The organism is Tabrizicola sp. (assembly GCF_022842145.1).
GTDB lineage: Bacteria > Pseudomonadota > Alphaproteobacteria > Rhodobacterales > Rhodobacteraceae > Tabrizicola.
In genome coordinates this window covers 325,594-382,304 of the sequence record NZ_JALHQD010000002.1, presented here as the reverse complement: position 1 = coordinate 382,304, position 56,711 = coordinate 325,594, and the positions used below count along the sequence as shown (strand labels likewise).

General features: G+C 65.2%; 53 protein-coding genes (2 of these 53 only partly in view). 24 read left to right on the top strand and 29 right to left on the bottom strand.

The genetic code is table 11. The annotated features are described in order from the left end of the window. Both Q0C42_RS06965 and Q0C42_RS06960 read left to right on the top strand, forming a co-directional pair. Positions 1-600, top strand: the 3' portion of a protein-coding gene (locus tag Q0C42_RS06965; RefSeq protein WP_295073908.1) for a polysaccharide biosynthesis/export family protein. It extends 531 nt beyond the left edge of the window; only the last 600 of its 1,131 coding nucleotides appear in the window; the start codon falls outside the window, past its left edge; its stop codon occupies positions 598-600. A 97-nt stretch (positions 601-697) separates the two neighbouring features. Beyond that, a complete protein-coding gene (locus Q0C42_RS06960) occupies positions 698-2,632 on the top strand; it encodes a capsular polysaccharide biosynthesis protein (protein ID WP_295074334.1) in 1,935 nt (644 codons plus the stop codon). Here the strand turns inward: Q0C42_RS06960 and Q0C42_RS06955 are convergent. The 4 genes from Q0C42_RS06955 to ppk2 all read right to left on the bottom strand — a co-directional run bounded on the left by Q0C42_RS06955 (position 2,629) and on the right by ppk2 (position 6,608). Beyond that, the gene (locus Q0C42_RS06955) at positions 2,629-3,963 is read right to left on the bottom strand and encodes an MATE family efflux transporter (protein ID WP_295073905.1); all 1,335 of its coding nucleotides are present in this window, start codon (positions 3,961-3,963) and stop codon (positions 2,629-2,631) included. The genes Q0C42_RS06960 and Q0C42_RS06955 overlap by 4 nt on opposite strands. Positions 3,964-4,036: 73 nt before the next feature. Next, positions 4,037-4,993 carry a hypothetical protein gene (locus tag Q0C42_RS06950; protein ID WP_295073902.1) on the bottom strand — a complete coding sequence of 319 codons (957 nt, stop codon included), beginning with the start codon at positions 4,991-4,993 and terminating at the stop codon, positions 4,037-4,039. Continuing rightward, entirely contained in the window at positions 4,978-5,616 is a 639-nt protein-coding gene (locus Q0C42_RS06945; RefSeq protein WP_295073899.1) for a DUF1007 family protein, read from the bottom strand. Before Q0C42_RS06945 ends, Q0C42_RS06950 begins: the two co-directional genes overlap by 16 nt. 71 nt (positions 5,617-5,687) lie before the next feature. After that, complete coding sequence (gene ppk2, locus Q0C42_RS06940) at positions 5,688-6,608, bottom strand: polyphosphate kinase 2 (RefSeq protein WP_295073896.1); 921 nt, start codon at positions 6,606-6,608, stop codon at positions 5,688-5,690. Positions 6,609-6,754: 146 nt separating this feature from the next. Between ppk2 and Q0C42_RS06935 the strand changes: the two genes are divergently transcribed. Together Q0C42_RS06935 and Q0C42_RS06930 are read left to right on the top strand one after the other, a co-directional pair. Then, a complete protein-coding gene (locus tag Q0C42_RS06935; protein WP_295073893.1) occupies positions 6,755-7,423 on the top strand; it encodes a glutathione S-transferase family protein in 669 nt (222 codons plus the stop codon). A gap of 186 nt (positions 7,424-7,609) precedes the next feature. After that, positions 7,610-9,979, top strand: coding sequence for an AMP-binding protein (locus Q0C42_RS06930; RefSeq protein WP_295073890.1), 2,370 nt, complete (start codon positions 7,610-7,612; stop codon positions 9,977-9,979). A 52-nt stretch (positions 9,980-10,031) separates the two neighbouring features. Here the strand turns inward: Q0C42_RS06930 and Q0C42_RS06925 are convergent, their stop codons facing one another. Then, positions 10,032-10,916: an NAD(P)-dependent oxidoreductase gene (locus Q0C42_RS06925; RefSeq protein WP_295073887.1), complete on the bottom strand. Its 885-nt coding sequence runs from the start codon at positions 10,914-10,916 to the stop codon at positions 10,032-10,034. Between the two features lie 121 nt (positions 10,917-11,037). Here Q0C42_RS06925 and parE point away from each other — a divergent pair, with 121 nt between their 5' ends. From parE to Q0C42_RS06900, 5 genes are all read left to right on the top strand, one after another. Next, positions 11,038-12,987: a DNA topoisomerase IV subunit B gene (gene parE, locus Q0C42_RS06920; RefSeq protein ID WP_295073884.1), complete on the top strand. Its 1,950-nt coding sequence runs from the start codon at positions 11,038-11,040 to the stop codon at positions 12,985-12,987. Positions 12,988-13,001: 14 nt separating this feature from the next. Continuing rightward, positions 13,002-13,970, top strand: a complete 969-nt coding sequence (locus Q0C42_RS06915) for a DUF3578 domain-containing protein (protein ID WP_295073881.1) — start codon at positions 13,002-13,004, stop codon at positions 13,968-13,970. A gap of 368 nt (positions 13,971-14,338) precedes the next feature. Beyond that, complete coding sequence (locus Q0C42_RS06910; RefSeq protein ID WP_295018364.1) at positions 14,339-14,470, top strand: hypothetical protein; 132 nt, start codon at positions 14,339-14,341, stop codon at positions 14,468-14,470. 322 nt (positions 14,471-14,792) lie between these two features. Continuing rightward, a complete protein-coding gene (locus Q0C42_RS06905) occupies positions 14,793-15,482 on the top strand; it encodes a DUF1194 domain-containing protein (protein WP_295073878.1) in 690 nt (229 codons plus the stop codon). 63 nt (positions 15,483-15,545) lie between these two features. Next, complete coding sequence (locus tag Q0C42_RS06900; protein WP_295073875.1) at positions 15,546-16,502, top strand: NAD(P)-dependent alcohol dehydrogenase; 957 nt, start codon at positions 15,546-15,548, stop codon at positions 16,500-16,502. A 24-nt stretch (positions 16,503-16,526) separates the two neighbouring features. Here Q0C42_RS06900 and Q0C42_RS06895 read toward each other — a convergent pair whose 3' ends face one another. The 4 genes from Q0C42_RS06895 to proS form a co-directional block, all read right to left on the bottom strand. Then, positions 16,527-17,186, bottom strand: coding sequence for a hemolysin III family protein (locus Q0C42_RS06895; RefSeq protein ID WP_295073872.1), 660 nt, complete (start codon positions 17,184-17,186; stop codon positions 16,527-16,529). A 113-nt stretch (positions 17,187-17,299) separates the two neighbouring features. After that, positions 17,300-17,953: a ThuA domain-containing protein gene (locus Q0C42_RS06890; protein WP_295073869.1), complete on the bottom strand. Its 654-nt coding sequence runs from the start codon at positions 17,951-17,953 to the stop codon at positions 17,300-17,302. 10 nt (positions 17,954-17,963) lie between these two features. After that, a complete protein-coding gene (locus Q0C42_RS06885) occupies positions 17,964-18,953 on the bottom strand; it encodes an aldo/keto reductase (protein ID WP_295073866.1) in 990 nt (329 codons plus the stop codon). A 207-nt stretch (positions 18,954-19,160) separates the two neighbouring features. Beyond that, complete coding sequence (gene proS, locus Q0C42_RS06880) at positions 19,161-20,498, bottom strand: proline--tRNA ligase (RefSeq protein WP_295073862.1); 1,338 nt, start codon at positions 20,496-20,498, stop codon at positions 19,161-19,163. Between the two features lie 199 nt (positions 20,499-20,697). Here proS and Q0C42_RS06875 point away from each other — a divergent pair, with 199 nt between their 5' ends. Both Q0C42_RS06875 and Q0C42_RS06870 read left to right on the top strand, forming a co-directional pair. Continuing rightward, the gene (locus tag Q0C42_RS06875; RefSeq protein WP_295073859.1) at positions 20,698-21,546 is read left to right on the top strand and encodes a carbohydrate ABC transporter permease; all 849 of its coding nucleotides are present in this window, start codon (positions 20,698-20,700) and stop codon (positions 21,544-21,546) included. Further along, on the top strand, positions 21,543-22,319 hold the full coding sequence (locus Q0C42_RS06870; RefSeq protein ID WP_295073856.1) for a carbohydrate ABC transporter permease: 777 nt from the start codon (positions 21,543-21,545) through the stop codon (positions 22,317-22,319). Before Q0C42_RS06875 ends, Q0C42_RS06870 begins: the two co-directional genes overlap by 4 nt. A gap of 23 nt (positions 22,320-22,342) precedes the next feature. On the opposite strand, the gene Q0C42_RS06865 is transcribed toward Q0C42_RS06870, so the two are convergent. Genes Q0C42_RS06865 through Q0C42_RS06855 form a run of 3 tightly spaced genes read right to left on the bottom strand, consistent with a single transcriptional unit; the run spans position 22,343 to position 23,785 of the window. Beyond that, the gene (locus Q0C42_RS06865) at positions 22,343-22,873 is read right to left on the bottom strand and encodes a helix-turn-helix transcriptional regulator (RefSeq protein WP_295073853.1); all 531 of its coding nucleotides are present in this window, start codon (positions 22,871-22,873) and stop codon (positions 22,343-22,345) included. Further along, positions 22,870-23,520, bottom strand: a complete 651-nt coding sequence (locus Q0C42_RS06860) for a cytochrome b/b6 domain-containing protein (RefSeq protein ID WP_295073850.1) — start codon at positions 23,518-23,520, stop codon at positions 22,870-22,872. The genes Q0C42_RS06865 and Q0C42_RS06860 overlap by 4 nt, the downstream gene beginning before the upstream one ends. A gap of 1 nt (position 23,521) precedes the next feature. Then, entirely contained in the window at positions 23,522-23,785 is a 264-nt protein-coding gene (locus Q0C42_RS06855) for a PepSY domain-containing protein (RefSeq protein ID WP_295073847.1), read from the bottom strand. Positions 23,786-24,005: 220 nt separating this feature from the next. Here Q0C42_RS06855 and Q0C42_RS06850 point away from each other — a divergent pair, with 220 nt between their 5' ends. From Q0C42_RS06850 to Q0C42_RS06840, 3 genes are all read left to right on the top strand, one after another. Continuing rightward, positions 24,006-25,187 (top strand): AI-2E family transporter, encoded by a 1,182-nt coding sequence (locus Q0C42_RS06850; protein WP_295073844.1) that lies wholly within the window; start codon positions 24,006-24,008, stop codon positions 25,185-25,187. Further along, a complete protein-coding gene (locus Q0C42_RS06845) occupies positions 25,184-25,840 on the top strand; it encodes a chromosomal replication initiator DnaA (RefSeq protein ID WP_295073842.1) in 657 nt (218 codons plus the stop codon). The genes Q0C42_RS06850 and Q0C42_RS06845 overlap by 4 nt, the downstream gene beginning before the upstream one ends. Positions 25,841-25,928: 88 nt before the next feature. After that, positions 25,929-28,130 (top strand): RNA degradosome polyphosphate kinase, encoded by a 2,202-nt coding sequence (locus tag Q0C42_RS06840; protein WP_295073839.1) that lies wholly within the window; start codon positions 25,929-25,931, stop codon positions 28,128-28,130. A 63-nt stretch (positions 28,131-28,193) separates the two neighbouring features. On the opposite strand, the gene Q0C42_RS06835 is transcribed toward Q0C42_RS06840, so the two are convergent. Continuing rightward, positions 28,194-28,649 (bottom strand): MmcB family DNA repair protein, encoded by a 456-nt coding sequence (locus Q0C42_RS06835; RefSeq protein WP_295074333.1) that lies wholly within the window; start codon positions 28,647-28,649, stop codon positions 28,194-28,196. A 309-nt stretch (positions 28,650-28,958) separates the two neighbouring features. Beyond that, positions 28,959-29,264 carry a hypothetical protein gene (locus tag Q0C42_RS06830; RefSeq protein ID WP_295073836.1) on the bottom strand — a complete coding sequence of 102 codons (306 nt, stop codon included), beginning with the start codon at positions 29,262-29,264 and terminating at the stop codon, positions 28,959-28,961. A 191-nt stretch (positions 29,265-29,455) separates the two neighbouring features. Between Q0C42_RS06830 and Q0C42_RS06825 the strand changes: the two genes are divergently transcribed. Then, positions 29,456-29,878 (top strand): host attachment protein, encoded by a 423-nt coding sequence (locus Q0C42_RS06825; RefSeq protein ID WP_295073833.1) that lies wholly within the window; start codon positions 29,456-29,458, stop codon positions 29,876-29,878. A gap of 88 nt (positions 29,879-29,966) precedes the next feature. On the opposite strand, the gene Q0C42_RS06820 is transcribed toward Q0C42_RS06825, so the two are convergent. The 9 genes from Q0C42_RS06820 to Q0C42_RS06780 all read right to left on the bottom strand — a co-directional run bounded on the left by Q0C42_RS06820 (position 29,967) and on the right by Q0C42_RS06780 (position 40,235). Further along, positions 29,967-31,793, bottom strand: coding sequence for a M3 family oligoendopeptidase (locus Q0C42_RS06820; RefSeq protein WP_295073830.1), 1,827 nt, complete (start codon positions 31,791-31,793; stop codon positions 29,967-29,969). A 141-nt stretch (positions 31,794-31,934) separates the two neighbouring features. Further along, entirely contained in the window at positions 31,935-32,918 is a 984-nt protein-coding gene (locus Q0C42_RS06815) for a Gfo/Idh/MocA family oxidoreductase (protein WP_295073827.1), read from the bottom strand. Between the two features lie 34 nt (positions 32,919-32,952). After that, the gene (locus Q0C42_RS06810; protein ID WP_295073824.1) at positions 32,953-33,588 is read right to left on the bottom strand and encodes a class I SAM-dependent methyltransferase; all 636 of its coding nucleotides are present in this window, start codon (positions 33,586-33,588) and stop codon (positions 32,953-32,955) included. Positions 33,589-33,675: 87 nt separating this feature from the next. Beyond that, positions 33,676-34,428 (bottom strand): CDP-diacylglycerol--serine O-phosphatidyltransferase, encoded by a 753-nt coding sequence (pssA, locus tag Q0C42_RS06805; protein ID WP_295073822.1) that lies wholly within the window; start codon positions 34,426-34,428, stop codon positions 33,676-33,678. 2 nt (positions 34,429-34,430) lie between these two features. Continuing rightward, on the bottom strand, positions 34,431-35,147 hold the full coding sequence (locus Q0C42_RS06800) for a phosphatidylserine decarboxylase (RefSeq protein ID WP_295073819.1): 717 nt from the start codon (positions 35,145-35,147) through the stop codon (positions 34,431-34,433). A 63-nt stretch (positions 35,148-35,210) separates the two neighbouring features. Beyond that, entirely contained in the window at positions 35,211-36,107 is an 897-nt protein-coding gene (gene rpoH / locus Q0C42_RS06795) for an RNA polymerase sigma factor RpoH (RefSeq protein WP_295073816.1), read from the bottom strand. A gap of 184 nt (positions 36,108-36,291) precedes the next feature. Further along, on the bottom strand, positions 36,292-38,265 hold the full coding sequence (locus Q0C42_RS06790; RefSeq protein ID WP_295073814.1) for a potassium transporter Kup: 1,974 nt from the start codon (positions 38,263-38,265) through the stop codon (positions 36,292-36,294). 338 nt (positions 38,266-38,603) lie between these two features. Further along, the gene (locus Q0C42_RS06785) at positions 38,604-38,861 is read right to left on the bottom strand and encodes a YjhX family toxin (RefSeq protein WP_295074332.1); all 258 of its coding nucleotides are present in this window, start codon (positions 38,859-38,861) and stop codon (positions 38,604-38,606) included. Between the two features lie 309 nt (positions 38,862-39,170). Next, entirely contained in the window at positions 39,171-40,235 is a 1,065-nt protein-coding gene (locus Q0C42_RS06780; RefSeq protein WP_295073811.1) for an RluA family pseudouridine synthase, read from the bottom strand. Between Q0C42_RS06780 and Q0C42_RS06775 the strand changes: the two genes are divergently transcribed. The 9 genes from Q0C42_RS06775 (at position 40,234) to Q0C42_RS06735 (ending at position 49,992) form a co-directional block, all read left to right on the top strand. Further along, positions 40,234-40,578 (top strand): DUF6476 family protein, encoded by a 345-nt coding sequence (locus Q0C42_RS06775; protein WP_295073810.1) that lies wholly within the window; start codon positions 40,234-40,236, stop codon positions 40,576-40,578. The two genes, Q0C42_RS06780 and Q0C42_RS06775, sit on opposite strands and share 2 nt — an antisense overlap. Before the next feature lie 61 nt (positions 40,579-40,639). After that, positions 40,640-42,316 carry an ATP-binding protein gene (locus tag Q0C42_RS06770; RefSeq protein ID WP_295073807.1) on the top strand — a complete coding sequence of 559 codons (1,677 nt, stop codon included), beginning with the start codon at positions 40,640-40,642 and terminating at the stop codon, positions 42,314-42,316. 84 nt (positions 42,317-42,400) lie between these two features. Next, complete coding sequence (locus Q0C42_RS06765; protein WP_295073804.1) at positions 42,401-43,849, top strand: amidase; 1,449 nt, start codon at positions 42,401-42,403, stop codon at positions 43,847-43,849. Positions 43,850-43,925: 76 nt separating this feature from the next. After that, on the top strand, positions 43,926-44,990 hold the full coding sequence (locus tag Q0C42_RS06760; protein WP_295074331.1) for an ABC transporter ATP-binding protein: 1,065 nt from the start codon (positions 43,926-43,928) through the stop codon (positions 44,988-44,990). After that, positions 44,990-45,904, top strand: coding sequence for an ABC transporter permease (locus Q0C42_RS06755; RefSeq protein WP_295073801.1), 915 nt, complete (start codon positions 44,990-44,992; stop codon positions 45,902-45,904). The genes Q0C42_RS06760 and Q0C42_RS06755 overlap by 1 nt, the downstream gene beginning before the upstream one ends. After that, positions 45,897-46,700, top strand: a complete 804-nt coding sequence (locus tag Q0C42_RS06750; RefSeq protein WP_295073798.1) for an ABC transporter permease — start codon at positions 45,897-45,899, stop codon at positions 46,698-46,700. Before Q0C42_RS06755 ends, Q0C42_RS06750 begins: the two co-directional genes overlap by 8 nt. Positions 46,701-46,721: 21 nt before the next feature. Beyond that, positions 46,722-47,750: an extracellular solute-binding protein gene (locus Q0C42_RS06745; protein ID WP_295073795.1), complete on the top strand. Its 1,029-nt coding sequence runs from the start codon at positions 46,722-46,724 to the stop codon at positions 47,748-47,750. Positions 47,751-47,820: 70 nt separating this feature from the next. Then, entirely contained in the window at positions 47,821-49,248 is a 1,428-nt protein-coding gene (locus Q0C42_RS06740) for an amidase (protein ID WP_295073793.1), read from the top strand. 33 nt (positions 49,249-49,281) lie between these two features. Continuing rightward, on the top strand, positions 49,282-49,992 hold the full coding sequence (locus Q0C42_RS06735; RefSeq protein WP_295073790.1) for an acylneuraminate cytidylyltransferase family protein: 711 nt from the start codon (positions 49,282-49,284) through the stop codon (positions 49,990-49,992). Here the strand turns inward: Q0C42_RS06735 and Q0C42_RS06730 are convergent. From Q0C42_RS06730 to Q0C42_RS06705, 6 genes are all read right to left on the bottom strand, one after another. Further along, complete coding sequence (locus tag Q0C42_RS06730) at positions 49,982-51,253, bottom strand: glycosyltransferase N-terminal domain-containing protein (RefSeq protein WP_295073787.1); 1,272 nt, start codon at positions 51,251-51,253, stop codon at positions 49,982-49,984. The two genes, Q0C42_RS06735 and Q0C42_RS06730, sit on opposite strands and share 11 nt — an antisense overlap. Further along, entirely contained in the window at positions 51,250-52,491 is a 1,242-nt protein-coding gene (locus tag Q0C42_RS06725) for a glycosyltransferase N-terminal domain-containing protein (RefSeq protein WP_295073784.1), read from the bottom strand. Before Q0C42_RS06725 ends, Q0C42_RS06730 begins: the two co-directional genes overlap by 4 nt. Beyond that, positions 52,484-53,599, bottom strand: a complete 1,116-nt coding sequence (gene neuC / locus Q0C42_RS06720) for a UDP-N-acetylglucosamine 2-epimerase (protein ID WP_295073781.1) — start codon at positions 53,597-53,599, stop codon at positions 52,484-52,486. Before neuC ends, Q0C42_RS06725 begins: the two co-directional genes overlap by 8 nt. 63 nt (positions 53,600-53,662) lie before the next feature. Then, positions 53,663-54,823 (bottom strand): rhamnan synthesis F family protein, encoded by a 1,161-nt coding sequence (locus Q0C42_RS06715; RefSeq protein WP_295073778.1) that lies wholly within the window; start codon positions 54,821-54,823, stop codon positions 53,663-53,665. 294 nt (positions 54,824-55,117) lie between these two features. Next, positions 55,118-56,263, bottom strand: a complete 1,146-nt coding sequence (locus tag Q0C42_RS06710; RefSeq protein WP_295073775.1) for a rhamnan synthesis F family protein — start codon at positions 56,261-56,263, stop codon at positions 55,118-55,120. Then, positions 56,260-56,711, bottom strand: the final stretch of a protein-coding gene (locus Q0C42_RS06705; RefSeq protein ID WP_295073772.1) for an N-acetylneuraminate synthase family protein. The gene runs 577 nt beyond the window's last position; 452 of the gene's 1,029 nt are visible here — the last part of the coding sequence; the start codon falls outside the window, past its right edge — the gene reads right to left on this strand; it ends in the stop codon at positions 56,260-56,262. Before Q0C42_RS06705 ends, Q0C42_RS06710 begins: the two co-directional genes overlap by 4 nt.

Below are 56,711 nucleotides of genomic sequence, written 5' to 3'. Positions count from 1 at the left end.
GTCTATCCGATCGAATCCTCGACCCGCACATTGGCCACCATGCTGGCCAAGTCCGGTGGCGTCACCGTCGACCCGGCCGTCGCCATCGTGCGCGTGACGCGGGGCGGGCACACTGGCAGGATCTGGCTCCAGGACCTGTACGAAAACCCCGCGCTGGATATCGCGCTGCGGCCCGGCGACAAGATCATGATCGAGGAAGACAGTCGCAAATTCATCGCACTGGGTGCCACGGGTACGCAAAGCACGGTGCCCTTCGAATCCGCCACGCTGTCGGCGCTGGAGGCGATTGCCACGGTGGGCGGGCTCTCGACAATGGCGGCGGACCCCAAGGGCGTCTTCATCCTGCGTGACGAAAGCGAAGGGATCGCCCGCGCGGTGCTTGGCCGGTCCGATCTAATCGGCGACCAGCGCATCGTCTATGTGCTGGACCTGACCGAACCCACGGGCCTGTTCGAGGCGCGCGATTTCCTGATCCGCGACGGCGACACGCTTTACGTGACCGAGGCACCTTACGTGCAATGGCAAAAGACGCTGAGCGCGATCACGGGATCGACCGCGGTGGCCTCGAACCTGGCCAATACCGCCAATTCCGGGAACTGAGCCCGCCGTGCCGAAGGGGTTCGGCGCGCTGACCGGGGTGCCCCGGCGGCTTTGCCACCAGAACCTGTCCTTCCTGCGCGACCGCCACTTGCACCGGATGCTGGAACTTGCCGGGCACGAATTGCGCCTGGGCTTGCCCGGCCCCGAGGATGGCGTTGCGGTCTGGGGCGCAAGCCCCACGGCCTGGCGCGGCGAAGCCATCGCCGCCCGCCGCGGGGTGCCCCTCATCCGGATCGAGGACGCCTTCCTGCGCTCGGTGCATCTCGGACGCCAAAGCGGCGAAGCGCCACTTGGCCTCCTTGTCGACCCGGTCGGAGTCCATTTCGACAGCAGCCGCCCCTCCCGGATCGAGGAGATTTTGCAGTCGCCGGACTTGTATAATTCAAACCTTCTGGATCAGGCAAAGCGGCTAACTGATTGTTTAATTTCCGCTGGATTGTCCAAATACAACAATTTTGACATGGACCTGCCTGCGCCCGCACCCGGATATGTCCTTGTCGTCGACCAGACCGTCGGCGACGCCTCGATCCATCGCTCGGGGGCTTCAAAGGCGACCTTCCGGGACATGCTGGCTCTCGCGCGGCGGGATCACCCCGAACGGCGCGTTGTCATCCGCACGCACCCCGAAAGCGGCGCGGGCCTGCGTCCCGGCCATTTCGGTTCGGGCGATGCGGGGGGGCGGGTCAGCCTTCTGACGGCCCCGGTGTCGCCCCACCGGCTTTTGGCAGGGGCGGCGCAGGTCTTTACCGTGTCGTCGCAGATGGGGTTCGAAGCGATCCTGCACGGCCATAGCCCGCGGGTCTTCGGTCAGCCGTTCTATGCCGGCTGGGGTCTCAGCCAGGACGAGCAGCCAATCCCGCGCCGCACCCGAATGCTGACCCGGGAAGAGCTTTTCGCCGGTGCCATGCTGCTGGCCCCCCTCTGGTACGACCCCTGCCGCGACCGGCTCTGCGGGGTGGAGGAGGTGATCCACCAGCTTCAGGCCGAGGTCCGCGCCTGGCGCGAGGACCGGCATGGGCATGTCGCGGCCGGGATGCGACTCTGGAAGCGGGGGCGGCTGCAAGCGGTCTTTGGCGGCACGAAACCCCTCCTGTTCCGCGACGCCCCCGCAGCCGCCGACCGGCGGGCCAGCCGCTCGGGGCGCGGCCTGCTGCTCTGGGCGGGGAAAGAGCCCGAAGCCTTTGCGCCGAAGGCCCGCTGCCTGCGGGTCGAGGACGGCTTTTTGCGCTCACGCGGGCTGGGCGCCGAATTGGTGCCGCCCCTGTCGCTGGTGACGGACGACCTCGGCATCTATTACGACCCGACCCGCCCTTCCCGGCTGGAGACGCTGATGGCCACGCCCCTGACCGACGGCCAGCGCCACCGGGCTGCGGCGCTGATCGACCGGCTGCAGACCGATGGCCTGACCAAGTACAACCTTCCCGGCGCGGTGCCGTCGCTGCCACCCGGCCACCGCATCCTGGTGCCCGGCCAGGTCGAGGATGACGCCTCGATCCGGCAGGGCGCGGGCGAGGTGCGCACGAACCTTGACCTTCTGCAGGCCGTGCGGGCGGCCAACCCCGGCGCGGTGATCCTTTACAAGCCGCATCCCGACGTCGAAGCCGGCCTTCGCCCCGGCGTCATCGACGCAAGCGGTCTGGCCGACCTGGTCCTCGCTCAAGCCGACACCGCCGCCCTTCTGGCCGAGGTGCAGGAGGTCTGGACCATGACCTCGCTCACCGGCTTCGAGGCGCTCCTCCGGGGTGTCAGCGTCACCTGCCTGGGTGCGCCCTTCTACGCGGGATGGGGCCTGACCCGCGACCTTGGCCCGATACCCGACCGCCGCACCGCCCGGCCCGACCTTGTGCAACTGGTCCATGCCGCGCTGATCGCCTATCCGCGCTATTGGGACCCGGTCAGCCACCGCCCCTGCCCGGTCGAGGTCGCCCTTGATCGACTGGCAGCGGGAGATATCCCGCATCCCGGCCGGATGAACCGGCTTCTTTCCAAGCTGCAGGGCCGACTGGCGGGCTACGCGCATCTCTGGCGCTAGCGCACCAGCCGCCAGAAGCGCCACATCAGGCTTGCCGCCGCACAGATCAGCCCGACGACCAGCCCCAGCCACAGCCCCACCCCGCCATAGCCCAGCGGAAACGCCAGGACATAGCTGCAGGGGATGCCGATCAGCCAGTAGCTGACCGCCGCAAGCCACATCGGCACCCGGGTATCCTGCACACCGCGCAAGAGGCCCAGCGCCATGACCTGCATTCCGTCGGCCAGCTGAAACAGCGCAGCCAAGCCCAGCAAGACCGTGCCATAGGCCAGGATCGTCTCGCTTTCCGGCTTCGATAGGTCCAGAAACAGCGCCACGATGGGCCGTGCGGCCGACAGGAACAGCGCCACCGACGCAAGTGCCACCCCGAACGAGATCACCACCGCCACCTTCGCCGCCCGCCGCAGTGCGACCCGGTCGCCCTGCCCGTCAAAGCGGGCAATGCGGATCGTCGCCGCACTGGACAGGCCGACGTGCAGCATGAAGGTCAGCGCCGCCACCTCCAGCGCAATGCCGTGGGCGGCCAGCTCGACCGTGCCGATCCAGCCCATCATCAGCGCCGAGGCCTGGAACAGCCCGCCCTCGGCCAGCCCGGTCAGCCCGATCGGCAGTCCCAGGTTGAAGACCTGGCGCATCGCGTGCCAGTCCGGCCGCCAGAAGCGTTGGAACAGGTGAAAGCGCCGCAGCTCGGGCAAGAGATGCGCGTAAAGGGCCAGGATGATCAGCGACACGACCTGGACCGTCACCGTCGCGATGGCAGCCCCCCGCGCGCCAAGTTCCGGAAAGCCCCAGTTGCCGAAGATCAGCGCCCAGTTGACGCCGATGTTCAGCAGCACTGCGGCCAGCGTGACCCAAAGGACCACCTGCGTCCGGTGCAGGGCCGAAAGATAGCTTTGCAGCACCGTGACGACCAGCGCCGGCACCATACCCAGCCCCGCGATCCGCATGTAGTCGCTGGCGATGGCCGAGACCTCGCTGTCCTGGCCCAGGGCCAGCAGGATCGGCTCGGACCACCAGAAGACCGGATAGACCATCAGGCCATAGGCGATCGACAGCCAGATCCCCATCCGGGTATCGCGGCGAACCCGGGTTTCGTCATCGCGGCCAAGGGCTGCGGCAACCATCGGCATCACCGCCTTGGCAAAGCCCGACCCAAGCACGAAGACGATGAAGAAGGACGAGGCGCCCAGCACCACGGCGGCCAGCGAGACGACGCCGTACCAGCCGACCATGACCGTATCGGTCACATGCAGCGCCATCTGCGCCAGATGCGATCCGACAAGCGGCAGGCCCAGCACGAGCGTCTCCCGCGCGTGGGTGGTTTTGGACATTTGTGACGTCATGCCGCAGGCTTATCCGCGCTCCCGTGGCGGCACAAGCCACCCTCTCCGCCGCGCCGCGGCGTCAGAGGGCCTGGATCAAGAGACTACCGGCGGCAATGGCGATCACCGCCCCGACGGCCAGCTGCACCAGCGGCATCGCCCGGGCGACACCGCCCGACCCAAGGCCCGACAAGGCCCCCTCCCGCGCCCAGACCGCCAGCAGCGCCGCGGCGACCGTGACCAGCGCGGTCCCAAGTCCCATGACGAAAGCCCCGGCAACCCCTGCCGCGGCAATACCCAGTTGCCAGGTCAGGACCAGCACGAACAGCGCGCCCGAACAGGGCCGCATTGCGATGCCGGCGACCAGTGCCAGCCCGTCGCGGAACGAGCCGACCCGCTCCACCTCATCGACCGTCGGGCCGTGTGCATGGTTGCATTCGGGGCCGTGGTCGTGGTGCCCATGCTTGTGCTGCCCATGTCCGTGCCCGTGCCCGTGATCATGGCCGTGGCCGTGCTGATGACCATGCGCGCTTGCCTTGGCATGCGCCTGCAGCCGCAGTCCCGCGACCCCGCACCAGACCAGCCACAGCCCCAGCCCGGCGATCATCGCATGGCCGATGGGCGTCACCCAGGTCTCTGCCGCGCCCTCGACGGCCGTGCGGGTCAGCCCCAGCACCGCCACCGCCGCATAAACGAGCGCCACCGCCACGGCCGCCTGTGCCAGGCTTGACGCCAGCGCCAGCCCCGCCAGCCGCCCGACCGGCACCCGCCGCGCCACACCGTAGCCGCCGATCACCAGCTTGCCATGCCCCGGCCCCGCCGCATGCAACACGCCGTAGCCGAAGCACACCAGCCAGAACGCGGCCAAGGCCCCCGGCTCTCCTCCGCGCAAGGCACGGATCGCGCCCGCCAACCGCTCTTGCGCTGCCCGCTGGGCAGATTGCAGCCACTCGGCCAGTGGCCCCAGCGCGCCCGTCAGCCAGAGGACCAGCCCAAGCCCCACCAGTGCCAGTCCGGCGAAGCCTAAGGCGCGGCGCATGTTACGCGGACCTCCTCGGCGAAGTTGGCCCCCACTGCCGGGAACTCGGCTTCAAGGTCGACATCCGGAGTGTACTCCGACAATGCCGCCTGCAGCGCTTCGGTCGCGGCGTCCATGTCCGGGACAAAGACCTGCGCCGAACACCCCGTGCCGCCTGTCACCACCGGATCGAAGGGAATCGCATAGGCGACGTAATAGCCCGGATCATAGACCTGCACGACCAGCGGCTCTGTTCCGACAGGAACCGGGGCCGCGAAGTCGCGGACATGGGTCGAAGTGATCTTCCCCTCGGCATAGCCAGCCGTCCAGTCGCGCGGTCCCGACAGCTGCAACGGCGCCCCCGCCATCAGGGGATAGGTGTCCCCCTCGTAGCCCTCGATCCACTTCATGTCGAAGCCGGACAGCTGTGCCTCCTCCTCGGGGGTAAGCTTGCCGTCCCAGTCGGGGTCCAGCCCCATGTCACCGACGATGTACAGCGAATAAAGGTCGTCATAGGTCCAGGTGACCTGAAGCCCGGTCGCCTCGTTCCGGTCGTTGAGCAGCACCTCGATCTTCGTGTCGATGAAGACATGCGGATGGGCCAGCGCCGGGCCCGCCGCAAGACAAGAAAAGAGGAATGCCATCCGCCACATGGCGGGCAACTTAGTGGCGCCGGGGCGAAACGCCAAGGGCAGCGCACCGCCCCCGGCGCAGATCAGCCGCGCTGCATCGCCGGATGGGTCGCCGCATCATAGATGTCGGGTCCCATCCCCAGCACCTGCTGCGCCCGCCCGACGATCAGCGGATCGGGGGTGCCCACCACCGCATGGTCCTTGTTCGGATAATCGATGGTCGACAGGAAATGCCGCATGCAGTTTAGCCGCGCCCGCTTCTTGTCGTTCGACTTCACGATCACCCAAGGCGCGTCGGCGGTGTCGGTGTAGAAGAACATCGCTTCCTTCGCCTCGGTATAATCGTCCCAGCGGTCAAGGCTGGCCTTGTCGATGGGGGACAGCTTCCACATCTTCAACGGATCGGTTTCCCGCGCCAGAAACCGCGCCCGCTGCTCTTCCCGCGTGACGCTGAACCAGTATTTGTAGAGGCGAATGCCCGACCGGACGAGCATCCGCTCCAGTTCCGGCGCCTGCCGCATGAACTCCAGATATTCGGTGGGACTGCAGAACCCCATCACCCGCTCCACGCCCGCCCGGTTGTACCAACTGCGGTCGTAGAACACCATTTCCCCCGCCGTCGGCAAATGCGCGAGGTAACGCTGGAAGAACCACTGGCCCTTCTCCACATCGCTTGGCTTGGTCAGCGCGCAGACCCGGGCATAGCGCGGGTTCAGATGCTCCATGAACCGCTTGATCGTGCCGCCCTTGCCGGCCGCATCGCGCCCTTCCATCAGGATAACGAACTTCTGCCCGGTCTCCTGCGCCCAGATCTGCACCTTCAGCAGCTCGGCCTGCAGCTTCGCCTTTTCCGTCTCATAAGCCACCCGGCCCAACAGCCGGGCGTAAGGATAGCGCCCCGACTCGAAAGCCTGATGCAGCGGGTTGTCGGCCACCGGAAAGGTCTTGGGACCCGGCACGGCTTCTGCGGCCTCTGGTTTCAGGATCGTCGCACTGTCGTCCATCGGGGCACCTCCATCACATGACCCCGCAGCCTTGGCACGGACTGCGACATTCTGCCTTGATCCCGATCAAGAACCCGCCTGACGCTTGCCCCTTTTGCTTCCCCCTGCCCCGGCATAGTCTGGCCCCGACAGCGATGGAGTCCCCCATGTCCACCCTCTACGGCGTCTTCCGCAGCCGCGCCTCGCGCCCGATCTGGCTGCTCTACGAACTCGGGGAGGCTTTCGAGCATGTCCCCGTCATCCAGGCCTACCGCCTGAAGGACGCGCATGCCGCCGATGCTCCGTTCAACACCGCCTCGCCCGGCTTCCTGAAGGTGAACCCCATCGGCCAGATCCCGGCTTACGTCGAAGGCGACCTCGTGCTGACCGAAAGTCTTGCCATCACCAACCACATCGCCCGCACCCGCGGTGGCGATCTTGCGCCAAAGACCCCGGCCGAGGCGGCGCATCTCGACCAGTGGACCCTCCTCGCCGTCACCTCCATCGAAGGCCCGGCGCTCGAGATCCAGACCATCACCGGCCAGGGCGGCGACAAGACGGCCGAGGGCCAGGCCGCCATCTCGATCTGCGTCGCCAAACTCCGCCGCCCCTTGGCGCGGCTGGAAGCGCACCTTGGCGCGCACAGCCACCTGCTGGGCGACCGTTTCACCGTGGCCGACCTGAACCTGGCCGAGTGCCTGCGCTACGCCCAGGGCCACCCGACGCTTCTGGGGGAATTCCCGGCGGTGAAAGCCTGGCTGGAACGCTGCCAGTCGCGCGAGGCGTTCCAGCGGATGTGGTCCGCCCGGATGGCCGAGCCGGCAAACCCGACCTGACACGCGGCGCGAAAGCTGCCTGGTCCGCAATCGATCTTGATTAGGACAAGGTTTTGTCACGAAGCGATTTTAACACTCGACCTTGGGCGTCCCCGACGTCCAAACAAGAAAGCGATTCACATGAATATTGGCGAGCTTCAGGCAACGGCAATTGTCCGCAGGAATTCCCTTGCCTTCGTCGAACAGATGTTTGCGCTCTACGCCGCGCATCAGCCCCTGGTCCTTGTCACCGACGCCAAGCAGGCGGACCAGCTTCCCGGGCTGAAGATCGACCGATGCATCGACCCGTCGGAAACAAGCGGCTGGTACACCGCACAGCATCCGGTGATCCTCGACGACAGGCCCGCGCAGGTCAGCTACACCTCGGGCACCGAAGGCCAGCCGAAGGGCATCCTTCTGACCTACCGCAACCTTGGGTACACGACCGAGCGCATCATCGACGTCATGCGGATGACCGCTGACATCCGCGAATACGTCGGCGTGCCCGCGACCTTCAGCTTCGGCATGGCCCGCTACCGCGCCGTCAGCGCCGTGGGCGGCCGGGCCTACCTTCCGCCGCGCGGCTTCGACCCGCTGGAACTGGCCCGCATGCTCTCGGCAGGCGAGGTCAACGCGCTGTCCGCCGTCCCCACCCTCCTCCGCCTCCTCTTGGCCGACCCCGCGCTGATCGGCGCGGCAGGCAAGGCCCTGCGCTGGATGGAAATCGGCTCGCAGCACATGACCGCCGACGAAAAGCGCGGCATCCGCGCAATGTTCCCGAACGCGCTCATCGTGCAGCACTACGGCCTCACGGAAGCCTCGCGCAGCACCTTCCTGCAGATCTCCGAGGTGCCCGATCACCTCCTGGACTCGGTCGGCCATCCCGTGGGCGACGGGGAAATCGCCCTTGCCCCGGACGGTCGCATCCGCATCCGCGGCCCCCAGGTCGCCCGGTCGCGGATCGACGCCGACGGGTTGCACGACCTGACTGACGCCGAGGGCTGGCTGCAGACCAATGACCTTGGCCACCTGCAGGACGGCTATCTTTTCTTCGACGGCCGCGCCGACGATCTGATCAACTGCGGCGGCCAGAAGGTCGTGCCCGACCAGCTGGAAGAACGGATTCGCGCCCGCATCGGCGAGGCCGCGCCGATTGCCGTGGCCAAGGTCCCGGATGCCCAGCGTGGCGATGGCATTCTGGTCGCGGTCGTCGGTCAGGCGATCAAGACCGAAAAGCTGAAGACCGCCGCAGCCGCAGCCCTTCAGGACATGGGCATTGCCGCTGGCAGCGCGCTTCATGTCATGACCGTCGATGCCCTGCCGGTCACCGGCACCGGCAAAGTCCAGCGCCGCAAGCTTGCGGAGATGTTCGCCGAACAGCAATTGGCGGAACCCGTCAAGGCTACCAAAGGCTCGGACAAGATCAGCGATGTCTTCTCGCTCTTCCAGTTCGAGTTTCCAGGACAAGAGATCCAGCCCGACGACACGTTTGAATCGCTGGGCGGCGATTCACTCCACTACATCCAGTTCTCCCTCTCCTTCGAGCGCCACTTCGGCGCGCTGCCCGACGAATGGGAAAAGCTCAGCACCACAGACCTGCAGCATCATGTAGAGAAAAGCGACAAGTCGACCTGGCGAAGCCTGGAGACGGTCACCCTGACACGGGCCTTCTTCATGATCTGCATTATCGGGCTGCACGCCGGGGCCTTCAGCTACAGCAGCAACTGGGGCGCGGCCTATTTCCTGTACATCCTTGCGGGCTATTCCGTCGCCCGCTTCCAGTTGCCAGAGATCATCCGTTCAGGCAGCGTGAAGACGCTCTGGGGCACGATCATCGCTCTCGCGATCCCGACCGTCCTGATGGACGCCGTCCTGGAACTCGTCTCCCGCAACTTCGAGCTTCCGTCCCTGCTGCTGATCTCGAACTACCAGGTGCCAGCGACGATCACCGGCTCGTCGTTCTACTTCATCGAGATCTTCATCCAGATGATGCTGTTCACCATCGTGATGCTCTCAATCCCCCAGGTGCGGGCCGCGTTCCAGCGCAGTCCGCTGGCCAGTTCGCTTGCGTACTTCGCCCTTATCGTCGCCGTGGACATGGTGATCGAGGCGAACTTTGACGGCGACTACAACTTTCATCGCACGCCCTGGCACTATGGCTGGTGTTTCGCGCTTGGCATGGTCATCGCTTCGGCAAAAGACCTGCGCGCGCAGATCCTGGTCTTCGTGCTGTGCGTGACCTGGGTCCCCTACTATTTCGGCCTGACTTCGGCTGCGGCTTACATCACCGTCGCCGGCGCCCTGGTGATCTTCGTGCGCACGATCCCCGTGCCTTCGCAGGTGAAGATCGCGGTGTCCGAGATCGCCGGAACCTCGATGTTCATCTACCTGACGCACTATCCGGCGATGGCTCTGGTGGGTAAGGCCTTCGGACAAGAGATGCCCTGGACCGGCTTCTTCGTAGCCATCCTCGCCGGCATCGCGGCCTCCCGCGTCTACCTCTGGCTGGAACGCAAGGTCCTGCAACTTGTGCACCGCCGGTCGCAGGCGGTGCGCGGCGACGCGATCACGAACTAGTCGCCCCCGGCCCGACCGCCCACGCGGCGGTCGGGCGGGCCGTTGACCCGGCTCAGGACCCCTGCTTGCGCCAGGGATGCTGCTCCTTGAACCCCAGCATCTCCTTGATCTTGCGGTTGGAAAGCAGGCTCTCCCGCTCTCCCACCGGCCGCGACAGGGGCACTTTCGGGAAATAGGTGGCCAGCAGTTCCGAGTTCGGCTGCGGCACCGAGTTCTCGTCGTTCACCGCGTTGAACACCTGGAACCCCAACCCGTCGGTCTTCAGGCACAGATCCACGATCTGCCCCAGATCCCGCGCGTCGATATAGCTGAAGGTGATCCGCCGCCGCAGGCCCGGATCGGCCGCCGCCGCCGGAAACACTGTCGCATATTCATGCGGCTCGATCACGTTGCCGATCCGCAGCGCATAGACATCCGCCCCGAACCGCCGCTGGAAACTCCGCGCGGTGACCTCGTTCACCTTCTTCGACATGCCGTAGCTGTCCATCGGATCGATGTCGTAATCCTCGTCCAGCGGCAGCACCTTCGGGTCCACGATCCCGTCGCTGAAACACACGCCATAGGTCGTCTCGGACGAGGCCACGATCACCTTCCGTACCCCCATCTTCAGCGCCGCCTCGATGACGTTGTAGGTCCCCACCGTGTTCACCCGATACGTCTCCGTATCCGGCACCATCCCGTACCGCGGCACAGCGGCGAAATGCACCACCGCATCGAAAAGCTGCGCCGCCCCGGCGTCCATTTCGTCCCCGCCCGCATGGGTCCGCATCGCCGAATAGACCTGCCCCGCGTCGCAGATATCGCCCAGAAGGTCATGCACCCCGTCGATCCCCAAGGGCACCCGGTCAAAGTTCAGCACCCGATGCCCCTGCGCCACCAGATAGGGCACCACATGCTTGCCCGCCTTGCCCGATCCGCCCGTGAACAGTACCCGCATTGCAATTCCTCCTCTGTTACCCCCCAACCTAGGCCGCCCCGCCGCGCCAGACCACCCCCCACATCTTGCGTCCCCTGCCCAACCAATGATCTAATGCCAGCACTTTCCCAAAGGGTGATCCATGACCGACCTCCTCTCCGGCGCCGCCACCTATGACGCCTCCTCGATCGAGGTCCTCGAAGGCCTGGAGCCCGTCCGCAAGCGCCCCGGCATGTACATCGGCGGCACCGACGAACGCGCGCTCCACCACATGGTCGCCGAAATCCTCGACAACGCGATGGACGAGGCCGTCGCGGGCCACGCCAACCGGATCGAGCTCGAACTCCACGCCGACAACTCCGTCACCGTCCGCGACAACGGCCGCGGCATCCCCGTCGACCCCCACCCCAAGTTCCCCGGCAAATCCGCGCTCGAGGTGATCCTCTGCACCCTCCACGCCGGCGGCAAGTTCAACGCGAACTCCTACTCCACCTCCGGCGGCCTCAACGGCGTCGGCTCCTCCGTGGTCAACGCACTCTCCGACGCGATGACCGTCCAGGTCGCGCTCAACAAGGAGCTTTACGAACAATCCTTCTCCCGCGGCATCCCCCTCGGCCCGATCCAGAAACTCGGGCCCATCCAGAACCGCCGCGGCACCACCGTCACCTTCCACCCCGACCCGGAAATCTTCGGCCACCAGACCCTGAAACCCGCCCGCCTCTTCAAGATGGCGCGGTCCAAGGCCTACCTCTTCTCGGGCGTCGAAATCCGCTGGAAATCCGCCATCCCCGACGGCGACACGCCCCAGGAAGCCACTTTCCACTTCCCCGGCGGCCTTGCCGACTTTCTCAACGAGTCCCTCAAGAAACTCACCACCTACGCCGAACGCCCCTTCGCCGGCCGCGTGTCGTTCGAGGAGAAATACCAGATCCCCGGCTCCGTCGAATGGGCGATCAACTGGACCCCCGCGCAGGACGGCTACCTCCATTCCTACTGCAACACCGTCCCCACCCCCGAAGGCGGCACGCATGAGGCCGGGTTCTGGGCCGCCATCCTCAAAGGCATCCGCGCCTATGGCGAGCGCGTCAAGAACCGCAAGGCCGAGCAGATCACCCGCGACGACCTCCTCACCGGCGGCTGCGCGCTCCTCTCCATCTTCATCCGCGAGCCGCAATTCGTCGGCCAGACCAAGGACCGGCTCTCCACCGAGGAAGCCGCCAAATGGGTCGAAAATGCCGTCCGCGACCACTTCGACACCTGGCTGGCGCGCGACCCGAAGTCCGCCGGTGCCATCCTCGACTTCCTCGTCCTGCGCGCCGAGGAACGCCTCCGCCGGCGTGAGGAAAAGGAAACCCAGCGCAAGACCGCCACCAAGAAGCTGCGTCTGCCCGGCAAGCTCACCGACTGCTCCTCCAAGACCCGCGACAACACCGAGCTGTTCATCGTCGAAGGCGACTCTGCCGGCGGCTCCGCCAAGGGCGCCCGCAGCCGCGAGACGCAGGCCCTCCTCCCCCTCAAGGGCAAGATCCTGAACGTCCTTGGTGCCGCCTCCGCCAAGCTGAACGACAACGCCGAAATCCGCGACCTCTGCGAAGCACTCGGCACCGGCATGGGCACCCGCTTCAAGCTGGACGACCTGCGCTATGAAAAGATTATCATCATGACCGACGCCGACGTCGACGGCGCGCATATCGCGTCGCTTTTGATGACCTTCTTCTTCACCCAGATGCGCCCCCTGATCGACAAGGGGCATTTGTATCTGGCCTGCCCGCCCTTGTATCGGCTGACGCAAGGAGCCCGCCGGATGTACGTCGCCGACGACGCCGAGAAAGAGCTTTGGCTCGCTAAGGGCCTGGGAGGCAAAGGCAAGATCGACGTCCAGCGCTTCAAGGGGTTGGGAGAGATGGACGCCAAGGACCTGAAAGACACGACGATGAACCCTGCAACCCGGAAATTGATCCGGGTGTCGATTGATGAGGACGAACCGGGGGACACCTCGGATCTGGTGGAGCGCCTGATGGGCAAGAAGCCGGAGCTGCGGTTCCAGTATATTCAGGAGAACGCGCGGTTTGTCGAGGAGTTGGATGTTTGAGGTAGGAAGAAGAAATGCTTCATGAAATGCTCTCTCGGTTAGCAACTGAATTTACTAGGGAACGGGCCAAACCATTTGCGCAGAGTGATTTTGGCAACTTTGTTAGGCATGACATTTCAATTGAAGCCCGCAAGCGATTGGTATTCTTGCCCTATGATTTCAAGGTTAAGGCAAGCGTTGGCGCAGGTGTTTGGGCGGCTGTCCCTTGGTTGGCATTTTTCGATCCTCTAATTACTGAATCCGCCACTAATGGCTTCTATGTCGTCTACCTGATTAACCCTGATAGCCAGACAATATACCTTTCACTCAATCAGGGAACGACTTCAATATATCAAGAGTTCGGGGAACAAAGAGGCCTAGAGGTACTGCGTCGACGCGCAATCGACATACAGGATCGCGTTCAAAGCTTTGCAGGGATTTTTGACATTTCACCTATCGATCTTGGCAGCCAAGCCAGCCTACCTAAGGGCTATATGGCCGGTCACGCATTTGGCCGGGCGTACAGTGCAACAAGTATTGACGAAACTAGATTCTACGATGACCTGGAAAAGATGCTCTCTGCATATGAGCTCCTCATTGATTTGGGTGGGACAACACCTACTGATTCGATGAAAGAATACTCCGGTGGTGAAACAGTAGAAGAAACCAGGCGGTATGTGCTCTCCAGGCGCATCGAGCGCGCACCGAATGTAAGGCCAAAGGTGCTAGAGCGCAGGGGGATAATCTGCGAAGGATGTGGACTCGACCCGGTGAAACACCTGGGCCATTTTGGCCCTCCTTCCTCTGCGCCTGTTGATGTTCACCATCTAAACCCGCTTAGAAGCCTCCAGGAGGGTGAGAGTAGGCGCTACAAGATTCCCGAGGACTTCCGGGTACTTTGTCCAACTTGTCATCGATTAATACATAGCCAGCGCGACGCTGACGACATGGACCAACTGAGGGCTTCCATTAGGTTCCATCCAATTCCTAAACAGCAAGCCTAAGCTGGGCGCCAACTCACCAAACCCACTGACCCCGTCAGCTTCTCACCCCGGCGTGGCATCGTAGGGTGCGCTAGCGCACCATGTAGGTTGGGGTTCACTCCGACTTTCCCGGCCCTCGCAAGCTTGCTCGGGCGTTCGGGGCTGAAAAAGGTCCACTGGACCTTCTTCGCGGCGCAGGGCGCCGCCGCCCCTCACCCCCTTGTCCTCCCACCCCCCGACCCCCACCTTGAGCCTACAGGCTCCGCCCGCCGCACCTAATGCGGCCCCGCCCCTGATGCCCCCGGCACCGGCCCTCAGGCCCGAACCCCGGACGGCAGCGATCCCCTCGGCATCCGCCGGGTGGTCCCCGGCAAAGAAGGAACCTCCAGATGTCCAAGGACAGAAGCAAAGGCAACAAAGAGGCCAAGAAGCCCAAGAAGGAAGCCCCCAAGGTGCTGGCCACCGCGAACTCCGGGCTTGGCAAGGACGGCATGGTCATCGCGGGCAAGAAGGTAAAGTAGGGTGCTCCGCAGGTCGGGGTTCTGACCGACTCTGCTCATCCACCACCCCACACCCCACCCGACCCAATCGCGCCTCCCCTCCACCTCCGTGGGGAGGGGATGGGGGTGGGGGGCTCTGCCTGACCCCCAGCCCTCGGCAGCGGCCTCGGGCGTTCGGGGCTGAAAAGGTCCGCTGGACCTTTTTCGCGGCGAGTGCCGCCGCCCCTCCCCCCGTTACCAAACCGTAAACGCCCACACCCAACACCTTGAAATCATTCACCCGCAAAGCCTGCCCACGCGCGGGCACTTGCCCGGCCCCCACCAGCGCCCCATATCCCCACCCATGCGGACCCTGATCGCCCTCCTCCTCCTCACCACCCCCCTCCACGCCCAGGAGGTCGACCTAGAACTCGTCCTCCTCGCCGACGCCTCCGGATCGATCACGCAGGAGGAAATCGACTTCCAGCGGGAAAGCACCGCCACCGCGATCACCGACCCCGCCGTCCTGCAGGCCATCTCGAACACCCTCACCGGCAGCATCGCCGTCACCTACGTGGAATGGGCCGCCAACCAAGCCACCGTCGCCCCTTGGACCGTCATCGACAGCCCCGAGACAGCCGAGGCCTTCGCCGCCGCCCTCCTCGGTCCCCCCCGCCTCGCCACCGGACGGAATGCCATCGGCGACGCGCTTCTGGAAGGCCGCCGCCTAATCGAGACCAACGACATCCCCTCCCTCCGCCAGGTCATTGACTTCTCCGGCGACAGCGCCGGCAACTACTCCGGCACCAGCATCGAGGAAGCGAGGGACCAGGTCGTCGCCGCCGGGATCGTCATCAACGGCCTCCCCATCCTAGACGGCGGCGAGGGCGACCCGCTCCTCGCCGAATACGAGGCCCGCATCATCGGCGGCCCCGGCTCCTTCGCGATCCCCGCCCTCGGCCGCCAGGACTTCGTCTCCGCCCTCCGCCGCAAGCTGATCCTGGAAATCGCGGGCCAGCCCGTGGACGACCTGACCCTGGCCGCCGCGCCCTGAGGTCAGGTTTCCCCTACGGCCCGCCCGGTTGACCGGAGGTTCCCCGCCCCCTACCCCTGATCCATGAAAATCGCCCGCTACACCGCCTACGGCGGCCCCGAGACCGTCGTCCTGGAAGACGCGCCCATCCCCACCCCGGGACCGGGAGAGATCCTGATCCGCGTCCACGCCGCCCCCGTCACCGCCGGCGACGCCCGGATGCGGTCAGGCAAGGTCCCCCGCGGCCTCGGCCTGATGGTTCGGCTCGCCATCGGCTGGTCCCGCCCCAAGGTCGCGCCCGGCTGGGCCTTCGCCGGCGAAGTGGCCGCCCTTGGAGCCGACGTCACCACCTTCCAGGAAGGCCAGCGGGCCTTCGGCCTGAAGGGCTTCAAGGGCGGTGCCCATGCCGAGTACCTGACGATCCGGGCCGACGGCTCCGTCCTCCCTCTCCCCGACACACTCAGTTACGAACAGGGTGCCGCCTTCTTCTTTGGCGGCCTCACTGCCGCCGAGTTCCTGATCGACCGCGCCAAACTTGCCGCCGGCGAACGCCTCCTTGTCGCCGGCGCCACTGGCTCGGTCGGCAGCGCCGCGGTCCAGATCGCCCGCCATATCGGAGCCACCGTCGCCGCCACCGCCTCCCCTGCCAACCATCCCCTCGCCCGCCAGCTTGGCGCGACCGAGGTAACCGACTACCGTGCCGGCCCGCCCAAAGGCCCGTTCGACGTGATCCTGGACGTGATGGGCAGCATCGGCTGGAAAGGCGCGGCGCCCCTCCTCTCCCCCAGGGGCCGCCTGATCCTGATCACCGCTGACCTGGGCGAGATGCTCGCCTCCGCCCTGAATCGCCGCTTCATCACCGGCACCAACAAGGACGACCTCCCCGCGATGCGGCGGCTTGTCGAACTCCACGCAAAGGGCGGCTACACCCCTATCGTCGGCCCGGTCCTGCCCTTCGTCCAACTCTCCGAGGCGCACCGGATCGCCGAAAGCTTCCACAAGCCCGGGAACCTGGTCGTCACGATGAGCGACCCCGCGTAGGGTGGGCGATTCGCCCACCGCCCCTCAGGCCAAAGCCACCGCCACGGCCGCAAAGTGCAGGCCCGCCGCCACCGCCACGAACCCGTGCCAGATCGCATTCTGGAAGCGGAGCCGCTCCCAGACGTAGAACGCCACCCCCGCCACATAGGTGGCACCCCCCGCCACCAGCAGCCACAGCGAAACCGCAGGCAGGGCCGCCGTCACCGGGCCGATGGCGATCACGCCGACCCAGCCCAGCAGCACATAGGCCAGGATGGACAGCCGGTCATAGCGGCCCGGCAGCACCACCTTGACCAGGATGCCCAGCACCGCGCCGGTCCAGACCACGGCCCCCAGCACCCAGGGCCAGTTCCCGGAAAGATGCGGGATCAGCGCGGTATAGGTTCCAGCGATCATCACGTAGATCATCGAATGGTCGAACCGCCGCAAAAGCCACTTCAGCGCCGAGGGCGGGGTCATGTTGTAGGCCAGCGAAAAGCCCCACATCAGAAAGAACCCGGCCGCATAGACCGCCAGCGCCGCGAAGGTGCCGACCCCGGCGGTTTGCAGGGCGTGGGACAAGAGCAGCGGAAAGGCGATCAGCCCGGCCAGCAAGGCCAGCGCGTGAACAATGCCATCCGCCAAGAGCTCCCCCAGTGAGAGTTCACGCTTCTGAACACGGTAGTGGTCGGTGGGGAGCGTCATGGTCTCAATCTGGCAAGGGATCGTCACCAGAAAATGACCACCCCCCACCGCCGGTCAAGAGAGCGGACGGAGTTGTGACCCGACGTCAGTAAACGCAGGTCAATAAAGCCAGGTCAGCGCCGCACCGCCCAGAGAAGCCCGCGCCGCATCAGTTCGGCCGCAGGTCCGTGGTCGATGACGTTCTTCTGATGGCCAAGCGCGTTGTAATAGACCCGCCCCGCGCCGTAGCCCTTGGTGAAGACGACCGGCATCGCGACCGGGCCATTGACCGAATGCGGCCCCTCCACCACCGGGAAATCGCAGACGGCGTGGACCTTCACCGCAGGGTCGACGTGCAGGTAATACTGCTCGGTCTTCACGGTGAAGTCGCCGATCCCCGCGACCAGCGGATCGTCCGAGGTGATGCGGACGCCGTACTCCACCCCGTCGTTGCCCGGATGCGCCACCCATTGCGCGCCGGTCATGAACTGCCAGTCCACGTTCTCGCGGAAGGCGTCGCACATGCCGCCGTGGCAACCGGCGATGCCGGTGCCCGCCGCCACCGCCGCGCAGGCGTTCAGCGCCTGTTCCTTGCCGATCTTCGACATGGTCCAGACCGGCACGATCAGGTCGTAGGTCTTCAGCGCCTCGGCATCGTCGAAACAGGCGAGGCTGTCGGTCAAGGTGACCTCCATCCCCGCCTCGCGCAGCCAGTCGGCGAACATCGGACCGACCTTCTCGGGCTCGTGGCCCTCCCATCCGCCCCAGGTGACCAGTGCCTTCGCCATTCGCTCCCCCTCAGAACCGCTGCGGTGCTTCGGGCTTGTTCTGCACCACTTCCTCGATCTCTGCCAGCACATCCGGCGTGAGCGCGGCCTTGTGGTCCAGCGCTTTCAAGTTGTCGGTCAGCTGCTCCAGCTTTGATGCCCCGAGGATCACCGTCGATACCCGCGGGTTCGCCAGGCACCACAGAAGTGCCAGGTGATGGATCGGCATCCCGGCCCCATCGGCGATCTTGGCCAGCGCCTTCACCTGCTCCACACGGCGGCGGCCCTTCGGCCCGGCAATGATGTCGCGCAGCCATTCGTAGCCCGGAAGTGCTGCCCGGCTGTCCTGCGGGATGCCGTCGTTGTACTTGCCCGTCAGCAACCCCGAAGCCAACGGAGACCAGATCGTCGTGCCCAAACCGAAGGTGTCATAGACCGGCGCATAGTCGCGCTCGACCTTCTCGCGCTCGAAAAGGTTGTACTGCGGCTGTTCCATCGTCGGCGGGGTCAGCCCGTCGCGCCGCGCCACCAGATGCGCCTCGGTGATCTGCTGGCCGGACCACTCCGAAGTGCCCCAGTACAGGACCTTGCCCTGCAGGATCAGGTTGTGCATCGCCCGCACGGTTTCCTCGATCGGCGTGTCGATGTCGGGGCGGTGGCAGAAGTATAGGTCAAGGTGGTCCACCCGCAGCCGCTTCAGCGCGGCATGAGCTGCCTCGGTGACATGCTTTGCCGAAAGGCCGCGCTGCGTCGGCTTCTCTCCGCCCCAGAACACCTTGGACGAGACGATATAGCTGTCGCGACCCCAGCCCAGCTCCTGGATCGCCTGACCCATGACCAGCTCGGAGGCGCCTGCCTCATAGCCCTCGGCGTTGTCGAAGAAGTTGATCCCGGCGTCATAGGCGGCGGTCAGAAGCTGTTTGGCGGGCTGGACGTCCACCTGTTTGGCAAAAGTGACCCAGGAGCCGAAGGAGAACTCGCTGACCTTCAGCCCAGATTTGCCCAAGCGTCGATAGTCCATGATGGTCTCCTTATTGTGTGTCGGGGGTGACAGTGACCCTGGGGGCGCAAAGGTCAAGGCCTTGGCGCGCCGCGGGCTCCGACAGGACCAATCCCGAACACGCCGGAAGGTTCCCCGACCGACGGGTTTGACACGGAGAGGTTGACCGTCCCAGACTTTTTCGGACCATTTGGAGCCCCGCCTCCCGCAGGGCCCCGGCGCGCTGGATCAGACGCCCGCGTAGATCTCTGCCACCTTGGCCACGGCGGCTTCAGCGGACATCTCTTCACTCTCACCCGTGCGCCGCGAGGTCAGTTCAACGACCCCGTTCGCCAACCCACGCGGCCCGACGGTGATCCGCCAGGGCAGGCCGATCAGGTCCATCGTGGCAAACTTCGCCCCCGCGCGTTCGTCGCGATCGTCGTAGAGGGCCTCCAGCCCCTTGGCCGCCAGAGCCTTGTAAAGCCCCTCGCAGGCCGCGTCGGTTGCGCTGTCGCCTTGCTTCAGGTTCACGATCCCGACGGGGAACGGAGTGACCCCCTCGGGCCAGATGATCCCCTTGTCGTCGTGGCTGGCTTCGATGATCGCGCCCAGCAGGCGGCTGACGCCGATCCCATGCGAGCCCATCTCGACCGGGACTTTGGTGCCGTCCTTGGTCACCACCTCGGCCCCCATCGCTTCGGAATACTTGGTGCCGAAGTAGAAGATCTGCCCGACCTCGATGCCGCGACCCACCTTGCGGTGCGCTTCCGGGACCTGGTCGAAAACCGCCGCCTCGTGCGTCTCGTCGGTGCGTGCGTAAAGGGTGGTGAACTCCTTGCAGACATCGGCCACCTGCGCGCGGTCGTCATAGTCGATATCGCGCTGGCCGAGCTTCAGGGCGGTCACCCGGTCGTCGTAGAAGACCTCGGACTCGCCCGTCTGGGCCAGCACCAGGAATTCATGCGTATTGTCCCCGCCGATAGGACCCGAGGCCGCGCGCATCGGGATCGCGGTCAGGCCCATGCGTTCGTAGGTCCGCAGGTAGCTGACCATGTGGCGGTTGTAGGCGTGCAGCGCGGCATCGCGGTCGACGTCGAAGTTGTAGCCGTCCTTCATCAGGAACTCGCGCCCCCGCATCACGCCGAAGCGCGGCCGCATCTCGTCGCGGAACTTCCACTGGATGTGGTAGAGCGTAAGCGGCAAGTCCTTGTAGCTGTTGACGTGGGCGCGGAAGATGTCGGTGATCATCTCCTCGTTGGTGGGGCCGTACAGCATCTCGCGGTCCTGCCGGTCCTTGATCCGCAGCATCTCCTGGCCGTAATCATCGTAGCGGCCGCTTTCGCGCCAGAGGTCGGCAGGCTGCAGGGTCGGCATCAGCAGGGGGATGTGACCGGCACGCTCCTGCTCTTGGTTCACGATCTCTTCGATCCGGCGCAGGACACGCAGGCCCAGCGGCAGCCAGGAATAGATCCCCGCCGCCTGCTGCTTGACCATCCCGGCCCGCAGCATGTAGCGGTGGCTGACGATCTGCGCCTCGGCGGGGTTTTCCTTGAGGACGGGAAGGAAGTAGCGGGAAAGACGCATCTGGGGCCTGCCATGCAAAGGGTCCCGCGTTTCCTAGCCGGTCGGACGCGGGCAGGCAAGCGCGAGGGGATGAGCGCGCACGGACCGACATCAGCCCCGATCACGCTCTTCCGGATCGAAGTGCAAGAGTAGGGTGGGGAATACTGCCCACCCTACGCTGGCGCTTGACACCCCGGCCCGTTGCCTATGGGTTGGACCCATGCGCCCACAAGACAATCGCGCCTGGTTTCTGGTCCTTCCGGCCCTTGCTCTCCTTGGGCTGGTGGGGGCACTTCCGCTTTTGGCGGTCATCAACTACGGCTTTCATGACATCTTCACCCTGCAGGACGTGTTCTGGGTCGGGCCGCAGTGGTTCGCCGATATCCTGCAGTCCGACCGCTTCCTCGCCTCGCTGGGGCGGAGCCTTCTGTTCTCCACCCTGGCACTTGGCATCCAGGTGCCGCTGGGGATCGGGGTGGCGCTGCTGCTGCTGACCTACGGAAAGCGGGCGGTCTGGGGATTGATGCTGGTGGCGCTGCCCCTGGTGGTGCCGTGGAACATGATCCCGATGTTCTGGCTGGGCCTGATCCAGCCCGAAACGGGGCTTCTCGGGCCAAGCCTGGCGGCCATCGGCTTTGACTGGAAGTTCACCGGCTGGCACACTTGGGCGCTGATCCTGGTGGTCGACACCTGGCACTGGCTGGGACTGGTCGTGGTGCTGGCCTATGCCGGGCTGTCGGCGATCCCGCCCGCCTACATGCAGGCCGCGGCCATCGACGGGGCGTCCCCTTGGGCCACCTTCCGCTTCATCCAGCTGCCGCGCATTGCCGGGGCTCTGGCGATCGTGTTCCTCCTCCGCTTCGTCGACAGTTTCATGATCTATACCGAGGCCTTCGCGATCAACGCGGGCGGCCCGAACGATGCCACCCGCTTCCTGACGCTGGAGCTGGGCGAAGAGATCAAGGGCTTTTCCTACGGTCAGGCGGCGGCCCGGGCGACACTTTACTTCCTGATCGTCCTCGCCGTCGTCTGGGCCTTCGTCGCCACCACGCGGGAGCGGGAGGGATGAGGCATCTGGGCATTGCCGCGCTTGCGGTGTTCATCCTTCTGCCGCTGGTGCAGGCGATCCTCCTCAGCTTCACCGCCACCCTGCCCACGGATGCGGTGGCCGCAGGCAGCATCGGTCTGATGAACTACGGCAATGTCCTGGCCGAGCCGGAACTGCGCGCAGCGATGCTCAATTCACTGATCTACGTGGTCCTGAACGTGGCTCTCTGCATCTCCATCGGCCTGCCCGCCGCCTATGCGCTGGCGCGCTACCGCTTCACCGGGGACCGGCATTTCCTGCTGATGATCCTGGCCTTCCGCGTCACCCCGCCCGTGGTGCTGTCGCTGCCGATCTTCATCCTGTTCAGCCAGTTCGGCCTGGTGAACTCGCCCGTCGGGATCGCCCTCGTCCATTGCCTTTTCAACCTGCCGGTGGCGATCTGGATTCTGGAAAGCTTCATCCGTGCGGTGCCGAGAGAGTTCGACGAGACGGCCTATCTCGACGGTCACACCGGGCCGTCCTTCTTCTTCCGCCACCTGATCCCGCAGATTGCGCCGGGGATCGGGGTGGCGGCATTCTTCTGCTTCATCTTCTCCTGGGTCGAGGTGGTTTTCGCCCGCATCCTTACGGTGACTGGGGGCAAGCCGATCACGATGGCGATCCAGGCGATGTTCAGCTTTCAGACCGACATCGGCATGGTCATGGCGATGACCTGCCTGTCGCTGGTGCCGGGGGTGGCGATGATCTGGTTCGTCCGCAACCACCTGGCGCGCGGGTTCACGCTGCGGGCCTGAGCGTGTGGTGGGCGATATCGCCCCTACTGGGCGGCCTGCGGTGCTGAGTCGGGAACGCCCTCGCCCAGCAGGTCCTCGACGAAGAACGCCGCGAACTGGGCGCGGCCCGAGACACCGGCCTTGGAATAGATCCGCGTCAGCTGCGCCCGGACCGTGCCTTGCGCGGCGCCGCGCAGCTCGGCGATCTCGGCCACATCAAGGCCCTTCAGCGCGAGGAACCCCACGTCGCGTTCCGCGGGGGTCAGCGCCCAGGCCTGGAACTGGCGGTCGATCACGTCCGACAGCGCGCCCCGCGCGACCTGCAGCGCCTGGTCCTGCGCGCGCAAAAGCTCGATCGTGCGCCGCAGCGCAAACGTGCCGAAGAGGATTCCCAGGACAAGGGCGGCGGTCACCACGGCCTCGAAGATGAAATGCATCGAGGTGGGGTCCTCGCGCAGATCGCCGATCACGTCACCGACGAAGAAGACCGTGCCCAGCGTCTGCACCACCAGAAAGACCGAGAGCGCCGCGGTCTGGCGGCGCCCTGCGCTAAGGATGTCGGGACTGGCGCTCATTTGCGCCGTTGGCCAAGCACCATCGGTGCCACAAGATTGCGACGCATGGCGCGGGCTTCGACGAACACTCCGGCCACATGCAGCGCGGCCAGGATCAGGAGAAGGTTCGCAACCACTTCGTGCACCTCTTCGGCGGTATGGCGCAGGCTGTTCTCCTCGTCCGAGGATTCGCCGTCGCTCTCTTTGATCAAAGCAGACCAGTCGCCGGATGCAACCGCTGCCTTCTCGTCGGCGACCTGCATTGGCGTCGCACCTCCGGTCATGACCAGCCCGGTGACGGTGACGACGGCGAGGCAGGCCCAGAACGCATAGGCCATAATCGCCCCCGCCGGATTGTGCGAGGGGTATTGCCGCACCCGGCCCGAGACAAGCTGGCGCAGGTGGCGCAATGCGGCCAGGGGATTGGGCGGGAAGGCCGAGAAGCGCGCCTCCCCGGGGCCAAGCACCCCCCAGACCATCCGCAACAGCAACAGCGCCATCACCAGCCAGCCCAGCGAGACGTGCAGCAGGCTGCCGCCTTCGTCCAGTGCCGCGTTGACCAGGACCGACACGGCGATCCCCCAATGCGTCAGGCGCACGACGGGGTCCCAAAGGGCGGGCGGGTCGCCGGGGCTGGGCTTGGCGGATGGGGTCCGGGGGGCAGCCATGTCAGTCCTCGGCCTTGATGTCGACGACCTTGCCCGAGGCCGGATCGATGTAGACTTCCATGTCCTTGCCGGTGGCGGCGTCCTTGCACTTGGCTTCGATCTTGCCGTCCTCGGCCTCGAACTCGTCCACCGTGCAACCGGCCTTTTCCAGCGCGACCTTGGCGGCCTCGGGTTCGGTGCCGATCATGTCGCCCACGGCGGGCATGGCCAGCGCGGCCATCGGCATCGTCGTCAGCGCGAGAAGGGTGAGAAGGTTCAGTTTCATGGTCTTGCCTTTCGGTTGGGCCATGCGAGCAAGCACGACCTGCTCGGGACACCACGCCCCGGATGGCCCTTCCTGCCGCACTTTTCCGGACAGGCTCCATCCCGGCGCCGCTTACCGGACCGGACTTAAGCACATGCTGACAGCGGATTTTCGCCCGTCTCGCCCCTTGCGCGGGGTGGCGACGCGGGTGATATGTGGGAACAAAGGGGAAGGAACCCGCATGGCCCTGCCGACACGAGACCAGTTTCGCTACTGGGCCATCGCAGCCCTGGTTTTCCTGCTGCTTCTCTGGTTCCTCGGCGGCGTCCTCTTGCCCTTCATTGTCGGTGGCGCCATCGCCTATTTCCTGGACCCCGTCGCCGACCGGCTGGAGCGGCTGGGGATGTCCCGGGTCAGCGCGACCACAATCATCTCGCTGATCGCCCTGCTGGCCGTGGTGCTGCTGGTGCTGGCGGTGATCCCGACGCTGGTCAACCAGCTGACCGCCCTTGTGAACGCCGCTCCCGACATCGCCAAGCGGCTGCAGGGCTTCCTGCTGGAGCGGTTTCCGGAACTGGCCGATTCGACTTCCACCATTCGTCAGACGCTGGCGGAACTCGGCGCCGCAATTCAGGCGCGGGGCGGGCAACTGGTGCAAGGGGTGCTCAGCTCGGCCTTGGGCGTGATCTCGGTCGTCGTCTTCATCGTCGTGGTGCCGGTGGTGGCCTTCTACCTGCTTCTGGACTGGGACGAGATGGTGAAGCGGCTCGATTCCATGCTGCCGCTGGACCATGCGCCGACGATCCGCCGACTTGCGCGCGAAATCGACGCGGTGCTGGCAGGCTTCGTGCGCGGACAGGTCTCGGTCTGCCTGGCGCTGGGGACCTTCTATGCCGCGGCCCTGATGGCGGCGGGGCTGCAGTTCGGGCTGATCGTCGGGGCCATCGCGGGGGCCATCACCTTCATACCCTATGTCGGATCCATCATCGGCGGCACGTTGGCGGTGGGGCTGGCGCTGTTCCAGTTCTGGGGTGACTGGGTGCAGATCGGAATCATCGCGGCCATCTTCGCGGTCGGCCAGTTTGTCGAGGGCAACATCCTGACGCCCAAGCTGGTGGGCAAGTCGGTCGGGCTGCATCCGGTCTGGCTGCTGCTGGCCCTGTCGGCCTTCGGCGCGGCATTCGGCTTCGTCGGCATGCTGATCGCCGTACCCGTTGCCGCGGCGATCGGCGTGCTGACCCGCTTTGGGATCGAGCAGTATCAGGCGAGCCGTCTGTACATCGGCACATCGGCCGCCACTGCCCGCCCGGTCGCGCCGACCACGCCACCGCCCGCCGTGGCACAGCCCGACATGCCTGCCCCACCCGCCCCCGGGCCGAAGCGCAGCCGCAAGCCCGCAGGCAGCGGCGGAGCGGGCATGTGATCCGCCAGCTGGCCTTCGACCTCCCCGGACAGGAGGCGATGACGCGCAAGGATTTCTTCGTCGCCCCTTCGAATGCGCTGGCCTTGCAGACGCTGGATCACTGGCAGGACTGGCCGGGCCGCAAACACCTGATCGTCGGGCCGGAAGGTGCGGGAAAGACCCACCTCGTCCAGATCTGGGCCGCCGAAGCCGATGCGGTGATCCTGCCCGCCGAGACGCTCGCCACGGCGGACATCGCCCGCCTTGCAGGACGGGCCGTGGCGGTCGAGGATGCCGACCGGATTGGCGGGGCCGAGGCGCAGCTTTTCCACCTGCACAACCTGGTCACCACATCGGGCACGCTCCTTTTGACCGCGCGCACCCCGCCGCGCGACTGGGGCCTTGCGCTTGCCGACCTGAAAAGCCGGATGCAGGCGACGCCCATTGCCGTGCTGGACGGTCCGGACGATGCGCTTCTGTCGGCCGTTCTGGTCAAGCTGTTCGCCGACCGTCAGGTGGTGGTGCCGACGAACCTCATCCCCTACCTTCTCAGCCGGATGCCCCGGTCCATCGGAGCGGCCCGCGGCCTTGTCGCCGAACTGGACGCCCGCGCACTGGCGGCAGGACGACCCATCACCCGGGCACTTGCGGGCGAAATACTGGGCACGGACTGACCTCGCATCCCGGCTTGGCTGGACAGTCTGCGGCCAAGCTGACTTACTGTCGCAATAGTTTCACAGAGCGCACGGCATAAGCCCGCCCATGACCCAGGCCGACTTCCTTCGTTCCCCGTTTTCCGTCCCCGTCGATCTGCCCTTCGCAGAAACCGCCGGTCCAGGCCGGTTCTTCAACCGCGAGCTTTCGTGGCTGGCCTTCAACTGGCGTGTGCTGGAGGAAGCCGCGAACCCGCATGTGCCGCTGCTGGAACGGCTGCGCTTCCTGTCGATCAGCGCGACCAACCTGGACGAATTCTACACCGTCCGCGTGGCAGGCCTGCGCGCCCTGGTCCGCAACGGCAATGCGACCCTATCCGAGGACGGCCGCAGCCCCGCCGAACAGTTGCAGCTGATCAACGCCGACGCCCGAAGCCTGATGCAGACCCAGCAGACCACCTTCAACCGCCTGCGCAAGGAGATGGAGGGTGAGGGCATCACCCTCGTCCAGCGGTCCAAGCTGACCGCCCGCGACCTGAAGCATCTGGAAACGCATTTCCTTTCGAACGTCTTCCCGGTCCTGTCGCCCTTGGCCATCGACCCCGCGCATCCGTTCCCCTTCATCCCGAACACCGGCTTCTCCCTCGCGCTGGAACTGGAGCGGATGACCGACCGCCGCCCGCTGAAGGCGCTCCTCCCGATCCCGCAGCAGATCACCCGCTTCGTCCCCCTGCCCGGCAAGGAGGGCGAAAACCGTTTCCTGCCCCTCGAAGAGCTGCTGCTTCTGCATCTCGACATGCTGTTTCCCGGCTACACCGACCGCGGCCACTGCACCTTCCGGGTGCTGCGCGACAGCGACCTTGAAGTCGAGGACGAGGCCGAGGATCTGGTCCGCGAATTCGAGACCGCCCTGAAACGCCGCCGCCGGGGCGAGGTGATCCGGCTGAAGATGTCCGCCGGCGCGCCGGAATCCCTGCGCGCGCTGATCATGGAGGAACTCGCCGTCAGCGAGGACGAGGTCGTGGAGGTCAAGGGCCTGCTGGGCGTCGCCGACCTGAAGGAACTGATCCTCTCCACGCGCCAGGACCTGATGTGGCCGCCTTTCATTCCCCGGGTGCCGGAACGGGTGAAGGACCACGAGGACGACCTCTTCGCGGCGATCCGGCAGAAGGACATGCTGCTGCACCACCCATACGAGACCTTCGACATGGTAATCCGCTTCCTCCAGCAGGCGGCCACCGATCCGAACGTGCTGGCGATCAAGCAGACGCTTTACCGCACCTCCTGGGACAGCCCGGTGGTCAGCGCGCTGTGCGAGGCGGCCGAGGCCGGCAAGTCGGTCACCGCGCTGGTCGAACTGAAGGCGCGCTTCGACGAGGCCGCCAACATCCGGCAGTCGCGGCGCCTGGAGCGGTCAGGCGCGCATGTCGTCTACGGCTTCGTCAACTACAAGACCCACGCCAAGATCAGCACCGTCGTGCGGCGCGAGGGCGACCATCTGGTCACCTATACCCACTACGGGACCGGCAACTATCACCCGATCACCGCGCGGATCTACACCGACCTCAGCTTCTTCACCTGCGACCCGGCTCTGGGCCGCGATGCGACCAAGGTCTTCAACTACCTGTCCGGCTACGTGCAGCCGCAGGGGCTGGAGAATCTGGCGATCAGCCCGATCACGCTGAAGCCGCGCCTCCTGGAGTTGATTGCCGCCGAAGCCGATCATGCCCGCGCCGGGAGGCCTGCGGAAATATGGGCCAAGATGAACTCGATCATCGATTCCGACGTGATCGACGCGCTTTACGCGGCCTCACAAGCAGGGGTGAAGATCAGCCTTGTGATCCGCGGCATCTGCGGCTTGCGTCCCGGCGTGAAGGGCCTGTCCGAGAACATCCGGGTCAAGTCCATCGTCGGCCGCTTCCTGGAACATTCCCGCATCGTCTGCTTCGGCAACGGCCACGGGCTTCCGGCCCGCAAAGCGCGGGTGTTCTTCTCGTCGGCCGACTGGATGGGCCGCAACCTGACGCGCAGGGTGGAAACCCTGGTCGAAGCGCACAATCCGACGGTCAAGAACCAGATCCTGAGCCAGATCATGGCCGCGAACCTGGCGGACGAGTCGCAAAGCTGGGTGCTTGCGCCCGACGGCAGCTATGCCCGCGACCTTGGACCCGAAGGCGTGCAGCTGTTCAACTGCCACCAGTTCTTCATGGAGAACCCCTCGCTGTCGGGCCGCGGGACTGCCGCCAAGGATGCCCCGCGCCTCATCCCAGTCAAGGACGATGACCCGTCGGGGGTCGTCGCGGTCCGGTAGGGCCAGGACCAAAATCCTTAAGCAAGGATTTTGACAAATTTCTTTCTCAAGAAATTTGGGCGCTCAGACCCCGGCGCCGGGATCCCGCATCAACTGCAGCCGTGCCGCCGCCGCCCGGGCGAAGGTCCGCAGAACGACCTTCCTCCGCGCGCCCGACAGGGGTGTCTCGGGGGCCATCCGCACCACCTCGGCATCGTAGGGGTCGGCCAGGATCAACCCGGTGTCCGGTGGCAGCAGATCGACCGGGAAATCGGAATCCACAGCCCAGAAGAATCGGTCGCACCAGTCCAGATAGCCCTGCCATTTGCGATCAGCCCGGTAATCCGCCCGGCCGGACTTGCACTCGACGACCCAGACCTCGCCCCTTGGCCCCAGGGCCATCACGTCCACCCGCAGACCCGAGGTCGGGATCAGTTCCTCGACACAGACGAAATCCAGCGCCCGCAACCCACGGCAGACGCCGCGCTGCAACCGCTGGCCCGGAAAGCTGGGCAGGATGTCCTGGATGTCGACCGGCATGTCCATGGGGGAAATATGAACCAAAGGTGAACATCTGTCCAGCCTTGCGCCCGGGCCCCGGCACGCCTATCTTGAGCCTTGGCGGGTTCTGCTCCTCACGTGCGAGGCCTTTTTTCCAGTGGCCGATAAGCAAACGCACGGGGGCTGGCTCTGACAGGATCCTGGTCCTGTTACCTGGTTCCCACCTGAGACCTCTGGCTCTCGGGAAAATCCCGGCACTCCACGGCCGCTGCGGGCCCGCCACCCGCTCCCTCAGGCACCCGGAGTTCTCAAAAACTCCGGACCGATTCCCTAGAAGATGTCGGCGTCTCAGCGCCGGCGGTTGCGCACCGGGACCGGAACCGGGATCAGCACCGGTTCACGGGCCCCATGACCACCGCGCGGACCTTCGTCGCTGTCGGCCATCCCCATGATCCGCACGGCGAACTGCACGGCCGCAAAGACGATCCCGTTGAACATCACCAGCATCATCACGGCGACCCATCCGATGTCGGAAGCCAACACCAGATGGCCCAGCCCGCCCACGTCCAGCCACAGAAGCGCCCCCGTGAAAGCGGCCGAGATGGCGAGGCCCACGGCGACGCTTTCGATGTAAAGGCGAACGAGCTTGGGCATCTTTAATCTCCTGTCTTCCCATCAAAGCTAGGTCGGCGGAACCGCCTTGCCAACCCCTGCGTTGGCTTGATGCGCGTTTCCGCCGCAGACGGCACTGCGCCGGTCAAGAAATCGGCAATCCCTGATCCGGATCATGGCGCAGCCCCGGCCGCTCGCGGAACCTTCGCCCAGACGACCAAGGAGGACATGCCATGAAAGCCGCAGACACTCTCTATTGCATCGCCGACGAACGGGGCTTCCGGCTTCTGCGCGGCAATGCCGGGAAGCTGGAACCGATCCACGCCGCCGGTGCCGATGAATTCGCGGACTGGTCCCACGCCGTAAGCGACCCGGGCCGCAACCGCTCGGGCGGGATCAATTTCGGGAACGGCGGCGGCGATGCGGCCGAGATCGAGCGCCCGCGCCTCGCCAAGCACATCGTCGCGGCATTGGAGGAAGAGTGGAAGAAGGGCGGCGCCGGTCGAATCGTCATCGCCGCCGGGCCGAAGATGCTGGGTGCCCTGCGCAAGGCGATGCCCAAGCACCTCATGCAGGAGATCACGGCGGAGTTCGACAAGGACCTGTCCGACGTGTCCGAGCACGAGCTCTTGGACCACCTGGTTGAGAAGGGCTGAGTCCTCTCCGCCAGCGCCTTCCCAAATCGATGTCTGCGCATTTGGCGCAGGCTCTCCCAGCTAACCGTGGCAGAGCCGTGAGGTGGTCCTACCCCTCCATCGCCTCCAGCTCGTCGATGAAGCCTGCGATCATCGACAGGCCCTGATCCCAGAACTTGGGGTCGCTTGCGTCCAGCCCAAAGGGCGCCAGCAGGTCCTTGTGGTGCATCGATCCGCCAGCCTTCAGCATGGCAAAGTACTTCTCCTGAAAGTCGGGCAGACCCCCCGCATAGGCCGCGTAAAGCGCGTTCACCAGGCCGTCGCCAAAGGCATAGGCATAGACGTAGAAGGGCGAATGGACGAAGTGCGGGATATAGGACCAGAAGGTCTCGTAGCCCTCCATGAACTCGAACGCATCGCCAAGGGATTGCGCCTGCACGGACATCCACAGCGCGTTGATGTCCTCGGGCGTGAGCTCGCCTTCGCCACGCGCGGCGTGCAGCTTGCACTCGAAGTCGTAGAAGGCGATCTGGCGGACCACGGTATTGATCATGTCCTCGACCTTGCCGGCGAGGAGCGTCTTCTTCTCGGCCGGGGTCTTCGCCTGGTCCAGCAGCTTGCGGAAGGTCAGCATCTCGCCGAAGACCGAGGCGGTTTCGGCCAGAGTAAGGGGGGTGGAGGAAAGAAGCTCCCCCTGCCCCGCCGCCAGCACCTGATGCACGCCGTGGCCCAGTTCATGCGCCAAGGTCATCACGTCGCGCGGTTTGCCGAGGTAGTTGAGCATCACGTAAGGGTGGACCGTGGTTACTGTCGGATGCGCGAAGGCGCCGGGGGCCTTGCCGGGCTTGACCCCGGCGTCGATCCAGCCTTTCTCGAAGAACGGCGTCGCAAGGTCGGCCATCCGCGGGTCGAAGGCGGCGTAGGCGTCCGTCACCATGCGGCGCGCTTCCGGCCAGTCGACGATGCGCGGGGTCTCCGACGGCAAGGGAGCATTCCGGTCCCAGACCTGCAGCTTCTCCAGCCCCATCCATTTGGCCTTCAGCCGGTAGTAGCGGTGGCTGAGCTTCGGATAGGCCGCGACGACGGCGTTGCGCAGCGCCTCGACCACCTCGGGTTCCACATGGTTCGACAGGTGGCGGCCGTGCTGCGGCGACGGCATCTTCCGCCAGCGGTCGTGGATTTCCTTTTCCTTCGCCAGCGTATTGTGGATACGGGCGAAAAGCTTGATATTCTTGCCGAAGACCTCGGCCAGCGCCTGCGCCGCCGCCTGCCGCCGGGGGCGCTGGGGGTCGGTCAGCAGGTTCAGCGTGGCTTCCAGGTTCAGCTCTTCGGCCTCGCCCTCGACGGCGAACATCAGGCCCGCCATCGTCTCGTCGAACAGCTTGTTCCAGGCACTGGCCCCGACGACGCTTTCGTCGTGCAGGAACCGTTCCAGCTCGTCCGAAAGCTGGTGCGGCCGCATCGCGCGCATCCGGTCGAAGACGGGCTTGTAGCGGGCAAGATCGGCGTTCGCGGCCAGCAACCGGGCAAGATGGTCGTCGTCGAGCCGGTTGAACTCCAGGCTGAAGAACACCAGCGGAGTGGTGGCAGTCGTCACCTTGTCCTGCGCGTTGCCCATGAACTGCGCGCGTTCGGGGTCGATGGTGTTCTGGTAATACCGCAGTCCCGCGTAGGACATCAGCCGCCCGGCGATGACCTCGATCCGCTCGTATTCCTGCACGCAGGCCAGCATCGCCGCCGCGTCCTGACGGCCCAGCCGCCCCTCATAGGCCGCAGCAAAGGCCGCGCAGGCGCGCTCCAGCTCGGCCATGTCGGAGGCGTATTCCGGGCCGTCGGCGCTGGGATAAAGATCGGTCAGGTCCCAATCCGGCAGATCGCCGAACCCGCCCCCGCTGGCGTTGGCATCGTAAACGGGCTGGGGCAGGTGCAGGGTCATCGCGTTCTCCGGAAAGCTTTCACTGTCATCTAGGCTGGGCAGAGGCCGGGGAAAACCCCCGGACACCTCCTCGTGCGCCTTTCGGCTTCTCGTCGGCGATCGCCACAGCGAGGAGTGACGAAGTCATCGACGAGCGGTTCGTCAGATCTCGACCGCGACCTCGTACACCCGGTCCATCATCGCCTGCGTCCCGCGCACGAATTCCAGCGGGCAGGGATAGGCCTCGCCGGTCCGCACGCTGCGACTGAACGCCTCGACCTGCAGCTTGTAGTGGTTGGACGTCGGGAAGCGTTCCACCGTCACCCGGTTGCCGTTCTGATGCAGTTCCACCTCGGCCAGGTCGTTGACGTTGGCGTTGAAGGGACCGCCCTCCAGCCGGATCATGCCCTTGGTGCCCTGGAAGGTCGCGACCTGCCGGTTGTACATCCGCATCGAGGTCATCGAGCCATAGGTGAAACGGCCCTTCGGCCCCTCCATCGTGGCCGCGACCTGAGCGAAGGTGTCCACCCCGTTGTCGCGGTGAATGCGGGCCGACACATCGACAGGTTCCGCCCCGGTCACAAAGCGCATCGAGCCGAAGGTGTAGACCCCGATGTCCCGCAACGAGCCCCCGCCCGTTTCCGGCTTCATCCGGATGTTGCTGTCATCGGTCAGGTTGAAGCTGAAGGCCACGTCGGCGTGGACCAGATCCCCGATCTCGCCTGCCTCGAACCATTCCTTCGCGCGCTGCCACTGCGGGTGGTGGACGATCATGTAGGCCTCGGCAGCCAAAAGGCCCGAGCGGTCCCGCGCGGCGATGATCTGGTCGATTTCCCGCGCCTTCAGGGCAATGGGCTTTTCGGTCAGGACATGCTTTCCGGCCGCAAGACACTTGAGCGTCCATTCGACGTGCATGTGGTTCGGCAGCGGAATGTACACGGCGTCGATCGAAGGGTCGGCCAGAAGCGCGTCATAGCTGGAATGCACCGTCAGCGACGGGCAGAAGGCCTGAAACCCCGCCGCCTTCGACGCATCCGAGGTTGCCAGCGCGGCAAACTCTGCCCCTTCGGCGGCGTGGATCGCGGGCGCCATGTGCTCACGCGCGAAGCGGGCCGCGCCAAGCACGCCCCATCTGACTGGTTTCATGGAATCCTCCCCATTGGCTTTGGCAACCACTAGGTCAGGTTTTGAGCCGAGCTTCAACCCGGCGGAAGCGCAGGAAGGTCATCAGTCCGAAGGGGCGGACCTGGGTCTGTTCCTCCAGGCGCAGAAGGGGCTGGCCCAGAACCCGGTCGATGGCAAAGTCGGAATGCCAACCCAGAAGGTTGGCCAGGGGTGCCGCCAACCGCTCGGCGATGGCCCAGCCCTCGGCCGCCCGGCCGGCGAAGTGGTTGGCGATCATCACCGACCCGCCAGGACGGACGACGCGGGCCATTTCAGCCAGCACACGCTCGGGTTCGGGGACGACGGACATGATGTGCATGGCGGCCACGTGGTCGAAGCTTGCGTCGGGAAAGGCGATCTCGCGTGCGTCCATCTGGTACAGGCCCGCCAAGGTGTTCAGGCCGCCCTTTCGCGCACGCAGTTCGGCCTCGCGCAGCATTTCGGCCGACAGGTCGATCCCCGTCACCCGCACATGCGGCGCGTAGTAGTCAAGCGCCAGACCCGTGCCGATCCCCACCTCCAGCACCGAGCCACCCTGCGCGTTCACATGTTCGGCGGCAAGAATGCGACCACCCTGCGTGATGCGCCCAAAGGTCAGGTCGTAGACCGGGGCCCAGCGGCGGTAGGACTTCTGGATGGCCTCTACTTGCATGCATATGATTCCCTTGACATTTCCGACAGTCGAAGACTGCCCGCCGCCTTGGGGATTGCAAGGGAAAGCCGCGACCCTTGCGGGAAATCAGCCGACCGGGGTTTTCCGCAGGCTGCGCAAGGCCAGCCAGAGGACACCAGCCAGATAGGCCAGGCACAGTGTAAGAAGCGTGGTCCAGGGATAGGTCAGCAGCGCGGCCACGATGACGACAGAGCCGACCAGCACATAGCGGGCGTAGTCGGTGGCAATCGTGATCCGCTTCAAGGACGGGGTGCGAACCTTGCTGATCATCAGCGCGCCGATCCCCACCATCCAGGCCGCGACCAGCACCGGCGGCAGATGCACCACCCGGTCGGTCGCAAAGGACAGGTACAGCGGCGACAGGACCAGCATGGCCCCGGCAGGCGACGGCACGCCGATGAAGACCGTCTTCTCGGCCGGTTCGCCGACCGTGTTCCTGCTTCCGACGTTGAACCGCGCCAGCCGCAGCATGCAGCACACCGCGTAGACCAGGACAGCGATCCAGCCAAGGCTCGTCTCGGGACGCAGTCCCCACATGTAGAGGATCAGCGCCGGAGTGACACCGAAGTTCACGAAGTCGCACAGCGAGTCGAGTTCCGCCCCGATGGCGCTTTCCGACTTCAGCATCCGCGCGAGCCGTCCGTCCAGCCCGTCCAGCGCCGCCGCGACCCCGATCAAGAGGACCGCAAGCGTGAAGTTTCCGGCGATGCCGTAGCGGATCGCCGTCAGGCCAGAGCAAAGCGCAAGGATCGACACGAAATTCGGCAGAAGCTTCAGCAGAAGAAGCTCACGCGGGGGGGCGGACGGCCTGCGGGCCATGCCTACTCCACCCGTGCGGCGCGGGCGGGCGCGTCCTGGCCGATGAAGGCGATGACGCTTTCGCCGGCGACCATCGTCTGGCCCAGCGCCACCTGAGGCTGCACGCCCTCGGGCAGGTAGACGTCAAGCCGGCTGCCAAAGCGGATCAGGCCGAAACGCTCGCCTGTGCGGACGCTGTCGCCCGGTTTCTTCCAGCACATGATCCGCCGCGCCACGAGGCCCGCGATCTGCACGACAGCGATCTTGCGACCATCCTGCATCTCGATCGCCAGCGCATTGCGCTCGTTTTCCTCGGACGCCTTGTCCAGCGAGGCGTTGAAGAACTTGCCCGGACGATAGGCGACCGCAGTGATGCGGCCCGCGATGGGGGCGCGGTTCACATGGCAGTTGAAGACCGACATGAAGACGCTGACCCGGACCAGCGCTTCGGGGCCCATCCCCAGCTCGGCCGGAGGCACCGCGCGTTCGATCAGGCTGACGACGCCGTCGGCAGGACTGACAAGCAGACCCGCGTTTTCCGGCACCGACCGCTTGGGGTCGCGGAAGAAGTAGTAGCACCAGACGGTCAGGCCCAGACCCAGCCAGCCCAGCGGTTCCCACAGCCAGTACAGGACCAGACTGACGGCCGCAAAGACCGGAACGAACTTCCACCCCTCGGGGTGCATCGGCTTGAGAAAGGTGTCGATCATGCGCATGGGCGTCCCTGTACCCTTCTGCACGCCCGCGGGCAAACGAAAAGGCCGCGACCCACGGTCACGGCCTTTGATCTTTCGGGCAGGCGGTTACGCCGGGATCACCATGCCCTTGCCCTTGGCCAGTTCGCGCATCTTGGCCTGCAGCTTTTCAAACGCCCGGACCTCGATCTGGCGGATGCGCTCGCGGCTGACGCCGTAGCTTTCCGACAGTTCCTCCAGCGTGACCGGGTCTTCCGACAACCGGCGCTGCATCAGGACGTCCTTCTCGCGGTCGTTCAACACCGACATCGCCTGCATCAGCAGCGCGCGGCGGGCGTCAAGCTCGTCCTTCTCCTCATAGGCCTCGGCCTGGTCGGAATCCTCGTCCTCCAGCCAATCCTGCCACTGGGTCGCACTTTCGCCGTCGCTGCCCACGGTCGCGTTCAGCGACGCGTCCGAGCCCGAGAGGCGCCGGTTCATGTCGATGACTTCGGTTTCCGTGACGTTCAGGTCGGTCGCGATGCGCGCAACGTTCTCTGGTCGCAGATCGCCCTCTTCCAGCGCGCCGACCTTCGCCTTGGCCTTGCGCAGGTTGAAGAACAGCTTCTTCTGTGCGGATGTGGTGCCCAGCTTCACCAGGCTCCAGGACCGCAGGATGTATTCCTGGATCGAGGCGCGGATCCACCACATGGCATAGGTCGCCAGCCGGAAGCCCTTTTCCGGGTCGAAGCGCTTGACCGCCTGCATCAGGCCGACGTTCGCCTCGCTGATGACCTCGGCCTGGGGCAGGCCGTAGCCCCGATAGCCCATCGCGATCTTCGCGGCGAGGCGCAGGTGACTGGTCACCATCTGGTGCGCGGCATTGGCGTCCTGGTGGTCGACCCAGCGCTTGGCCAGCATGTATTCCTGTTCAGGTTCCAGAAGCGGAAACTTCCGGATCTCCTGCAAGTACCGGTTCAAGCCCTGTTCGGGACTTGGCGCGGGTAAGTTCGTGTAGGTGCTCATCATTGCCCCCTATTCTGCCCGGTGCGTCAGCGCCCCCGGAAGTCGATAACCTAAAGTAACCGACACCCGCTTGCAAGGCCCATGTAGCACCCAACGTTCAACGGCAGGTGTGGGTCCCTCCGTCGCGCGCAAAGGAACATGTCAAGAGGTTCACAGTAATGTCAGAACGGCAGCCCCATTCGCCTCAGATCGCCACCCGTTCGCCCAGTTCGACCACCCGGTCGCGGGGCAGGTGGTAGAAGTCCGTCGGGTCCGCCGCGATCCGGGACAGGGCCACGTAAAGCCGGTCCATCACCAGCTCCCACCCCGACCCCGTCGCCACCGCCCGCCTGCGGCCCAGAAAGAAGGTCGATGCCATGACGTCAAACCGAAGCCCCGCCGCCCGCGCATGGGCCATCGCCCGGCTGACATTCGGCGTCTCCATGAATCCGAAGCGCAGGATGACGCGGATAAAGCAGCCCAGCGGTTCGACCGTCGCCCGTTCGTCCGCGGTGGCATAGGGCACGCGCAGCGTCTCGACCGTCAGAAGCACCGTCTGCTCGTGCAGCACCCGGTTGTGCTTAATGTTGTGCAGCAAGGCCGAGGGCACGATCCCCGGATCGCCGGTCAGAAAGAAGGCCGTGCCGGGGATCACATTGACGCTGGAATTCCGCATCATCCGGATGAAGCTCGTGACCGAGATCGCCAGCTTCCCCACCCGCGCCTTCACCGCCTGCGTTCCCCGCCACCAGGCCCACATCAGCATCGCCACCACCGCCGCGACCGCGACGGGGACATAGCCGCCGTCGAAGAATTTCAGCGCGTTCGAGGCAAAGAAGGTGCTCTCGACCAAAAGCACCGGAGACACGATCAGAACGCTCAGCACCAAGGGTATCTTCAGCGCCCGCCACAGAAGCAGCGCGCCAAGCGTGGTCTCCAGCACCATGCTGCCGGTGACCGATATGCCGTAAGCCGAGGCCAGAGCCGAGGACGACCCGAAGGACAGAACCAGCCACAACACCCCCCACAGCAAAAGCCAGTTCACCGCCCCGATGTAGATCTGCCCGCTTTGGCCCTCTGCCGTGTGCAGGATGCGCAGCCGGGGCAGGAAACCCAGCTGGATCGCTCCGCGCGCCATCGAAAACGCCCCGGTGATCACCGCCTGGCTGGCGATCACCGTCGCCACCGTGGCCAGCACCACAAGGGCGGGCAACAGGGCCTCGGGCGCCAGCGCAAAGAACGACTCCCCCGCCAGCTCCGGGTGCGCCAGCACCATCGCGCCCTGTCCGAGGTAGTTCAGCACCAGCGCCGGCAGCACCAGCGCAAACCAGGCCAGCATGATCGGCCGCCGCCCGAAATGCCCAAGATCCGCGTAAAGCGCCTCGCCCCCCGTCACCGCAAGGAAGATCGCGCCAAGGACGACGAAGGCCACGCCCGGATGATCGACCAGGAAATCCAGGCCCCAGACCGGGTTGAACGAGGCCAGCACCAGCGGCCCCTCGGCGATATGCGTCAGGCCAAGGCCGGCCAGGCTTAGAAACCACAGCACGCAGACCGGGCCGAACAGCCGCGCCATGCTGGCCGTCCCGCGCCGCTGCACCATGAACAGCGCGATCAGGATGCCCAAAGTGACCGGGATCACGTAGTCGGTCAGCGAAGGCAGCACCAGTTCCAACCCCTCGACCGCCGACAGGACCGAGATCGCGGGAGTGATCGCCGCATCCCCCGCAAAAAGCGCCGCTCCGCACAGCGCCAGCAGCAGGACCGGAACCGACCGTTTGCCCGCCGCCAGCCGCACCAGCGTGTATAGCGACAGGATACCCCCTTCGCCCCGATTGTCGGCCCGCAGAAGGAAGAAGACATACTTCACGGTCACGATCAGGATCAGCGTCCAGATCAGCAGCGACAGGATGCCCAGCACCTCGGCGGCACCCGGATCGCTGGCGCCGGTCGCCCGGATCGCCTCGCGGAAGGCATAGATCGGCGAAGTGCCGATATCGCCGTAGACCACCCCGATCGCGCCGATCGTCAGCGCCCCCAGGCCCTGTCGGTGGGTTTCGTCCCGGTGGATGTCGTCGGGAACGGCCTCGGCCTTCAGGTAGTCGGCGATGTCCAGTGCTTCTTCGTCGAACAGCGGCAAATCGGGTTGGACGTCCCGCGGAATCGGGTCGTGGATCATGGCTCACCCTTGGGTGTTGCTTGGACGGTGGATGGGAGGGGGTTGGGTGCATGTCCGGCATGTCGACATTTCGCCCATCGGGCAAAGGTCGGGTCCGGTTCCCCCCTGGCAGGAGGGGTGCGCTTTGGCTCCGATGCCGGTACCGACTCAGACGTCGGCCTGCGAAAGGGCTTACGCCGATAACGGCCGCGTGACAATGCTGCGCCTGCAAAGTGGCGGAGACTGGCCGCCATGCGTGGCCGGTCTCCGCCGTCGTCAGCTTTGCAAAATCCCCTCACCTCGCCCGTCCAGCAAGGGCACAGTGCCCGCCGCACAGGACGGTTGGAGGGTCACGCGGGCTATCCCTGATTGTCGAGTTGCGCCCGGACCGAGACCCGCCCCAACCGCGATATGCGGTAGGGTCCGCCGCTTTCCGAAGCGATCAGCCGTTTGCGTCGCAGGCGTCGGAAGACGTCCAGCGTGCAGTCAGCCAGGATGAAGCCGTCGCGGGTGATGCAAAGGATCTCGGCGATCTTGGTGCCGTTCCGCGAATGGTCGATGCGCCCGCCCAGGGCGAGAACGTGCAGCACGCGCTGCTCGGTCCGTGAGATGTTCATGTGGGGTAGTCCGAAATCTGTCGCCATGCCGGACCGGACGAAGGCCATTGCGCTTCGTCTGGTCGTTCATGCCATCCAATCGGCCCCGATCAGGGGGCGGATGACGTCAGCAGGTGGCTACAGTCTCGGACATAAAAAACGCACTCCTTGGGCCTTGAGGGGCCAGTGCCTTCAGAAAGATAGGGTCAGAAATGGGCCCGCGCAACCCCCAACAGGCGCGTGGGCAAAGCTTAACATAACGTTACCGCTTGCAGACAAGCCATTGAAAACATTCAGGGTACAAAACCCGCCACGCGCGGGCGCCACCACTTACCCCGCCCGCAGCGCGTCGATCAACGCCGCCATGTCGGCCGGCAGCGGCGAGGAGAACTCCAGCCGCTCACCGGTCACCGGGTGGTCGAAGCCCAGCGTCGCCGCGTGCAGCGCCTGCCTTGGGAAGGCGTTCCCAAGGTCGGCCCCCTTCCCCACCGCCGCGCCAAGCTTCCTGCGGCCCCCATAGGTCTGGTCGCCCAGAAGCACGTGTCCGGCATAGGCCAGGTGAACCCGGATCTGATGGGTGCGCCCGGTCTCCAGCCAGCAGTCGACCAGCGCCGCCTGCCCGGCGAACCCCTCGACCACGTGGGCGCGGGTGACGGCATGGCGACCCTGATCCCAGACCACGGCCTGCCGCTGCCGGTCGGTCTTGTGCCGCGCGAGGTGGGTCGCGATCCGCAGGATGCCGCCGGCCTCGAAGCTGATCCCGCGGAGGCCCCGCAGCCGCGGGTCGGTGCCCGAGGGAACCCCGTGGACTACCGCCAGGTAGTGCCGATTGACCGAGTGATCCTCGAACTGCCGGGCCAGCCCATGATGGGCCCGGTCCGACTTGGCGACGACCAGAAGGCCGGTGGTATCCTTGTCGATCCGGTGGACGATCCCCGGCCGCCTTTCGCCCCCGATCCCCGACAGCGTGTCGCCGCAATGGTGGAGCAGCGCGTTGACCAGCGTCCCCGACGGCGAACCCGGCGCAGGGTGAACGACCATCCCCGCGGGCTTGTCGATGACGATCAGGTCGGCATCCTCCCAGATGACGGTCAGGGGGATGTCCTCGGGCAGGGTTGCGACCTGAATCGCCGGGGCCAGCCGCAGGGTGTAGACCTCGCCCTCGGCCACCTTCGATTTGGGGTCCATCACCGCCACCCCGTCACGGCTGACCGCGCCCTCCGCGATCATCCGCATAAGCCGGGACCGCGACAGCGCCGCTTCCTCTGGCACCGCGGCCGCAAGGGCCTTATCTAGGCGGGCGGGAGCCTCGTCGCCGATAGTGACGACAAGCGACCCCCCGCCGTCACCGATGCCGACCCCGATATCGTCCTCGTCCCCGAAAGGCTCGTCCATGTCCGATCCTGACCGCTCTGCCGACATGCCCGACGCCCCCGATGTGGCCCTGCCGCCCAGCCTGCGGCTTCTGAAATGGCTGGTCATCCTGCTGACGCTGACGATGATCGGAGGCGTCATAACCGTCGTGACGCTGATTGTCACCCGCATGCCCCAGGCCTTCACCGCATCTGCCCCGAAGGTTCCCGCCGAACTTGCCCTGCCCGACGGGGCAACAGCCTCTGCCGTCACCTTCGGCAGCGGCTGGACCGCCGTCGTCACCACCGATCAGCGCATTCTGATCTTCGACAGGAACGGTGTGTTGCTGCAAGAGGTTACAATCACCCCCACCCCGGCCCCTTGACCGATGCTACAGCCATGAGGCTACTGTCAGGCCCAGGTTGCAACCCATTGGTGCATGCGTGATGGTCCGGCTCTCCTCGATGTCCAATGCCGACGGAGAGCGGCTGCAGGATGAGCTGGCGCGGCAGCATCGCATTCTTCGCGGCGAAGTGGTGCCCCGGCTGCTGCTTGTCGGTCTGGCCTACGCGATTTGCGCGCAATTCGTCTCCCCCTGGATTATGGTCGCGCTGTTCCTGGTCGAGGTGGTGGGAGAGGTGATCGCGCAACGGCTACTGCGCGGGCTTGATCCGCTGCAGTCGCCCCTGCGGTACCGGCTGTTCCTGCTGAGCATCGTTCCGATGGAGGCAGCGCTGATCTCGGCGGCGGGCTTGGTGTGGCTGCAGGATGATCCCTATGCGAAATCCATCGCGGTCGGGATTGTGATGGGGTCGCTTCTGCACCTCTGTTCGGTGCGCTCGATCCATCTGGCGCTGGGAATCGTCGGGATGGCGACGGTGGCGGTGGTGGTCCTGGCCTTCAACACCGCTCACTGGCTGAACGAGGGAAACCTGCCCGGACTGGCCGTGTCGACGTTGACGGCATTTTCCGCCATCGTCTATGCCGCGACGGCGATGGTCTCGAACCACAGGCTCCACCGCGCCGGGGCCGAGGCGGCTTCGGCCGCGAAGGCCGCAAACGTGGCGAAAGGCAGGTTTCTGGCCCAGATCAGCCATGAACTCCGCACTCCGCTGAACGCAGTGATCGGGCTGGTCGAGATCGAGGCGGCCAATGCCGCGGGGTTTTCGCGCCAGCGGTTGCGGACCGTGGCGACCTCGGCCCGCGACCTTGCGGTCATGCTGGACGATGCGGTGGATTACTCGGCCTTGACCGAGGGCCGGGTTGCGGTCACGCCCCGCCCGGTGGCGCTGCGGCCCGAACTCTCGGCAAGCCTGCTGGTCTTCGAGCTGCAGGCCCGCAATCAGGGACGCGAGTTGGCGGTCGGCATCGAGCGCGACGTCCCCCCGGTGGTGCTGATCGACAGCCAGCGCGTGCGGCAGTGTCTGGGCAACCTGATTGGCAATGCGCTGAAGCACAGCACGCGGGGGCCGGTGACGGTGACGGTGCGCCACCAGCGGGGCCGCCTGCAGATCGATGTGGCCGACCAGGGCAAGGGCATTCCCGCTGCCGTGCAGGAAAGGGTGTTCGAGCCGTTCTTCCGCGGATCGGGGGACACGCCGGGCGTCGGGCTTGGCCTGGCGATCAGCCGGGCGGTGGCGCGGCAGATGGGTGGCGACCTGGTGCTGGTCCCCGTGGCGCAGGGCACCACCTTCCGGCTGACCGTGTCCGCCCCCGAAGCCGAGGCGGCGCAAGTCACCCGCGGGGTCGCGGATTTCCGCGACCGGGTGATCCTTGTGGTCGACGACATCGCCACGAACCGGCTGGTTGCGGCGCAGTTGCTGGTGGCGGCGGGCGCGCGGGCGGTCGAGGCGGGCAGCGGTCCCGAGGCGCTGGCCAGGCTGGAGCAGGGCGGGATCGACGCGGTGCTTCTGGATCTGATGATGCCGGGAATGGATGGGCAGGAAACGCTGTTTCGCATCCGCGAGGCGCATGGCCGCAGGATTCCGGTGGTGGCCATGACGGCCGACGTCCTGTCGATCCGGCGCGACGACACTTTGCGCGAACGGCTGGACGGGTTCCTGCCAAAGCCGATCCTGCCCGAGACCTTGCGCGAGGTGCTGGCGCAGGTGTTCCGCGCCTGACGCATCCGGGCCACGGGTGTCGGTCCCGGACATGATCCGAAGCCCGCCGCGTTTCAGGCTGGGCGGATCAACACGGGGGTTCAAATGATCGGAGATCTGGGCGCGGCGGATGCCACCGCATTGGCCGCACTGGTGGCCGCGGGCGAGGTGACGCCCTCGGAACTGCTTGACGCGGCGCTTGCGGCGGTCGAGGAACGCAACCCGGCCCTGAACGCGGTGGTCCTGCTGCAGGAAGGCGTGGCGCGGAAGGCGATTGCAGAGGGTCTGCCGCAGGGGCCGTTTCGGGGGGTTCCCTTCCTGATCAAGGACCTGGGGGCCGAGGCGAAGGATTTTCCGTCCCACAACGGGTCGAGGCTTTTTGCGAACACCGTCTATGGCCAGGATTCCAGCATCTTCACCCGGATGAAGGCCACCGGCGTGGTCACCTTCGGCCGCACCACCTCGCCGGAGGGCGGGGTCGGGGCTGCGACCGAGGCGGCGGTCTACGGTGGCCCGACGCGGAACCCCTGGGGGCTGGAGCATACCTCGGGCGGGTCGTCCGGCGGGGCGGGGGCGGCGGTGGCGGCGGGGATCGTCGCCTTTGCGCATGGCTCCGACGGCGGCGGCTCGGTGCGGATTCCGGCCTCCAGTTGCGGGCTTTTCGGGTTCAAGCCGACCCGCGCGCGGTTGCCGGACGGGCCTTACGCCGGCGAAGGATGGGCCGGAATGGCGATCGACGGGTTTCTCACGCGGTCGGTGCGGGACACGGCGGTCATGCTGGATGCCTGCGAGGGGCCGGACCTCGGCGCGCCCTATGTCGCGCCGCCCTTGGGTCAGGGACATGCCGCCGTGATCTCGCGCCCGCCGCGGCGGCTGCGGGTGGGCCTTTGCGACACGACCTTCACCGGAGAGCCGATCCATCCCGAGGTGGCCGAGGCGGTGCGAGCGGCGGGGCGTGTTTTGGAAAGCCTGGGGCATATCGTGGAACCCGCGCGTCCCCGCGCGGATGTGCCGATGATGATGCGGGCCTGGACGGATATTGTCGGCGTCGGCACCGCCCTGTCGATCCGGTCGAAGCTGGGCGACCGGCCGCCGCGTCCGGACGAGGTCGAAGGCGTCGGGCGCGGGGCCTGGGCCTATGCACAGACCCTTCATCCGACGCGGTATCTGGAGGCTGTCGGGCAGATCCACACCTTCGGGCGGCAGATGGCGCGGTTCTTCCAGCCTGACGGTGGGCAGGGGCCGGACATCCTGCTGTCCGCGACCTTGGCAGAGCCCCCCGCAAAGGTCGGTCGCTTCAACCATGACACCGAGGATTACGTGGGCTACCGCGTTGGTCCGAATGGCATTTTCGCCTACTCCCCCTTCTGCGCGGTCTTCAACGCCTCGGGCCAGCCGGCGGCAAGCCTGCCTCTGGGCTGGTCGAAGGCGGGCCTGCCGATCGGAGTGCATCTGGCCGCGGCCTTTGGGCAGGATGAGCTGCTGATCGCGCTTTGCGCAGAAGTCGAGCGCGCAACCCCTTGGGCGGGGAAAAGATCGCCGATGGCGGGGTGACGGGAAGGAATCGCTTGTGGGGAAAGAATGTTTCCGCCCAATATGATCAAACTTACGGGGATGAATGGGGGTATCGGTGGCCGATGACGGGGTGATCTCGGCCCGCAATGTCGTGAAGGCATTCGGGCAAGGCGCGGGGACCGTCCGGGCGCTGGACGACGTTTCGGTGGACATCCGGCGGGGTGAGTTCTTCACGCTGCTTGGCCCCTCGGGCTGCGGCAAGACCACGCTTCTGCGCCTGATCGCCGGGTTCGAGATGCCGACCGAGGGCACGATCCTGCTGGACGGGACGGACATCACGACGCTGCCGCCAAACAAGCGGCCGGTGAACACGGTGTTCCAGTCCTACGCGCTTTTCCCCCACCTCACCGTGGCGCAGAACATCGCCTTCGGGCTTGAAATGCTTGGGAAACCCCGCTCCGAGGTGAAAGCCCGCACGGCACAGATGCTGGCTCTGGTGAAGCTGGAGTCGATGGCGGGCCGCAAGACCAGCCAGTTGTCCGGCGGCCAGCAGCAACGCGTGGCACTGGCCCGCGCGCTGGCGCCGCAGCCGAAGGTGCTGCTTCTGGACGAACCTCTCAGCGCCCTGGACCTGCAGCTGCGCAAGGAGATGCAGATCGAACTGAAGCGGCTGCAACTGGAAACCGGCATCACCTTCGTCTTCGTGACCCATGATCAGGAAGAAGCCCTTACCATGTCCGACCGCATCGCGGTCATGAGCGCGGGGCAGATCCAGCAGGTGGGCACCGCCAAGGACATCTACATTCACCCGAAGAACCGCTTTGTCGCCAGCTTCATTGGCGAGACGAACTTCCTGACCGGCACCGCCGAGGACGCGACCCTTCGCCTGACGTCCGGTGAGCGGATCGACGTGCCGGGCCTTCGGGCGGGCGGACAGGCCACGGTCAGCATCCGCCCCGAACAGCTGCGCCTGGGTCGGGCCGAGGACGGCGGCTTGCAGGCCCGCGTCAGGAACCTGGTCTACTTCGGGACCGATACGCATTGCCACCTGGCCTTGGGCGACGGAACCGAAGTCGTCGCAAGGTTGCAGAACCCCGCCTCCGGCGAGGCGGGTCTGGCAGAGGGACAGTTGGTGGGGATCACCTTCGCCAAGGATGCCGTGCAGCGGGTGGAAGACTGATGAGCCCCGCCGAGGACAACGCAGTCAGGACATCTGCCCGAAACGGCTGGCTGCTGTCGCTTCCGGCCTTGATCCTGCTGGCCTTCGCGGCCTCGGGTCCTCTGCTGATCGTCATCTGGTATTCGTTCCTGACCGCCAACGACACCGGCAACGTAATTCACGAATGGTCAGTCGAAGGATGGAAGGGGATCTTCCTCACCTACGACATCTTCGAGGAACGCTACGCGCTGGCCGATGCGCATCTGACGATCTTCTGGCGCTCGGTCTGGCTGTCGCTGACCACCACGGCCCTGACCTTCGCCATCGGCTTTCCCACCGCCTGGTTCATCGCCACGCGGCCACCGCAGCAGCGGGCCATGTGGCTGTTCCTGATCACCATTCCGTTCTGGACAAACCTCTTGATCCGGACCTTTGCCATCAACGAGGTGATCCGGAACGAGGGTCTTCTGAACACGCTGCTGATCTGGGTTGGGGCCATCGATACGCCCCTGCAGATCAACTACACCGAAACCGCCGTGCTGATCGGGATGACCTATGTCTACCTGCCGCTGATGGTCCTGCCGCTTTATGCCACCATCGAACGCTTCGACATGCGGCTTCTGGAGGCGTCCTATGACCTTTACGCCAGCCGCTGGGCGACGCTGCGCCGGGTGATCCTGCCGATCGTCAAGCCGGGGATCATCGCCGGCTCGATCCTGGTCTTCGTGCCCTCGCTGGGGGCCTATGTCACGCCGCGCATCCTGGGCGGCGGCAAGAACATGATGATCGGCAACTTCATCGAGCTGCAGTTCCTGCAGGGCAAGAACTGGCCGCTGGGCGCCGCCCTGTCGGTCGCGCTGCTGATCATCGTGATGGGGGCGCTGCTGGTCTATGTCCGGGTGGCGAACCGCGACCGGAGCCAGGGTCATGGCTGAGCGCGGGTTCCAGATCAGCCGCCTGCCCGGCGTTGCCACCGTGGCGATCGGGGCCTTTGTCATCCTGTATCTGCCCATCGTCACGCTGGTGATCTTCTCCTTCAACGCCTCGAACTCGGTCGCGACCTGGGGCGGCTTCTCGCTGCACTGGTATGGCGATGCCTGGGCCAACGACGACGTGAAGGCGGCCACCATGCGGTCGCTGATCATCGGCGTTTCGGCGGCCTTCCTGTCAACGATCCTGGCCACGCTGGCTGCATTGGGCACGACGCGGCGGCGGGCGTTCAAGGGCCAGACCTTCATCTATGTCGTGATCAACCAGCCGCTGATGGTGCCGGAAATCGTGACTGCCGTGGCGCTGATGATCTTCTTCGGGATCGTCAAGGTCGCGACCGGCTATCAGGGGCTGGGCTACCTGATCGCCGCGCACACGGCTTTCTGCCTGCCCTTCGCCTACCTGCCGATCCGGGCGCGGCTGGAAAGCATGGACCTCAGCCTCGAAACCGCAGCAGCCGATCTTTACGCGACACCCTGGCAGACCTTCCGCCGGGTGACGCTGCCTTTGCTGGCACCCGGGATCATGGCGGGCGCCATGCTCGCCTTCGTGATCAGCCTTGATGACGTGGTGATTACCGAGTTCGTAAAGTCAGGGGGGCAGGACACGCTGCCGACCTATATGCTGGGCCAGTTGCGTCGGTCCTTCACGCCTGAAGTCAATGCCATCTCGACCATGCTTCTGGGGGTGACGGTGGTCATGCTGACCGCCTTCTTCCTTCTGACGCGCAAGAAAGACTGAAACCTTACGGGGAGACGATTGATGAAATACCTGATGTCCGCGACCGCGATGGTCCTGGCCACGGCAACGCTTGCCGCGGCCGAGGGCGAATTGCAGCTTTACAACTGGGGCAACTACACCAGCCCGGAACTGCTGGACAAGTTCGAGAAAGAGACGGGGATCAAGGTCACCGTCACCGACTATGACAGCAACGACGTGGCCCTGGCCAAGGTCGAGGCGGGCGGCTCTGGCTTTGACCTCGTGGTGCCGTCGGCAAGCTATGTGCCGATCTGGGTCGAAAAGGGCCTGGTCCAGGAACTGGACCTGTCCAAACTGCCGAACCACAAGAACATCGCCCCGGAATGGACCGACGTGCCTTGGGATGCGGGCCGGAAATACTCGATCCCGTGGCAGTGGGGCACGACAGGAATGTCGGTCAATACCAAGGTCTATGGCGGCGACATCAACACTTCGGCTATTTTTCTTGATGTCCCGCCGGAATTGGTTGGCAAGATCAACGTCCAGCCAGAAATGATCGACGTAGTGTCTTTGGCAACCATGTATGTTGGTGGCGAACCCTGCAGCGAAGACGCTGAAATCATGAAGAAAGTCAGGGACGTTCTACTGGCGGCTAAACCGAACTGGATCTCCATGGACTATGGTGCGACCGAGCGCATGTCCAATGGCGACTGGGCTGCGTCCACAAACTGGAACGGCTCCAGTATGCGGATTAAGATCAATACCAACGGCGACGTGCAGTACGGCTATCCGAAGGAAGGCTACCCGATCTTCATGGACTCGGTGATGCTGCTGCAGGACGCGGCGAACGTCGAAGAAGCCTACAAGTTCATGGACTTCATCATGCTGCCCGAGAACGCGGCGATGATCTCGGCCTTTGCGCGCTATGCCAACGGCATCGCGGGGTCCGAAGCCTTCATGCCGGAAGACATGAAGACCGCGCCCGAGGTGGTGGTCCCGGAAGAGCACAAGGCTGCCGGCAAGTTCCTGCCCACCTGCCGCGGCAAGGGGTTGGAGTACATGACCGCGATCTGGACCGAGCTGCAGAAGTAAGCACCGGTTGATCCGAAAGACGCGGGGGGTTTCACACCCCCCGCACCCCCCGTGGGATATTTGTGCAAAGATGAAAGACGTACTGGAGTGGTCGGCGACAGAGCTTTCGGTGGCGATCCATGCCCGAAAGGTCGCGCCATCCGAGATAATGGCAGCCTGGCTCGAGCAGGTTCAGGCGGTGAATCCCGCGGTGAACGCCATCGTCAGCCTGCGCGACCCCGACGCGCTGATGGCCGAGACACGGGAACTGGACGACGTGACGCCGCAGGGCTGGCTGCACGGGATTCCCTTTGCCGTGAAGGACCTGGTGGCGACGAAAGGTGTCCGCACCACTTGGGGCTCGCCGCTTTTCGCCAACCATGTGCCAACGAAGGACGATCTCGTCGCAGCACGGCTGCGGGCCGCCGGTGCTGTGATCGCGGCCAAGACCAACGTGCCGGAATGGGGCCAGGGGTCGCACTCCTTCAACCCGGTGTTCGGGGTGACGCGCAACCCCTATGACCTGTCGCGCGGGGCTGGTGGTTCGTCCGGCGGTGCGGCGGCGGCGCTGGCGACACGTATGGCCTGGGTGGCGGACGGGTCGGACATGATGGGGTCGTTGCGCAACCCCGCCGCCTTCTGCAACGTCTACGGCTTCCGCCCGACCTGGGGACTGGTCCCGCAGGAGGCCGAGGGCGACAGCTACCTTTCCACCCTGTCCACCGAAGGCCCGATGGCCCGCACGGTCGAAGACGTGGAGCGGCTGCTGATGGTGCTGGCGGGCGAGAACCCCGAGGTTCCCTTCCCCCGCGCGGCGCCGGACCTGCTGTCGGGTCTGGACCGCGGGATCAAGGGAAAGCGGATCGGCTGGCTGGGCGACTGGGGCGGCGCCTATGCGATGGAGCCGGGGATCCTGGACCTTTGCCAGGCGGCCCTGCGGCAGATGGAGGAAATGGGAGCGGTGGTCGAACCCCTGCCCCCGCCCTTCCCGTCCGAAAAGCTTTGGTCCGCTTGGGTCACCCTGCGGGCGATGCTGAACGCAGGCGGCAAGCGCGCCCTGGCCGAGGACCCGGCCAAGCGCGCCCTGACCAAACCCGAGACGATCTGGGAGATCGAGCAGGGCCTGGGGCTGTCGGCGCAGGCCGTCTATGAAGCCAGCGTGATCCGCAGCCGCTGGCATGCCCATGCCGCACGGCTGTTCGACCGGTATGACGCCCTTATCCTGCCCTCGGCCCAGGTCTGGCCCTTCCCAGCCGACTGGCGCTGGCCGGAAGAGATCGCCGGACGCAAGATGGACACCTATCACCGCTGGATGGAGGTGGTCATTCCCGCAAGCCTGATCGGGTTGCCGGCGCTGTCCGTCCCCGTCGGGTTTGGGGCGAACGGACTGCCGATGGGGATGCAGATCATCGGCCGCTCCGGCGAGGACGCCAAGGTGCTGGCAATCGGCCAGGCCTGGCACCGCGCGACCGAATGGCCGCAGCGCCGGCCACCGCCGCTGGCATCGCCGCCGCCATAGCGCTAAGGCTTTTGCCAAAAGGGGAGGCAGTGCATGATCCTGGGTCATATTGGGGCGCGCAAGGGGTCGAAGGGCGTGCCGGGCAAGAACTTCCGCCCGCTCTGCGGCAAGCCGTTGATCGACTGGTCGCTGGACCAGCTTTTCGCCAATCCGCGGGTCGGGGCGGTGGTCGTATCGACGGATGACGAGGCGATCTACGCCCACGCCGTCAAGCGCGGCGCATTGGACATCGGCCTGCGACCGGCCGAACTGGCGACCGATACCGCGCCGAAATGGGGGGTCTGGCAACATGCCCTTTCCGCCAGCGAGGCGCTTGCTGGCCCGGTGTCGGCCTTCCTCGACCTTGATTGCACCTCCCCTCTGCGGCTGCCCGAGGACATCGACGGCGCGCTGACACTTTACGAAATCGAACATCCCGACATGGTTATGAGCGTCTGTGAGGCGCGAAAGAATCCCTATTTCAACCTTGTGGAACCAGACGCGTCCGGCGCATTGCATGTGTCAAAGCCGCTGCCCGGTGGTGTCTGGGCGCGACAGGACGCGCCGACCGTCTATGAACACGTGGGGATGGTTTACGTGGTTCAGCCCGACTACCTGCGGACGGCCAAGACGATCTACGAGGGCCGGGTGATTCCTTACGTCCTGCCCGCCGAGCGGTGCCATGACATCGACACGCCCTATGACTTCCGGCTGGTCGAATTCCTGCTGTCCGAGCAGCTGAAGGACGGCCTGGTCAAGGCCTGAGCAAAGGCGCAATGGCCGCGAGTGTCCTGACCGTGGCCCCGGAATGGGCGGCAACAAAAGCGGTGATCGCTTCGGGGCTTGGGTCGGGCCAGTCCAGAACATCCCTTACCAGCCGGTCGGCGGTGGTCTGGTGGCAGACGCCTGCCGCAATCGCCTCCACCGCCGGATATTCGATGGTCTGGATGTGCGGGCCGACCAGAACCGGCAGCTCAAGCGCCAGCGGCTCGATGATGTTGTGCGACCCCTTGGGCTGGAAACCGCCCCCAACCACGACGCGGTCCGCCAGGCCCAGGTAGAAGTACATCTCACCCAGGGAATCCCCCAGGAGGACGTCCATGGGCGCCACGGACTGGGGCGCAAACTTGCGGTCCAGCCGTTGACTGCGGCGCGCGAAAAGGATGCCCTTGTCGGTCATGGCCTTGGCCACCTCCGCGAAGCGTTCCGGTGCGCGGGGAATGAAAAGGATGATCGGCGGCGTGCGGACGGACAGGATTTCCTGCGCTGCGGCCAGGAATAGCGGCTCTTCAGGTTCCGTGACCGAGGCGAAGGCGATCACCCGACGCGGTCCAAGCTGCGGTCGCAGGCGCGCGGCTGCGGCCAACTGTTCGGCCGGGATCGGCTGGTCGAAGCGCAACTCGCCGGTCACGGTGATGTTTCGCACCCCCACCGACGCAAAGCGTTGCGCTTGCAGGTCGGACTTCACGAAGGCCCCGGCAAAGCCCCGCATCAGGGCCGGTCGGATACCGAAGCGGGCGTCGCGGGCCATCGAATCCGTGGGATACTGCGCATTGCACATGTAAAGCGGCACCCGCGCATGGGCAGAGGCAAAGATCATCCGCGGCCAGATCTCGATCTCCATCACCAGACCAAGCTTGGGCCGGAAAGCCTTGAAGAACCGGGCGTAAGCCCATGACGTCTCCAGCGGCACCCAGACGGACATCAGCTTTCCCGCAGCAATTTCAGCCGCGAAGACCTTTTCGGCCTCGCGGCGTCCGGCCGGGGTGAAAAGCGTGACGACGACCGTCTCCCCTTTTTCCAGAAGCGCGCGGATCAGGGGCACAGCCGAGCGCAGCTCGCCCAATGACACGGCATGGACCCAGACCGATCCTGCAAGCCCCCTTGGATAGCGGCCGAAGCGTTCGCCCAGATGCTGCGCGTAAAGCCGGTCCTTGCGGCCCCGGCGCCACAGATAGAGCAGCACAAAGGGCAGCCCGATGTGCCAAAGCAGTGACCACAGGCGGAGGAAAGCCCAAAGCCTCATGCCAGCCCCCCCAGCGCCAGAAGCTGCGCTGCAAGGGGGGCAAGCGAGCCTTGTGCCGCGTCCGACACCGCCTGGCTGCGGGCCGCCATCGCCGAATGATCCTCTTCCAGCGCTGGGGAAAGGCTGTCGGGCATCACCAGCCGGGCGGCGGCGGCTTCGTGCAGGGCCTGGAAGTCGGCGGCAAAGTTCGCGGTGCGCGGGCCATGCAGCACGGCCGAGCCCAAGGCCGCCGGCTCCCACGGATTATGGCCCTCGGTCGCGCCAAAGGTGCCGCCGATCACCGAGACGGGACATAGCCGGTACCAAAGCCCCATCTCGCCCAGAGTGTCGGCAATCCAGACATCCGCCGTTGGCCCCTGCCCCAGGCTGCGGCGCGTCGCGGTCATCTGGTGTTCGGCGACACGGGCGGCAATCTCGGCACCGCGTGAGGGATCACGCGGCGCGATGATCAGAAGCGGCTTGGGCTGCAAGGTCCGGAACGCGGAGAGCGTCACGAATTCATCCTCGTGGTGCGAGGATGCCAGGAGGACCGGGCGCCGGCCCACCAGGGCCTCGCGCATCGACGCAAGCGCCCGTGGGTCGACGGCCAATGGCGGGGCTGCGGCCTTGAGGGAACCAGCCACTGTTACACCCTTGGCACCAAGCGCCTGCAGGTTGCGGGCAGTCGCTTCGTCCTGTGCGGTGATCAGGCGGAACTTGCCAAAAAGATCGGCATAAAGTCCCCGCCACCGCCGCCGGCGGGCATAGGCCTCGGCATTCATCCGGGCGTTCACCAGCGCCAGCGGAATTCCCCGCGCGTCGGATTGATGAACTGCACCGGGCCAGATGTCCTGCTCGGCCCATATCGACAGATCGGGGCGCCAATGGTCCAGGAAGCGCGCAATATAGTTGGGGGCGTCCAGCGGCAGGAACTGGTGGCGGGTCCGGGGCGGCAGGTTCCGCGCCAGCACCTCGGCAGAGCCGCGGGTGGTCGAGGTGACCAGGAACTCCGCCGAAGACGGCTCGGCCAGTGCGGCGATCAATCCGCGCAGCGCCAGCACCTCGCCCAGACCCACGGCGTGCAACCAGATCAGCGGACCCTCTGGCCGGGGCAGCGAAGCCTCCCCCAGCTTCTCGCGCCAGCGGTCGGGAAGCTCTTTCCCGCGGGCAAGGCGTCGGGCCAGAAGCCCCGGCGCGACCAGCGGGACAAGGCGCGAGGCCGCAAGATAGGTTGCCAGCGGAAGGGAGGGCCTAGTCACGGAACGCCTTCTGCAGGCTGGACGTCCAGAACTCCGGCCTCGCCAGCGTCTCGACAAAGCGCTCGGCCGCACTCCCCTGGCCGAAACCGTCATGCGGGGTCGCCTGACGCCCCCAGTGCGTCTGCAGAAAGCCCAGGATCGTGGCCCGATCCGCGGCCTCGCACGCCGTGACCGAGGGTGCATCGGACCGGTTCGACTGCCGCGTCCCGATGTCCAGCGACGGCAGGCCCAGGAAAGGCGCCTCGCGCACCCCGGCGCTGGAGTTTCCGACCATGCAGGCCGCGTTCTTCATCAACTCGCTGAAATGGGCGAAGCGCATCGAGGGCAGGACCCGGAACCGGGATCTCGGCAGCGTCTCAAGCACCCGGAAGATGGCTTTCGACCCCGGATCGTTGTTCGGCGCGATCACCACGAAGCTGCGCGCCGAGGCCTCCAGAGCCCCGAACAGGTCCGCCGCCTGCCGCCCGATGCTGTCCTGCTCGCTGGTCACCGGGTGAAAGGTGACGATGCCATACTGGTCGAACGGGATCTCGTAGCGCGCGCGCACCTCGTCCAGCGTGACGCCCGAGGGCCGGGCATGGAAGTCCAGTTCCGGCGAGCCGATGGGGTGAATCGTTTCCTCCGGCTCCCCCAGCGCGCGCACCCGGCGACCGGCGGCCTCGGACGAGACGAAGTGGTGCGTGCAAAGCTTGGTGTTGCAGTGCCGGAAGACCTCGTCGATGGTCCCCGAGACCTCCCCGCCCTCGACATGGGCCGAGCGGACATAGTTCGTCGCCGCCACCAATGCCCCCGCCAGCGCCTCGATCCGGTCACCGTGCAGGACGATCAGGTCGGGCTTCACCGCGTTCACATAAGTCGAGAAACCCGTGACGGTTCGCGCGAGAACCAGATCCTGCGGATCGCCCTCGGCCTGGTTGACGTACTCCTCCACCCCGACCCCCGGCATCCGCCGCACTTCGTTCCGGGTCAGGCCGTAGCGGTCCATCATGTGCATGCCGGTGACGAAGAAGGTCACCCGGTGGCCTGCATCCCTTGCGGCGGCGGCCAGGGGTTCCAGCTTGCCGAAGTCGGCTCGGGTACCGGTGAGGAAGAGGAGGTGGCGGGTCATGCGGCAGTCATGACGCGGGAGGGGACAGCTGGCAAGGGTTGCCGCCGACCAGAGTTAGCTCTGTCACCGTCTTGGCCGCGGACAGATAATCGACCCCTCCTGCCCCTTTGGCGATACCCAAATGCCCACAGCTGCTGCAATCTCGGCCCGGACGACCTCGTCAAGCGGAGCGATCACGCCCCGCGCTTCAAGTTCCAACAGCTTCTGCCGGGCAAAATGAAAAGGTAAGTCGCGCCCCTTCTTGGCAAAGCCAAGCCCACCATAGACCATTGCCGGCATCACGAACGAGCTAGAGAGTCCGAATGGTGTCGTGTTGGAAAGACATTGATACGCCCAAACGACATAGTCCCGATGCCAGGCTTCGCCACGATCGGCAGTTCTTCGAATTGCATCGGCGTTTTGCATTCGAATTTGAAAGCCATCAACAGTGTGCTCCAATATCTGTGCGAGTTCCTGATCACTGCGACTTTGCAAACAATCTACTAACCATTCGCGCCCCATCATTGCCTTCACAGTCCACCCGCCTCGGATAGCAAATTGCGAAAAGCCTTTCTCGCCAGAGCGGATGGTTGTAGCGCGATGATCTGACATTCGGTAGCGCAGCCAAAACCGTCGGAAGTCGTCCGAAACGACGAACTTCCTAGAGATTATCAACAAATGGGACTCGATGTGGTCCTGCAGACCCTTGTGGCGTTCTTCCATCTTAAAGATATGTCCTGACAGATCGGCATCCAGCGCCTCCATGCGGGCCAGACTGTCGTCATCGCGACGCAGCGGGAACCAGGTGCTGTCGTTCATTAGGACCAGCAGAGACAGATCGTGGTTCAACGACCAAAGATACCGAATGCCGTCGCGGTAGGCTCCAAAGTCGTAGCCGACATTGGGACGCTCCATCACCGCGGCTGAGTGAGCGGCCAGGGTTTCGCGGTCTTCAGACTGTAGTGGTCCGTTTGACACGACGAGAACGGAGTAATTATTGCGCCGGAGATGCTCCAATGTGATCAGAATCGAACCAGTCAGTCCTTTGGGTTGATAGACCACGAAGACAGTAACGCGGTCTGTTAGTGGCAGCTTGCCCTTCGTGACCAGCTGGCGCCATCGCGCAGTGAGGTCGTAGATCGGTTTGCGGATCGGGTCATGGAACCAGCGACTTGTGAAAAGTACGGCCTTAACCCGGATTCGTTCCAGTTCGCGCCTGACCTTCCAGGCCGAAGGCAATGCCATGCCCTACCTCCCTGCGACTATCGTCAGGGAAGACTGACCGAAAACAGATTGGCAAGCTCTTGCCGCGGCATTTCCGATCCGCAAATGCATCTTGGACCGAGTATCAACAAGCTTAACCATCTTAATCACCACCGAGTACCGGATCAACTTCGCAGGCGACGGTTTACTGTTCTGCACGGATTACACAAGCTCAAGCTGTCGTCTTTGGCACCAACTGCCCGAGCGGCCTCTGACTTGCGCGGAAAAGTGCCAAACCAACCCTGGCAAACCATTTGTCGAAGCTTCTCTCGTCAATCAGTGGGAGGCAAGCAATTCACCCCGCACGCTTGCCTGAAGCTCGGACAACACAGTCGAGCTTGGTCTGGGCAGGTCTTCGGATCCAACGGCCCGAAGATACTGCTCACGGCTCTTGAGATGCAACATCCCGTAACTCCGACCAAGGATCGTCCCAGAGGTCTTTTTCAGGAATGGCACATTCAAGAGCATGACTGAAGCATAACAGAAGGATGCGTGAAAGTGCCTTCTCCTGCTAACAGCCGCAACATGTGCCAACGCTCGCCGGCGCCACATTTCATCCGTACCGAAATCTGCCAGAATCATGGCTCCCTCTTTCTCGAAGAGAGGATCGGTGTATGCAGCGTAAGTTAGGGTTTTGCGGAGAAATTCCGCCGACTGAGACTGGAGGCAAGATAGCATGTCGGACCGAGTCAGGACACAGCCAACGGATTGGCCAGATTCCTCCAGCACCCGCGAGAACCGACGTTCCCCGGCATAAACCGCGTTGAACTTCAGGTTCGACATCGGAAAGTAGGTCCAGAATTGGGTGAAGGCTTGGCTTTTGTAGCACTCGCTACTGATGAGATAGAAGAAGGATTCGATGTAATCCTTGTATCGGCTTGATCGCGGTGCTTTGCCTTGGTCCCCCTCCTGCAGGATCGCTCCCGTCAAACCAAAACCCGTTGCCTCCATGCGTTCTATGAGAGTGTCAGCATCGTTCAGCGGATACCAAATGCTGTCGTTCAGGATGATCAGAAAGCGGGGAGCCACCCCGCTATCTCTTAAATGAAGAATTCCGTCCCGGTAGCCGCCGAAATCGTAGCCATAGTTGGGTCGCAGAAGGATCGCCCAAGTCTCCGGTGCCAAAATGCGCAGGTCGGCTTCGGTCGCGGGGGCATTACAGACGACCAGAGGCGCATAGCCCTTGGCGCGAAGATGGGCGCAGGTCTTCAGAAGCGACGCGGCAAAGCCTTTGGGCTGGTAGGTCAGCACGAGAGCAATGCGATCCGTCAGGGGGACTCCCCCCTGGTGCACCTTGACCACACTGGTGCGCTTGCGGTCATAAGCGCGCTGAATCAGGGGTTCGTAGAGCTTGCCAACTGCCGCACGCAGGCGCTGAGAGGCCCGGTCAAGCTCCCGCCTGATCTTCCAGCCGGGGATCACCCTAGATCACTCCACTTCAGCTGCGTATTTCGCGTCACCGCCCGGGTCAGCCGCTTCCCCACCACCTTGTCGAAGTCATAGGCCGCAATCTCTCCGCTGCCGGGGCGGCGGGCCCAGATGTCGGCCTCCTGAATCACATGGCCCTCGGGCAGGTCCTTGTCGGCCACCACGGACCCGCGGGCGAAGCGGTAGACGTCCTCTTCGGGTGCGGACCGCTGTTTGGGGTTGTTGGCGGCAATCCATATCTCTTTGGACCGGTCGATCAGGAACCGCAGTTCCGCCGGGTCCATCGAGTTGATGATGTCCGGCCCCTTGCGGTAGCGGGTGTCGGTGTAGTGCCGTTCCAGGATGCAGGCCCCCAGCGCGACCGAGGCCAGCGCCATCTCGGGGCCGATGGAATGGTCGGAAAAGCCGACGACGGCTTTCGGGAAGGCATTCCGAAGGTCGG

Coding starts and splice junctions, on each gene's coding strand:
- Q0C42_RS06960 (WP_295074334.1), top strand. CDS start 698: ATGCTGGAACTTGCCGGGCACGAATTGCGCCTGGGCTTGCCCGGCCCC.
- Q0C42_RS06955 (WP_295073905.1), bottom strand. CDS start 3,963: ATGTCCAAAACCACCCACGCGCGGGAGACGCTCGTGCTGGGCCTGCCG.
- Q0C42_RS06950 (WP_295073902.1), bottom strand. CDS start 4,993: ATGCGCCGCGCCTTAGGCTTCGCCGGACTGGCACTGGTGGGGCTTGGG.
- Q0C42_RS06945 (WP_295073899.1), bottom strand. CDS start 5,616: ATGGCATTCCTCTTTTCTTGTCTTGCGGCGGGCCCGGCGCTGGCCCAT.
- ppk2 (WP_295073896.1), bottom strand. CDS start 6,608: ATGGACGACAGTGCGACGATCCTGAAACCAGAGGCCGCAGAAGCCGTG.
- Q0C42_RS06935 (WP_295073893.1), top strand. CDS start 6,755: ATGTCCACCCTCTACGGCGTCTTCCGCAGCCGCGCCTCGCGCCCGATC.
- Q0C42_RS06930 (WP_295073890.1), top strand. CDS start 7,610: ATGTTTGCGCTCTACGCCGCGCATCAGCCCCTGGTCCTTGTCACCGAC.
- Q0C42_RS06925 (WP_295073887.1), bottom strand. CDS start 10,916: ATGCGGGTACTGTTCACGGGCGGATCGGGCAAGGCGGGCAAGCATGTG.
- parE (WP_295073884.1), top strand. CDS start 11,038: ATGACCGACCTCCTCTCCGGCGCCGCCACCTATGACGCCTCCTCGATC.
- Q0C42_RS06915 (WP_295073881.1), top strand. CDS start 13,002: ATGCTTCATGAAATGCTCTCTCGGTTAGCAACTGAATTTACTAGGGAA.
- Q0C42_RS06910 (WP_295018364.1), top strand. CDS start 14,339: ATGTCCAAGGACAGAAGCAAAGGCAACAAAGAGGCCAAGAAGCCCAAG.
- Q0C42_RS06905 (WP_295073878.1), top strand. CDS start 14,793: ATGCGGACCCTGATCGCCCTCCTCCTCCTCACCACCCCCCTCCACGCC.
- Q0C42_RS06900 (WP_295073875.1), top strand. CDS start 15,546: ATGAAAATCGCCCGCTACACCGCCTACGGCGGCCCCGAGACCGTCGTC.
- Q0C42_RS06895 (WP_295073872.1), bottom strand. CDS start 17,186: ATGACGCTCCCCACCGACCACTACCGTGTTCAGAAGCGTGAACTCTCA.
- Q0C42_RS06890 (WP_295073869.1), bottom strand. CDS start 17,953: ATGGCGAAGGCACTGGTCACCTGGGGCGGATGGGAGGGCCACGAGCCC.
- Q0C42_RS06885 (WP_295073866.1), bottom strand. CDS start 18,953: ATGGACTATCGACGCTTGGGCAAATCTGGGCTGAAGGTCAGCGAGTTC.
- proS (WP_295073862.1), bottom strand. CDS start 20,498: ATGCGTCTTTCCCGCTACTTCCTTCCCGTCCTCAAGGAAAACCCCGCC.
- Q0C42_RS06875 (WP_295073859.1), top strand. CDS start 20,698: ATGCGCCCACAAGACAATCGCGCCTGGTTTCTGGTCCTTCCGGCCCTT.
- Q0C42_RS06870 (WP_295073856.1), top strand. CDS start 21,543: ATGAGGCATCTGGGCATTGCCGCGCTTGCGGTGTTCATCCTTCTGCCG.
- Q0C42_RS06865 (WP_295073853.1), bottom strand. CDS start 22,873: ATGAGCGCCAGTCCCGACATCCTTAGCGCAGGGCGCCGCCAGACCGCG.
- Q0C42_RS06860 (WP_295073850.1), bottom strand. CDS start 23,520: ATGGCTGCCCCCCGGACCCCATCCGCCAAGCCCAGCCCCGGCGACCCG.
- Q0C42_RS06855 (WP_295073847.1), bottom strand. CDS start 23,785: ATGAAACTGAACCTTCTCACCCTTCTCGCGCTGACGACGATGCCGATG.
- Q0C42_RS06850 (WP_295073844.1), top strand. CDS start 24,006: ATGGCCCTGCCGACACGAGACCAGTTTCGCTACTGGGCCATCGCAGCC.
- Q0C42_RS06840 (WP_295073839.1), top strand. CDS start 25,929: ATGACCCAGGCCGACTTCCTTCGTTCCCCGTTTTCCGTCCCCGTCGAT.
- Q0C42_RS06835 (WP_295074333.1), bottom strand. CDS start 28,649: ATGCCGGTCGACATCCAGGACATCCTGCCCAGCTTTCCGGGCCAGCGG.
- Q0C42_RS06830 (WP_295073836.1), bottom strand. CDS start 29,264: ATGCCCAAGCTCGTTCGCCTTTACATCGAAAGCGTCGCCGTGGGCCTC.
- Q0C42_RS06825 (WP_295073833.1), top strand. CDS start 29,456: ATGAAAGCCGCAGACACTCTCTATTGCATCGCCGACGAACGGGGCTTC.
- Q0C42_RS06820 (WP_295073830.1), bottom strand. CDS start 31,793: ATGACCCTGCACCTGCCCCAGCCCGTTTACGATGCCAACGCCAGCGGG.
- Q0C42_RS06815 (WP_295073827.1), bottom strand. CDS start 32,918: ATGAAACCAGTCAGATGGGGCGTGCTTGGCGCGGCCCGCTTCGCGCGT.
- Q0C42_RS06810 (WP_295073824.1), bottom strand. CDS start 33,588: ATGCAAGTAGAGGCCATCCAGAAGTCCTACCGCCGCTGGGCCCCGGTC.
- pssA (WP_295073822.1), bottom strand. CDS start 34,428: ATGGCCCGCAGGCCGTCCGCCCCCCCGCGTGAGCTTCTTCTGCTGAAG.
- rpoH (WP_295073816.1), bottom strand. CDS start 36,107: ATGAGCACCTACACGAACTTACCCGCGCCAAGTCCCGAACAGGGCTTG.
- Q0C42_RS06790 (WP_295073814.1), bottom strand. CDS start 38,265: ATGATCCACGACCCGATTCCGCGGGACGTCCAACCCGATTTGCCGCTG.
- Q0C42_RS06785 (WP_295074332.1), bottom strand. CDS start 38,861: ATGAACATCTCACGGACCGAGCAGCGCGTGCTGCACGTTCTCGCCCTG.
- Q0C42_RS06775 (WP_295073810.1), top strand. CDS start 40,234: ATGTCCGATCCTGACCGCTCTGCCGACATGCCCGACGCCCCCGATGTG.
- Q0C42_RS06780 (WP_295073811.1), bottom strand. CDS start 40,235: ATGGACGAGCCTTTCGGGGACGAGGACGATATCGGGGTCGGCATCGGT.
- Q0C42_RS06770 (WP_295073807.1), top strand. CDS start 40,640: ATGGTCCGGCTCTCCTCGATGTCCAATGCCGACGGAGAGCGGCTGCAG.
- Q0C42_RS06765 (WP_295073804.1), top strand. CDS start 42,401: ATGATCGGAGATCTGGGCGCGGCGGATGCCACCGCATTGGCCGCACTG.
- Q0C42_RS06755 (WP_295073801.1), top strand. CDS start 44,990: ATGAGCCCCGCCGAGGACAACGCAGTCAGGACATCTGCCCGAAACGGC.
- Q0C42_RS06750 (WP_295073798.1), top strand. CDS start 45,897: ATGGCTGAGCGCGGGTTCCAGATCAGCCGCCTGCCCGGCGTTGCCACC.
- Q0C42_RS06745 (WP_295073795.1), top strand. CDS start 46,722: ATGAAATACCTGATGTCCGCGACCGCGATGGTCCTGGCCACGGCAACG.
- Q0C42_RS06740 (WP_295073793.1), top strand. CDS start 47,821: ATGAAAGACGTACTGGAGTGGTCGGCGACAGAGCTTTCGGTGGCGATC.
- Q0C42_RS06735 (WP_295073790.1), top strand. CDS start 49,282: ATGATCCTGGGTCATATTGGGGCGCGCAAGGGGTCGAAGGGCGTGCCG.
- Q0C42_RS06730 (WP_295073787.1), bottom strand. CDS start 51,253: ATGAGGCTTTGGGCTTTCCTCCGCCTGTGGTCACTGCTTTGGCACATC.
- neuC (WP_295073781.1), bottom strand. CDS start 53,599: ATGACCCGCCACCTCCTCTTCCTCACCGGTACCCGAGCCGACTTCGGC.
- Q0C42_RS06715 (WP_295073778.1), bottom strand. CDS start 54,823: ATGGCATTGCCTTCGGCCTGGAAGGTCAGGCGCGAACTGGAACGAATC.